This is a genomic window from Rhodococcus sp. 15-649-2-2 (assembly GCF_002258645.1).
Lineage (GTDB): Bacteria > Actinomycetota > Actinomycetes > Mycobacteriales > Mycobacteriaceae > Rhodococcoides.
Window position 1 is genome coordinate 56666 of the sequence record NZ_NPFM01000034.1, and the last position, 57671, is coordinate 114336.

Consider the following 57671-nt stretch of genomic DNA (forward strand, 5'->3'; position numbering starts at 1 on the left):
AGTAAAGCCGCTCGGACGGCAACTCGTCAAGGTGGTGCCGAAGCCGCTGGTGGGGGCCTCCGTTCTACGGCTGCGGGCACACCCCGCCATCGTCAACTAACCTGTGGGCGTGACCGATCAGCAGCGTGTTCGACGAGGAGTCGGACCCGACTACCTCCTGGCCGGAAGATACCGCCTTGCCGGCAAACTCGGAGGCGGCGGAATGGGCGCAGTATGGCTCGCCACCGACACACTTCTGCACCGCCAGGTGGCCGTCAAACAGGTCACGTCCACCACCACGCTGAGCCCTGAGCAAGCCGTCGAGGTGCGCAATCGGGCCATGCGTGAGGGTCGCATCGCTGCCCGCCTGTCCAGCCCCCACGCCATCGCGATGCACGACGTCGCTCTCGTCGACGGCGAGCCGTGGCTGGTCATGGAATACCTGTCCTCGCGCAGTCTCGCGCAGGCGCTCGGCACCACCGATTCGCTACCGCCGTTCGAGGTTGCTCAGATCGGGGCACAGATCGCCGACGCACTGACCGAGGCGCACGAGGCAGGAATCGTGCACCGCGACATCAAGCCGGGCAACATCTTGATCGCCGATCGCGGCAAGGATCTGGGCATCGTCAAGATCAGCGATTTCGGCATCTCCCGCGCGAAAGGGGACGTCGAGGAATCCGACGACAGCGTGATCACCGGCACCCCCGCGTATTTCGCCCCGGAGGTTGCCCGCGGACAGGATCCCACCGCAGCCAGCGACGTGTTCTCCCTCGGCGCAACGCTGTACACCGCTATCGAAGGCAAACCGCCGTTCGACATCGATCACGATTCGATCGCACTGTTGCACCGAGTTGCCAAGGGACAGATCATTTCTCCCACCCGCAGCGGAGATCTCACCGGTCCGCTGCTGCACATGCTCGAGCCCGATCCTGCTCGGCGTCCCACCATGGCGCAGGCCCGCGACGAGATCATCCTCGCTGCGATCAGCAAGCGCGGCACCATAGCTCAGCTACGCGGTGTACCCCTGACCTCTGCGGACGGCGTAGTTCCGGCATGGGCAAGGCGCTCGACACCGGTGTCCGAATCTCGCCGTCCGTCCCGAGAGTTCGGCAGCACCGTCGCAGGCCTACCCGCCGTGCAACCCGGTGAAAGCCCAGCGAATCCGGTTCCCTCCACCTACTCTCCCCCACCGTTCGACCTACCCCGCAAGAAGAAGAATCCCATCGAGAACGTGCTGATGCGGATCGAAGATGCCGTGGGCGATCGGACGACGATTCCGTCGCCGGTCATCCTCGCTGCACTGATCCTCGCCGTCGTGATCGTTCTGATTCTGCTGATCGGCCTTGCGCTGTAGTCGAGCCCTCAACGCGACTCGTGCACGATGATCGCAATCTGAACCCTGTTGCTGCACTCCAGCTTCGTCAGGATCCGTGACACGTAGGTCTTCACCGTTGCCACACTCATGTACAACTCCGCGCTGATCTCCGCGTTGGACTTTCCCGATCCGACGGCAACTGCCACCTCACGTTCCCGATCGGTGAGAGAATCGAGTACCGCTCGCGCTCGCGCCGTGGCGGAGTCGTGTGATCGAGCGTCCTGCTCGCGCCAGTGGGCAACCAAGCGTCCGACGGCCGTCGGCGACAACATCGACTCCCCGGTTCCGACGCGATGCACCGCGTCGATGATGTCGCGCGGTGGCGTGTCCTTGAGCAAGAACCCGTTGGCCCCCGCCCGCAGAGCACGCAGCAGATATTCGTCGGTGTCGAACGTGGTCAACACCACGATTGCCGCTGAAAAGCCCTCTGCTCGAAGCATTTCGGTGGCAGCCAGACCGTCCAGGACGGGCATCCGAACATCCATCAGAACCACGTCGGGAGACAACGCGTGCACTGCCTCGATACCGCCGCGACCGTCGGACGCCTCACCGACCACTGCGATACCCGGATCCGAACTCAGAATGAGCGACAAACCGGCCCGGACCAACGCGTCGTCGTCGACCAGCAACACCTCGAGTGTCTTGCCCGCTTCGGGACCATCGGTCAGTTCGGACACGGTAGCCATGCTTCCAGACGGTAGACCACTCCGACGCTGCTTCGGGCGATACCGTACTCGATTCGCCCTCCCGCCAACTCGACTCGCTCGGTGAGGCCGATCATTCCCGATCGAGAACCCGGTACTGTCGCGAATCCCCCTGTGCCGATGCTGTTTTCCAGCCACACTCGAATCTCGTTGTCGACCTGGGTAATTCCACATCGCACCGGCAACCCCGGCGCATGCTTTCTGGCATTGGTCAGGCCCTCCTGAATCACACGGTGAACGGTGCGAGAGGCAGAGGCAGGCAGCGAGAGGTTCACAGGCATCTCGTCGACGAACGTCACCTGTGTACCGGCTTTCTCCGAATCCTCGATCAGCACAGCAATATCGTTTACACCCGGTTGTGGACGCGGCACGTTCACGTCGCCCGATCGAAGTACTCCCAGTATCTCCCGCAAATCCTCCAGGGCCCCGTGCGCATTGGATCTGATGGTCGACGCGAGCGCCTCGACCTCCCGCGCACCGACATCCGGCCGGACCTCGAGCGCACCCGCATGGAGACTGACCAACGAGATCCGATGCGCAAGAGCGTCGTGCATCTCCCGGGCGATCCGCTCACGTTCGAGCCCGCGAACGGTCTCGGCCCGCAGGTTCGACTCCGACTCGGCCCGCTCGGCCCGCTCGCGCAACGAGTCGATCACCTCGCGGCGAGACTTGACGACGATGCCCCATGCCGCCGGAATGCTCAGAAAGGCAAGACTGGTCATCGCGATGTACAGAATCGACTGTTCGACCCATACGGTCGTCCAGATCACCGATGCCAGCAGGTGCAGAACCACCACCGCAGTGGTGACTCGCCACGACTTTCGGGACGCCACGGTGAAGACGGCCACCAGTTCGGCACCGCCCACTGCATCGGTGAGAACAGCGCACACGGCCAGCGCTACCGCGATCTCGATCGGCCACCGGCGACGCCACCACAGCAACACGGCACCGAGCACCCCCACGACGATCGATACGACCGTTCGGGTGGTGGTCATCCCCTCGGTTCCGGCGGCTACCGATAACACCAACAACAGGGCGAACACGATGGCGGCGACGTCCCATGCGCGGTCTCGATGTTTTCGCAACAGGGTCATGATCCGACCGTCATGATCGAACCAGGGGACGCCAGTATTGACTGGTCTTCTTGTCGCGCACTACTACACCGAGTCTGTCGAGCTCCGAACGCAATTCGCGCGCATCGGAACCCGCCTTCTTCTTCAGCGCCATGTCCCGAGCTTTGAGCACCGCATTCACCTCCGGTGCCAGGCCTGGCGTCTCGGGCACCCACAGGTGATAGAGATCCTCGTAGGGATCACCGGGCGCAACCGAGTAACCCCGCTGCTCGAATGCCGCCTCGATCGCCTCACGCTTCTCCTCGCTCGGTACTCGCACCAACTGACGCGAGGCTGCGTCGAGCAACACCAGGTCCTTACCGTCGACGAACACGGTACCCACCTGCGATCTGGACACCGTGGCGGTCTCGCCCTTCTCGGTGATGCGTACGTGCACCTCCGATACCGCCACCCGCGCAGTGTCGTAGAACGCGGCAGCCACCAGCGCCAACCCGAGCAGAACCCCCACCGCGATACAGACGTACCGCACCCACCACTGTGACCACGACGCGATCAACTCCAACGGACCCTGGAACGGTATCCAGGTGAGCGACGCTCCCCACTCCGCCACGTACGGCACCGCGAATCCCAGCAGTCCGCCCATCAGCATTGCCCCGGCGATCAGCAGAATTCGATCACCACGAGAGAACCACAGCACCGCCGGTGGCGTCTCCCCGAGCATCTTGTCGTCCATACCGTCGACGGTATCGAGTGTGGGAGCTCGTACCCAGTCATCGAAAGTCGACACTTCGCCGACTTTCGACGACAGGAAGCACTCGATCAGCCACGAACCGGCATCACCAGCGTCGTCAGAGCGCCGTCGAGCGCGGAGCGCACCAGCATCGGGTGATCCGGTGCAGCGATGTCGAGCATCAGGTCGGGTCCGACAGCCGAGGCGACGGCCGCCTGCAGGACGGCCGCGTCGAAGAACACCACGCTTTCCGATCCGGTCACCTGCGCGGGAACCGGAACGCCATCGACCGAGACGCCGTCCGGCCCGGCGGTCATGCGAATGGTGCCGCCGTCGAGCGGAACGAAATCGCGTCGAAGTACAACCCTCGTCACGGTCGGAGCCAAACCGTCCATGATCGCCCGCCAGTCGGGGAACTCGCCGTCGACCGGATCCACCTCGGCCCGAGCACCGTTGGAGTCGATCACCATCGCGTCGTCGGTTGCCGTCAGCACGAGGGTGCCGGTTGCGGTCACCGTCCCGAGTGAGCCGACCGCTGCGATTCGAGACCACGGGGTGCCTGCCGAACACTGCGCCACGAGACTGCGGGTGGAGAGTCGATACCGATCCGTCGCAGTGAGAGTGACGGTGCCGCCGTCCACCTCGATCAGGACGCCTCGCAACACAGGGAAATCGTCACTCGTCCCGGCTGCCGACGAGACCTGCTCCACTGCGGAGGCAAATTCTGCGGCAGATACCGTTGCCGTGCAGTACTTTTCGTCGAACAGCCGGCGGATCGACACCGCAGCCTCGGCTGCCGCGCGCGCATTCGCGGCAAGCTCCTCGACGTGTCGATCCACGATCTCGACCGCCGCGGCTCCGTCGCCGTCGAGGGCGGCGGTCACCTTGTCGAGTGGCATCCCGATCTCGCGCAGTTGTCGAATGATGTTGGCCCGCTTCGACTGTGCACGAGTGTAGTAGCGATAGCCGGACTTCGAGTCGATGGACGCCGGGACGAGCAATCCACAGTCGTCGTAGAAGCGCAGGGCACTCGGGGTCAGCCCGCTCGAGCGAGCGAACACACCGATGGTCAGGAATTCTTCGTCCGAATCAGTCATGGTGAAATCCTGAGGCTTCGGGTTGGTCGAAGGTCAAGCGTGACGCCGACGGTTAGTCGATTCGACGCTTGTGCGCCCATCGCGTGAGTGCGTTCCTGTTGGACTGCTGGGTCTTTCGGAGAACATTCGATGCATGAGTCTCGACGGTCTTGACGGAGATGAACAGATCCTCGGCGATCTCGCGATAGGTGTATCCGCGCGCCAGCAACCGCAGCACCTCCAGTTCACGGGGCGTCAGCGAATCCAGTTCCGGATCCAGCGGGGGCTCCGGGGCAGCACTACGACCGGTGAACGAATCGAGGACGAACCCTGCCAGACGCGGGCTGAAAACCGCGTCTCCCCCGGCGACGCGTCGAACACCGTCGGCGAGCTCCGCACCGGAGATGGTCTTGGTCACGTACCCCCTCGCCCCGGCGCGGATGACGGCAATGACGTCCTCGGCCGCGTCGGACACACTCAGCGCTAGGCACACCGGCCCCTCGGCGATGCGATTCAGCACGGCCACGCCACCGCCGTCGGGCATGTGCACGTCGAGCAACACCACATCGGGTTTCGTCGAGTCGATACCCGATACCGCCTCGGCGACGCCTCCCGCTTCACCGACCACCTCGATGTCCGCCTCCCGGCCGAGTTCGGCTCGCACGCCCGAGCGGAAGACCGCGTGATCGTCGACCAGGAAAACTCGGAACGGGTCGGTCACGTCGGCTGCTCCTGCTGGTTGGATTCGGGCGATTCAGTGGTCACAGTACTGCCGTTGCGGGGCATGAAGATGCGTACTTCGGTGCCCTTGCCGACGGTCGACCGTACCTGCACGGTGCCGCCGCGGCGCTCGACACGACCCCTGATGGACTTCGCCAGGCCCTGCCGGTCCTCGGGTACCTCGGTTTCGTCGAACCCGGTTCCGCGGTCGCGGACGAAGATACTGACCTGCTCCGCTTCGGTTTCGGCGAACAGGTCGATGTTGGTCTCACCGGAATGCTTGGCCGCGTTGACCAGTGCCTCGCGTGTGGCACCGAGCAGCGCGGTGAAACTTTCCCTGGACAGGCCGGATTCGACGTCGTCGGGCAGAAGATGTACGTCTCCGACGGTGATGGGTCTGACGGTCACACCGTGCTGATCCTCGACCTCACCGGAGATTGTCTTCAGGGCGTCGGCCAAGCTGGAGTTGTCGGTGTCGCCGCCGTCGAACAGCCATCTGCGAAGCTCCCGCTCCTGCCCGCGCGCCAACCGCATCACCTCCTGCGGCCGATCGGACTGCTTCTGGATCAAGGCGAGTGTCTGCAGCACCGAGTCGTGCAAGTGCGAGGCAATCTCCTCACGTTCGTCGTTACGTATACGCGCAGACCGCTCGGCACCGAGCGCACGCCACGTACGCAGCCAGATGGGAACCGTCAACAGGCCGACGCCGACGAGGGTGACCACCACCGCCAGCAGCGACGAACGCAGTGCGGCCAAATCGACGCGGGCAAGGACCACCACCCCCAGCCCGAGGACGATCAATGTCGCTCCGCCGACGACCCGCGCCCAGCTCAGCACGGTCGGATGCTTGGGCAGTCCCAAAGCCGTGCGCGGACCCTCGACGTCGAACTCGCGCCACACCAGCGCTGCACCGACCACCACGACGATGATCGGCACGATGACCGATGCGGCAGTACCACTGAGGAGCCAGGCGAGCCCCACCGCGAGGCCGAGACCGATGGCAGCCAACCCCAGCGCACGCTGACGTTCGGCGGCACTCGGGTGTGCCGTGTCGTCGCCGGCGGGCGTGAACATCCAGATCAGGCCGTAGGCGGCGATTCCGGCACCGGCCGAGGCCGCGAGCAGCGCGAACGCCACCCGAATCTTGAAGACGTCGACGCCGAGATGGTCGGCCAGACCCCCGGCGACGCCGCCGACGATGCGTCCGCCGCCGCGTCGTCGATAAGGGTCAGGAGCAGAGCGTGCAGGAGCGACAGGAAAAGCAGGAGCTGGGGGAATCGAGGTGACAGGAGCGACCGGCGCGTCGCCGGCTACGGATGGTGCGTTGCGGGCGGCGTCAACGGGTGGATTGTCGACAGGGTGCACGCATCGATCCTGACACGGACGAGGCGAGTGTCGCATCAGGGTTCGCCCTGATGTTTCGCGCCTTCGCCGACGTCCGATCACGCTCGGGGTCGATATCAGGGGTATCCCTGATGTGTTTCTCGATCGGGGACGCCACGATGGTTGTCATGAGCAACGTGACCGTCTCGGATCAAATTCAGCAGATGTGGCGAACCCGTCCGCACCGATTGCCGCAACGCGGACATGTGGCGGGTGTCGCGGCCGGTATCGGCTATCGCTACGACGTGGATCCTGTTCTGATTCGGGTCGCGTTCGTCGTGTCCACCCTGTTCGGCGGCACCGGCATCGTGCTGTATCTGGCGGCGTGGTTGGTACTCAGCCGAGCCGGTGACACTGCGTCGGGCGCAGAGTCACTCGTCGGCCGCGGCACCAGTTCCGACTCGACGACCAAGATGGTCGTCGTCGCGGTGGCGTTGGTGATCGCGGTGTCGACGATAGGCCCGGTAGGTGTCGGACTCGGAGGTTCGGGGCTCATCTCGCTGTTGGCCATGCTCGGTGGCCTGTGGTTGCTGCATCAGCGTTGCCCCGAGCCGCCGCCGTATATGCGGACGGAAGAGTTCTCCCGAAACTACTACGCCCCCAAGCCTTTCGGCTCGTACAGTACGTCAGCGGAGCAGTGGACGGCTGCGCAGTATCGGCCGCCGCAGTTTCAGCAGGAGCACTACAGCCCGTACACGACATTGCCGACCAGTTACGTTCCGACGCCGAAAGCAGCCGATAGCTCCGATGCTGCAGACTCCGGTGCAGACCACACCGTGAATCTGAACAAGCAGAGGCCGGCCGAAACGCCGACGGTGACTCCCCCGTCGTGGGATCCGCTCGGGGTGGCTCCGTTCGCCTGGGATCTCCCCGAACCGGCACCGGCATTCCCACCGGCGGCGATCGAGCGTAAGCACCGATCACGTTGGACAGCAAGCTTTCTCGGCCTTGCACTGCTCGGAGCTGCCGTCACCGCCGCGGTCGGAGCCGCGTCCGGCGGGGACTGGGCCACAGCGGGACGCGTCGGAGCCGTCGCGTTGGCGATCATCTCGGCCGGGCTGATCCTCGGAGCCTTCCTCCGCAAGGGCTACGGGCTGTTGGTGGTCGCGGCACCCCTGGCCGGATTCGTCGTCCTGGCATCGGCGGTCGGGCCGGTGGACCTGGGCAACGGTGCGTCGGGAACCCAACGGGTCGTTCCGTCGACCATTGCCGACCTCGCTCCGACGTACGACGTCGGTCTCGGTGAGCTAGATCTCGATCTCACCGGCCTCGACCTGACCGAGAACGACAGGGTGAAGATCGATGTGGCGTTGGGCAATGCGACGGTCACCGTGCCCGATTCGATGAACGTCACCGTGGAGTGCGAGGCGGCGCTGGGTTCGTGCCCCACCGAAACACGGTTCGGCCCGGCAACGAGCCCCGATGACCCAGTCTTGACGATTGTGGGAGATGTGGCATTCGGCGAATTGAAGGTGCAGAAGTGAAGAAGAACAACGCCGACAGCATCGGCCACGACTACGGCGACAGCGATTCCGACACCGAGGCGCAGAACTCGAACCGCCGCGGACCGTCGGCGCTGCTGTTGCTTGCCGGACTGGCCGCCATGGTCGTCTCGGTCGCAGCAATCATCGGACAGGATGCGATCGTCGCTCTGGGCGACGTGCAATTTCGCTGGGTCTTCGTGATCGCTGCGGTCGCCGTCGGAGTCGCTCTTCTATTGGGCCCCAGCAGAAGAAGCTGACGCGCTCACTCCCACTCGATGGTGCCCGGCGGCTTGCTCGTCACGTCGAGAACGACTCGGTTGACCTCCGGAACCTCGTTGGTCACCCGAGTCGAAATCGTTTCCAGCACGTCGTACGGCAGTCGGGTCCAGTCCGCAGTCATAGCGTCCTCGCTCGACACCGGACGCAGCACGATCGGATGACCGTAGGTGCGACCGTCGCCCTGCACTCCGACACTGCGGACGTCCGCCAGCAGCACCACCGGGCACTGCCAGATCTGCTGATCCAAGCCGGCAACCGTAAGTTCTTCTCGGACAATGGAATCCGCATGACGCAATGTGGCCAGCCGATCCGCAGTGATCTCTCCGACGATACGAATGGCCAGTCCGGGTCCGGGGAAAGGTTGTCTTCCGACGATGTCCTCGGGCAGTCCCAGTTCACGCCCTACGGCACGAACCTCGTCCTTGAACAACGCTCGCAACGGCTCGACCAGGGCGAACTGCAGATCGTCCGGCAAACCGCCCACATTGTGATGGCTCTTGATGTTGGCGGTTCCCGAACCACCACCGGACTCCACGACATCCGGGTAGAGCGTGCCCTGCACCAGGAACTCGACGGAGTCACCGTGCTCGGCGTTCTCACCCAGCACCTCGGTGACGGCGCCCTCGAAACTACGGATGAACTCGCGGCCGATGATCTTGCGCTTCTCCTCCGGATCGGAGACGCCCTCGAGCGCACCGAGGAAGGTGTCGACCGCATCGACGGTGACGAGCTTGGCACCGGTGGCAGCCACGAAATCCTGCTGAACCTGCTCGCGCTCGCCGGCGCGCAGCAATCCATGGTCGACGAAGACACAGGTCAACCGGTCGCCGATTGCGCGCTGCACGAGAGCTGCCGCCACCGCGGAGTCGACTCCTCCGGACAGACCACAGATGGCCTTACCCGTAGGACCGACCTGCTCCTGAACTGCCTCGATCAGAGCGTCGGCGATATTGGCCGCTGTCCAGTCCGGAGCGATGCCTGCCGTCTCGTGCAGGAACCGACTCAGTACCTGCTGCCCGTGCGGGGAGTGCAGAACCTCGGGGTGATACTGCACTCCGGCCATCCGCTTGGCCTCGTTCTCGAAGGCCGCAACCGGTGCCCCGGCGCTGGTGGCAGTGACGGTGAAGCCCTCCGGGGCCGCGGTGACCGCGTCGCCGTGGCTCATCCACACCGGCTGGGTCGCAGGCAAACCGTCGTGCAGACGACCGCCGTCCACGCTGAGCTGGGTGCGACCGTACTCCCGCGTTCCGGTGTGCTCGACGGTTCCGCCGAGGGCCTGAGCCATGGCCTGGAATCCGTAGCAGATTCCGAACACGGGGATGCCGAGGTCGAGGAGCGTCGAGTCCAGTTCGGGTGCCCCGTCGGCGTAGACGCTCGACGGTCCACCGGAGAGCACCAGCGCGACCGGATCCTTTGCCGCAATCTCCTCGGCGGTGGCGGTATGCGAGATCACCTCGGAGTACACGTTGGCCTCACGCACACGGCGGGCGATCAACTGCGCGTACTGGGCACCGAAGTCGACGACGAGAACCGGGCGTGCGTGTGCGGGATCGTGTGCAGTGGAGTCGGTCACCGGGTCAGTCTAGTGGGACCGCTGTAGTGCTTACGCAACACCCGAATGCTCGACGTGCAGCGCCGCGGAGCCTGACCTGATCTCGACGATAGGCAATCTCAGTCCACCCGGAGCGTCCACCGGAACGACCGGCGAATTGGGGGCGATGGGATCGAGCCGCTGATACGGAAGCCCCTGTGCCGGACGAAGATCCAGCTCGCCCTTGTTCGGCCACAGTGCGGCGGACCGCTCGGCCTGCGCGCTGATGGTCAGCGACGGGTTCACCCCGAGGTTTGCCGACACGGCCGCCCCGTCCACCACGCTCAGCGTCGGGTATCCGTGGACGCGGTGGTACGGATCGATGACGCCGTGCGCCGAATCCGACGCGATGGCGCAGCCGCCGAGGAAGTGTGCGGTGAGCGGGATGTTGAACAGCTCGCCCCAGGTGCCGCCTGCGACGCCGCCGATCTTCTTGGCGATGCGCCGGGTGGCGTCGTTGCCCTCGGGGATCCACGTCGGATTCGGCTCCCCGTGGCCCTGCCTGCTGGAGATCTTGCGGCCGAACGGCCCACGCTTGGTGAACGTGGTGATCGAGTTGTCCAGGTTCTGCATCACCAGCGCGATGATGGTGCGCTCGCTCCAGTGCCGGACGTTGACCACACGGACGAACTGAATCGGATGCGCGATCATCGCGAACACGAACTTGAGCCACCGCGGAATCTTGCCTCCGCCGTCGGTCATCAGGGTCTGCAGCATGCCCATCGCGTTCGAGCCCTTGCCGTAGCGGCACGGCTCGATGTGCGTGTTGGGGCTGGGGTGGAACGAGGACGTGATGGCGACTCCGCGCGTCAGGTCCATGTTCGGATCGACCGCCAGCTTGGCCGCTCCGACGATCGACTCGGAGTTGGTGCGAGTCAGTTCGCCGAGCGTGTCCGACAGTTTGGGCAGCGCGCCCGTGTCTTTCATCTTGTGCAGCAGATTCTGGGTGCCCCAGGTGCCCGCGGCCAACACGACATTGGCGGCGCTGTAGGTCTTCTTGCCCTTGCGGAGCCGAGCACCGGTGCGCTCGGTGTCGACGTCCCAGGTGCCGTCGGATCGGGGGCGAAGGCCGGACACCGTCGTCATCGGCACGATCTCGGCTCCCGCGCGCTCGGCCAAGCCGAGGTAGTTCTTCAACAGGGTGTTCTTGGCACCGTGGCGACACCCCGTCATGCACTCACCGCATTCGATGCATCCGGTGCGCTCGGGGCCGGCACCACCGAAGTACGGGTCCGGAACGGTCTTGCCGGGTTCGTCACCGAAGAACACGCCCACCGGTGTCTGGATGAAAGTGTCGGCGACACCCATGTCCTCGGCGACCGACTTCATCACCTCGTCAGCAGGGGTCATGTGTGGATTGCGCACCACGCCGAGCATGCGGGTGGCCTGGTCGTAGAACGGAGAGAGCTCACTGCTCCAGTCGGTGATGTGCGCCCACTGCTTGTCCTCGAAGAACGGCGCCTGAGGCTTGTAGAGGGTGTTCGCGTAGTTCAGTGATCCACCGCCCACTCCGGCACCGGCGAGGATGAGGCAATCGCGCAACAGGTGCACGCGCTGGATTCCGTACAGGCCCAGCTTCGGTGCCCACAGGAAGCGCTTGAGATCCCAACTGTTCTTCGCGAAGTCCTTGTCCTCGAAGCGTTGCCCGGCTTCCAGGATTCCGACGCGGTATCCCTTCTCCACCAGCCTCAGCGCAGTGACACTTCCGCCGAAGCCCGAACCGACGATCAGAACGTCGTAATCCGTGGCGCGAACAGCTGAACCCATGGTGACCTCCGCTACATCCGTTGCTGTCGAACAGTATGCACACCCCCATGTGACTACCGCCACAAACAATTCTAGCTGTTACGAGAGGTATCACCAACTCAGGGTCGGCTCAGGTGGACGACATGCAACAGAAAGGGCGCGCACCCCGATGGAAAGGAGTGCGCGCCCTGCTGGAAAAGACTTGATCAGGCCCTGACGTTCAGGCCCACCTTCTGGAATTCCTTGAGATCGGAGTATCCCGACTTCGCCATCGACCGACGCAGTCCGCCGACCAGGTTGATCGAGCCGTACGACTCGCGCGACGGCCCGTGCAGCACCTGATCGAGGCTCGGACGCTCCCCCGCCGACATCGGCAGCAACGCACCACGCGGCATCGACGGATGCGCCGCCGCCGACGGCCAGTACCAGCCGCCACCGGGAGCCTCCGCGGCGACGGCCAACGGGGCTCCCAGAACCGCAGCGTCGGCTCCGCAGGCGATGGCCTTGGCCAACGCACCGGAGGTGGTGATGTCGCCGTCGGCGATGACGTGCACGTACCGCCCGCCGGTCTCGTCCAGGTAGTCCCGACGCGCGGCTGCCGCGTCGGCGATCGCGGTGGCCATCGGAACACCGATGCCGAGCACCTCACCGGTGGTCGTGCCGCCTTCGACGGAGCCGTAGCCGACGATGACACCCGCCGCACCCGTGCGCATCAGGTGCAGCGCAGTGCGGTGATCGCTGACGCCACCGGCGATGACGGGGACGTCCAGTTCGGCGATGAACGTCTTGAGGTTGAGCGGCTCCTCGTCGCCGTGCGCCACGTGCTCGGCGGAGATGATGGTGCCCTGGATGACCAACAGATCCAGGCCGGCGGCGACCAGAGCGGGTGTCAACGCACGTGCGTTCTGCGGACTCACCCGCACCGCCACGGTGACCCCGGAATCGCGGACCTGGCCGACTGCGGCCGACAGCAGATCGGGCTGCAGCGGCGCGGCATGCAACTCCTGCAGAAATGCGATGGGCGCATCGGGATCGAGATCGGTCTCGGCGATATGGATCAGCTGATCCAACTTGGCCTGTACGTCCGCATGGCGGGCCCAGAGGCCCTCACCGTTGACGACTCCGAGTCCACCCTGGCGACCCAGCTCGATCGCGAACGCGGGCGAGACCAGGGCATCGGTCGGATGGGCGAGCACCGGGATGTCGAAGCGGTACGCGTCGAGTTGCCACGCCGTAGACACCTCCTTCGACGACCGAGTACGACGGGACGGCACGATGTCCACGTCGTCCAGCTGGTAGGTGCGGCGGGCTTCTCTGCCCATGCCGATTTCAACGAGGTCGCGCACGCGCGCACCTTTCTACTTCGAGAGCGAATCGAGTCGGCCGAGTGAGGCCGAATCGACTATCGGGTGGTGTAGTTCGGGGCCTCTGCGGTCATCGTGATGTCGTGCGGATGGCTCTCCTTGAGCCCGGCCGCGGTGATCTGCACGAACTGAGCCTTCTGCAGGTCTTCGATCGAGTTGGACCCGGTGTAGCCCATCGCAGCTCGCAGACCACCGGTGAGCTGGTGAATGACCTGATTCAACGGTCCGCGATACGGGACACGGCCTTCGATGCCCTCGGGCACCAACTTGTCCTCGGCCAGCACGTCGTCCTGGAAGTAACGGTCCTTGGAGAACGACTTCGCTCCCCCACGCCCCTGCATGGCACCGAGTGAACCCATGCCGCGGTAGCTCTTGAACTGCTTGCCGCCCACCAGAATCAGCTCTCCGGGGGACTCGGCCGTTCCGGCCAGCAGCGATCCGAGCATGGCGGTCGATGCACCTGCAGCGAGTGCCTTCGCAATATCACCGGAGAACTGCATACCGCCGTCGGCGATGACCGGCACACCGTGCGGCTTGCACGCGGCGACGGCTTCGAGGATGGCGGTGATCTGCGGAGCGCCGACACCTGCGACCACTCGGGTGGTGCAGATGGATCCCGGCCCGACGCCGACCTTGACCGCATCCGCGCCGGCCTCGACGAGAGCGAGTGCACCTGCACGGGTGGCGACGTTTCCGCCGACGACCTGAACCCGATCGCCCACCTCGGCCTTGAGCTTGCTGACCATCTCCAGCACCTGCGAATTGTGGCCGTGCGCGGTGTCGACGATGACGACGTCGACACCGGCATCGGTCAGGGCCATCGAACGAGCCCACGCGTCCTGTCCGACGCCCACCGCGGCACCGACGAGCAATCGGCCGTCACGGTCCTTGGTGGCGTTGGGATGCTGCTCGGTCTTGACGAAGTCCTTGACCGTGATGAGGCCGGTCAGTGCGCCTTTGCCGTCCACGATCGGAAGCTTCTCGATCTTGTGGCGGCGCAGCAGGCCGAGGGCGGCCTCAGCGGTGACGCCCTCCTGCGCGGTGATGAGCGGAGCCTTGGTCATCACATCGGCGACGCGGCGGTTCTGGTCCACCTCGAAGCGCATGTCGCGGTTGGTGATGATGCCGACGAGCGCGCCGGTCTCGTCGGTGACGGGCAATCCCGAGATGCGGAAGCGCGCGCACATGGCGTCGACCTCGGCCAACGAATCGGTGGGCTTGCACGTGACCGGATCGGTGACCATGCCCGCTTCGGAGCGCTTGACGGTTTCCACCTGAGACGCCTGATCCTGCAGCGACAGGTTGCGGTGCAGCACGCCCATGCCGCCGGCGCGGGCCATGGCGATCGCCATCCGCGCTTCGGTAACGGTGTCCATGGCGGAGCTGACCAACGGCACCCGCAACCGGATCTCGCGGGTGATCTGACTGGAGGTGTCGACCGAGCTGGGAATCAGATCCGAAGCGGCCGGCAGCAGCAGGACGTCGTCGAACGTGAGGCCGAGCATCGCGACCTTGGTGGGATCGTCGCCGCCTGTGCGGACGTGGGCTCCGGGACTACTCATGCGAATCTGGCCCTCCCTAGAGCCTGGTTGCACTTCGGCGCGGCGTGCGGCCGGTGAGAGCTCGCAGGCGCACCGCAATGCGGGATTGGAGAACGGATGGAGTTTCGGCACTTGCACTCATCTGTTCAGCGCCGTGAACCATGGTATCGGCTAGGGCACAACCAGTGCGAATGCCTCCCACTACGGCCTGCCCGAGGCCCGGAAATCTCGGCCCTCGGCACCAGTGCGCGGCATTCACGTCCGGCATGTCGCTTTCGAACGGCTGGCGCAGACCCACCAGTCCTGCGTACCGTGGAGGCGTGCGCGATCAACTGCCTCCCGGTTTACCCCCGGACCCCTTCGCCGGAGACCCAGCCGACCCGTCGGCCGCCCTCGACGCCATCGAGCCTGGCCAGCCCCTGGACCCTCAGGAGCGACTCGCCGTCGAGGAAGACCTGGCGGACCTTGCTGTGTACGAAGCACTGCTCGGCCATCGCGGCATCCGCGGTCTGGTCGTGTGCTGCGAGGACTGCCAGCAGGACCACTACCACGACTGGGACATGCTCCGCGCGAACCTGTTGCAGCTCTTGGTCGACGGCACCGTACGACCGCACGAGCCGGCCTACGACCCTGTTCCCGACGCGTACGTCACCTGGGACTACTGCCGCGGTTTCGCGGATGCATCGATGAACGACGCCCTTCACGGCGACGGTTTCGACAGCTGAGTTACGGCCCGACCTCCGCAAGACGAAGAAGCCCGACACGATGATCGTGTCGGGCTTCTTCGTCGGCCGGACGGATGGTGCCGTCCGGTTTCTCGCTCAGCTTCCGCCGGACGGTACCGACATTCGATCGCGGTTCTCGGACGAACTGCCGCCGGCGGTAGCCGTCGGTTGGTTCGGGTCGAGAAGGACCGTCGGTGTGACGTCGGTCGTCGTCGGACTCGGACTCGTCGTGGCAGGCGGCACCGCGGGCGTCGATGTTGCCGGGCTGGGCGTGATCGGTACCGCGCTCGTGTCTGGAGTGACCGGATCCACCGGAGCCTGCGGGGCGACCAGGTCGGGGCTGGGTACAGGAGCAGGCACGGTCGGCACGGGTGCCGGTGGTACCGGCGCAGGCAGGGTCAATGCCTGCAATTCCTGCAGCAGACGCGCCAGCCACTGGTCCAGCTCGGCGCGCTGGGAATCGTCGAGCACAGCAGAGGTGCGGTTCGATGCACCGTCGAGCAGAGCCCGAGCGGCATCGGCATCACCCGACGACAGGAGGGTTTCGGCCTCCTGCAGCTTGGACGTGGTATCGATCTGCGCCACAGTCGAATCGGCTTGCTCGGAGAACACGACGGACTTGACGCTCCACAGCGGATCGTCCGGCGTCGAGTTGTAGGAGATGACCACGAGGCCACCCATCACCACGGCGATCGCTGCGGCGGCACCGGCGATGGGACGCAGCAAACGCATCCGTCCACCACGATTCGCCGAGCTCCTCCGCGCCATGTCGGCGGCGAGCTTCTCGCGTTCCACCGAGGCCACGACCACGTCGAGGGAGGGGCCGGCGGGCATCGCCGGCGACACCACGTCTGCTCGCCAGTTGGCGAGTAGAAGGGCGAGTTGATACTCGTCTGCGTCATCGGTAGCAATCGGTCCGTCACCACTGATCGCGTCGATGAACGCATCGTCACGACGTACGGCGACGAGGTCCACGGGACCACCGTCTGCACCGATGTCGGCATAGGGATCGTTCTGCTTCGGTCCAGTGGGGTTCACGTGCTCACCGATTCGCGAGATTCCGCGACGCGGGGTCTCACCGGAGCCACCGTGACCAATGTCCCTAGCCATACATTTCACCTGCTCTCACAACTTCGTTCTTCAGTTTTGCGATAGCTCGGTGCTGAGCCACGCGGATAGCGCCTGCAGTGCTGCCGACTGCCGCAGCTGTTTCCTCGGCCGACAATCCGACGATGAGTCGGAGCACCAGAATTTCTCGGTGCTTGGCGGGCAAGGTGTCCAGCAGTGCAGTCATCTGACGACTCGACTCGGATTCGAGAGCACGTTGCTCCGGTCCGTGTTCCATCGACACGACATCTGGTACTTCGGCGGCCGGGTCCGATTTGTTACGCGAGGCGCTGCGATGGGCATCGGCGACCTTGTGAGCCGCGATGCCGTACACGAATGCCATGAACGGACGACCTTGGTCCTGGTAACGCGGCAAGGCGGTCATGACTGCCAAACAGACCTCCTGCGCCACATCGTCGGCCGATAGCTGACCGCGCTCAGCCGATCCGACTCGTGCCCGGCAATACCGGACGACAAGTGGTCGGATGAACTCCAAGACCCGGGACAGAGCCAGTCGATCGCCTTGCGCTGCGGCAACGACGAAAGAGTCCAACTCCTCACCCGCTGTGTTCATCGTCGACAATTTTCCCCGCGTTACAGGTACGCACCCGCCTGGGAGCGCTTCCACGTAGTGGTGGAACGTGACCAAGGATAGCGACACCACCCCGAACCAACCGAACCACTCGGTCCGTCTTCGACCGCGGTCCTGGTCAGTCGATCGACGAACCACCCCGACGATCGATCGCCGAAGCGAGATCGGCAGAGGTCATCATCTCCGCGTCGGCGATTCCGGTTCCTTCGCAGAGCATCGTCGCGGCCCAGCACAGGGGCAGCAGGCCGTGTATCGCCGCAGCGCTGGCCACCTGGACCGCCGAATCGTGTGCGCGGGTGGTCTGCCCTGCGCAACTCAGTGCGGCCGCCAAGACCAGGTCCGTCTTGATGCTGTGGCGTAACGAATCGGCATCGTTGGCGAGAGCTCGCGCGGATTCGGCGTGTCGGACGGCCGTCGGACCATCGCCTCGCACCATCGCCAGTTCGGCAGACACCCACGCAGCTCGCAGAGCCGGACGCCACAGCCGATCGCCGTTCGGCCCCTGCCGATGCCCCTCGCTGCGCGCGAGAAGGGTTTGCGCCAACCCGAACCGCCCCGTGCCGAGCGCATCGGCGGCGAGGCCGATCAACGCATCGCTGCGGGCTTCGACCGTGTCCCTCGATCGCGAAGGTCCCACGAGACCGACGAGAAACACCGCTCTGCCGTCGAAGCGACGAGCCCGATCGTGCCTACCCAGTTGACGCAGCCATGACGCTCTGGTCGACGCGTGCAGCGACTCGAGTTCCAGGCTGTCCGGTCTGTACCGCCGCAGCTCGACGTCCGCCGCGCCGTATCGACCTTGCCCGGCCAACGCCACACTGCGGTACCAGCTCTCGCGGGGACCGGTCGCCGCAGGGAGCGGAAAACGGCCGGGGTCCGGACCGAAAGCGACGTCGAGGAGGTCGGAGGGCGTCACGGCTGACCGCGCGATCTGCTCTGGTGGCACGACGCAAGGGTATGGCCTTTGTGCTGCGCAGAGAACCACCCGGTGTGGCGAGAATTCGTACTCGATCTCAGCACCGGATGCGGGCTCTCCATTCAGTGCACGAATTGCAGTTTTCAAGGAATTAACAATGTAAATAAGACCGTTCAGGAAACGGCAATCTGAACGCTGTGTAGCGAATAGGTTAAGCGCTGGACCGAAACGGTGAACCGTGCCGGGAAACCTCGGCGGTCGTTGTCGGACGGGTCGGCCCTGAACACGAAGTTCCAGAGGCCGACACCGCACGCCGCGGGCAGTGCCGTTCCCACCGAGCCGACCAGCCGGCACCGAACGAACCCCTGGAGGCTTCACAGGGCCCTGAACAGCGAGAACATGGACGAACGCCAGGAGAATCGACCGCACGAAGCCGCACTTTCGGCCATTGATTCCCAGCGTCGACGGGACCGATGCCGAGCCGTGCTCTCCCTATCGTCTCCCGTGTTCGCGGATTCTTCAACAGGAGCGGCACGCACGCGGTGAGGTCCAAGTAAATATCGCCCGTGTTAATTCTTGGCACCATAACTATGCATTTGCCCACGACGAAGAACTATTGACTGGATTTCGTCGACCCACATAACGTTGTCGGCATTCGGATCACGAATCCGAGAAGCCACACCACCCTAGGAGTTTTCATGCCGCAGCCGAATCACCTCCCTGGGCCGAACGCCGACATTTGGGATTGGCAGATGCACGGCTTGTGCCGTGGGGTCGACTCGTCCATGTTCTTCCACCCGGACGGCGAGCGAGGCCGCGCACGAGCACAGCGCGAGATGCGCGCCAAGGAAATGTGCCGCAGCTGCCCCGTCCTCGCGCAGTGCCGCACGCACGCTCTCAACGTCAGTGAGCCGTACGGCATCTGGGGCGGAATGTCCGAAACGGAGCGAGAACTGCACGCCCGGCACAACCGTCGCCGTATCGCGGTCTAGCCGACGCGACATTCACGAACGCACACACGACGAAGCCCCCAACCCGATACAGGTTGGGGGCTTCGTCGTAGTTCTACCGAACGTCAGTGAGCGTGACCGTGCCCGGCAGCAGGCTCGGAGGCCTCCTCCGGCTTCTCCACGATCGAGCTCTCGGTCGTCAGGATCATCCGAGCAACCGATGCAGCATTGACCACAGCGGAACGAGTCACCTTCACCGGATCGACGACGCCGTCTGCCAGCAGGTCACCGTACGTCAGGGTCGCGGCATTGAATCCGTGTCCCTTCGGCAGCTCGGCAACCTTGCTGACCACGACGGAACCGTCGATGCCGGCGTTGGTGGCGATCCAGAACAGCGGCGCGTTGAGCGCAGTACGCACCACGGCGACTCCGGTCGCTTCGTCGCCGGTCAGGCCCAGATCATCGGCCAGCGACAACGCTGCCTGCGTCAGAGCGGAGCCACCGCCGGGAACGATGCCCTCTTCGACGGCCGCCTTGGCTGCTGCCACTGCGTCGTCGACGCGGAACTTGCGTTCCTTGAGCTCGGTCTCGGTGGCTGCGCCGACCTTGATGACGGCGATGCCGCCCGAGAGCTTCGCCAGACGCTCTTCGAGCTTCTCGCGATCCCACTCGGACTCGGTGTTCTCGATTTCACGACGCAACTGGCCGACGCGAGCATCGATGTCTTCCTGGGAACCCGCACCGTCGACGATGGTCGTGTCGTCCTTGGTGACCACGACACGACGAGCGCGCCCGAGGAGCTCGAGGCCGGCCTCCTTCAGGCTCAGACCGACATCGGCAGTGATGACCTGTCCCGCAGTGACGACGGCGAGGTCGTCCAGGAATGCCTTGCGACGATCACCGAAGAACGGTGCCTTCACGGCAACGGCCTTGATGGTCTTGCGGATCGAGTTCACGACGAGCGTCGAGAGAACTTCGCCCTCGGTGTCCTCGGCGAGGATGAGCAACGGCTTGCCGCTCTCGGCCACCTTCTCCAGCAGGGGAAGGAAGTCCGGAAGCGAGGTGATCTTCTCGCGGTAGAGCAAGACGTACGCGTCTTCGAGTACGGCTTCCTGCGTGTCGACGTCGGTGACGAAGTACGGCGAGAGGTAGCCCTTGTCGAACTGAACGCCCTCGGTGACCGAGAGTTCCGTGAGCAGAGTCGAAGACTCTTCGACGGTGACCACGCCGTCGGCACCGACGCGGGTGAGCGCCTCGCCGACGAGCTCGCCGATCTCGGGGTCACGCGAGGACACGGTGGCAACCTGAGCGATGGCCTGCTTGCCCTCGACCGGAGTAGCGGCGGCGAGCAGCGCCTCGGCAACCTTGTCGGCAGCCTTGGAGATCCCGACGCCGAGTGCGATCGGGTTCGCACCGGCGGCGATGTTCTTCAGTCCGCCGCGCACGAGAGCCTGCGCGAGAACCGTCGCAGTGGTGGTTCCGTCGCCTGCGACGTCGTTGGTCTTGGTGGCGACACTCTTGACCAGCTGAGCGCCCAAGTTCTCGAACGGATCTTCCAGATCGATCTCACGAGCGATCGACACACCGTCGTTGGTGACGGTCGGTCCGCCGAATGCCTTGGACAGCACGACGTGGCGTCCTCGGGGTCCGAGAGTGACCTTGACTGCGTCGGCAAGCTTGTCGACGCCGCGCTCGAGTGACCGGCGCGCTTCCTCGTTGAATTGGATTTGCTTTGCCATGTTTCGGTGTTACTCCTTCGAGTAAAGAAACTCGATCGAACGCACACCGCCCCGGCACCGACACGAGATCGGCTTCCGGGGCGGGATGCGTTGTGGCCTACTTGGCGATGACTGCCAGCACGTCGCGTGCCGACAGAATCAGGTACTCCTCGCCGGCGTACTTGATCTCGGTGCCGCCGTACTTGCTGTAGATGACGGTGTCACCTTCTTTGACGTCGACCGGGATGCGGTTGCCCTTTTCGGTGACACGGCCTTCGCCAACGGCGACGACGGTGCCTTCCTGAGGCTTCTCCTTGGCTGTGTCGGGGATGACCAGACCGGAGGCGGTCGTCGTCTCGGCCTCGTTGGCCTGGACGAGGATCTTGTCCTCGAGCGGCTTGATTTTCACGCTCGCCACGTTGAGCCCTCCAAAGTTATGGGGTACGCGTCCGGGGTCGGATCCCCGGACAGCTGTGTGTAAGTACTTCTCGTGCGGTCCTGACAAACGGCTCGAACTCGTTCCCGTCGTCGCGGGTGCCGGGACTTCGCTCGATGCCAACTAGCACTCTATACACGAGAGTGCCAGCACTCAAGGGCTGGGTTCGCCAGATTCGAGTCGGCCCGGGCCCGGACGGTCGTCCGCTACGGACGACGCACAGTTTCACGGACCCCATCAGTCGCAAATCGCAGCAAATCAGGCCCCGAAACGCCGATGCCGCTACCGATTTCCGTGTTTTTCCGGCTGCGCCCTCGTCCATTGAAAAGCCTGGTGAACCACCCCGAAAAGCGTCCCGATAACCGACCGCACGGAATATAACGCTCGCATAAACACCGGAAGTAACGTTACGATAACGGGGCTGTCCGAACGATAACGATCGACAGCTGTGTCACGACATGAGGCACAAGGCAGTCGAAGCGGACAGGCAAACAGGGGCGGGAGGTGCACCATGCGGGTAGGAGTGGGAGTGTCCACCGGATCCGAGGTCGTGTGCGCAGCCCTCGTCACTGTCGACTTCGACGGCAGTCGCACGGTCGAGTATCGGACGGTATCGGCCGATCGCCAGGCGAACACCGATATGGGTGAGCTCGTCACCTCTGCGATCGAGCTCATGGCATCGATGGTTCCCGGACATCGATCACCCGACGCCATCGCCGTCACCTACCGCACCGAAGAGCACGCCGCGGCAATTCGCGCAGCGTTGGCGCACACCACCCGCGACGTTCGGCTCGTGCCCGAATCCGCGGCGGCAGTTGCGCACCTGGCGACCACCGGCCTGATCGACGGCTACGACACGATCGCTCTGGTCGATCTCGGCGCGTCGGGCCTGTCGGTCACCGTCACCGACCGAACGGCTGGAACGGTATCGGCGCACGGCCGGTCGGACGTCGTCAGCGGCAACGCACTCGACGCTCTCGTCAAGAATCTCGTCCAGGACATGACCCGTGACAACCTCCGCGACGACATTCGCGACGACCGCGGAATCGGATCGGCACGGTACCGATCGATCAAGGAACAGCTCTCCTGCGAGGACGAAGTACGGATCGAGCGCTACAGCGGGGTACCGCTGACCGTCGGCCGCAGTGAATTCGAGACCGCTGCATCGCCGCTCCTGCGCGAAGCAGCCCTGTTCGTCCGCAGAGTGTTCGACGAGAGCACCCACGAACCCGAGGCCATCGTGCTCATCGGCGGCGGTGCCCACATCCCGCTGCTGGCCTCGTCCATCACCGACATGTTCCATGCCCGCGTCATTCGCCTCCCCGAGCCCGACGCCGTGCTCGCCGTGGGCGCGGCCGCGGTCGCCGCATCGGTGACCGACACCGACTACCCACTGGTCTCGGCTGCACGCCGAACCGCAGGCCGGATGAGTCGCTACTCGGGAGCGATAGCTGCCGCCGTCGTCGCGGGCGGATTGGTGCTCGCCTACGGCCTACAGACGATGACCCCGGCAGACGACCCGAGTGTGTCCCCTGCCGGCAGCGCGACGAACCCCGTGGCCGGCTCCGGCGACTCGGGACGACCCGTGGCCGAGGGTTACTCGCCCGGTGATACGTCGACCTCCGCCCGCAGCTCGGGAGATCCCGTCGGACCCGCAGCGACCACGGTGGAGTCGACGGATTCGTCGTCCGGACTCACCACGTCCACGGCACCGACCACCACGCCGACGCTGCGACCTGCTCCCGACCTCCCGCGCATCGAATGGCCGGTCGGTCCGCCGCCGGAGTCGTCGTCACCCGGAGCAGGCACCGGTGTCACCGTCGTGCCGCCGACACCGGTCACCCCCGAGCCCACGACGCCCGCACCGACCACCACTGCACCTGTCGAGCCCACCGACCCCGATGCGGGCGAGACCCCCGGTACGACAACGCCGTCCGGCCCCACCGAGCTCAGCCCCGGACCGACACCGCAACCCTCCGCCGAGGCGGTGCCACAGAGCAGTGTGGAACCCAGCCGTGTGGAATCCAGTGGTGTGGAACCGACCGAATCGATCGCGGTTCCGACGACGGTCGTCCGCGGCTCCGATCCCACTCCCGAACTGACGCCTCCGCCAACCGTCTGGTCGCCACCGCCTGCGGTGTCCGGCCTGAGCGTCGAACCCCGCACATCACAGGACACGGCTGCGCCGCGAACCTCCGAGCCTGTTCCGGACGTTCAGCCGGGAACCTGACTGGTCGCAACCGACAGACCGGGATCGGTCACTGCGGTGAGCGCAGACGGCGCAGCGCCGCCGGCGACGAGATGTGCACCCAGGGCTGCAATCATGACACCGTTGTCCGTGCACAGCCGCGGCTTCGGTATTCGCAGCGTCAAACCCTGCTCGGCACAACGACTTTCGATCAACGACCGAATACGCGAATTGGCCGTGGCACCCCCGCCGAGAACGATCGTGTCGACGTCGACGTCGGTTGCCGCACGAACCGCCTTCATGGTCAACACGTCGGCGACGGACTCCTGAAACGATGCGGCGATGTCGGCCACCGGAACAAGATCGCCGGCGCGTTGCCTGGCCTCGACGAATCGAGCGACCGCAGTCTTGACGCCGGAGAACGAGAAGTCGTACCGGGCATCACGGGGGCCGGTCATTCCCCGGGGAAACGCGATCGCGGACGGATCACCTTCGCGCGCAGCAGCATCGAGAGCAGGCCCGCCCGGGTAGCCCAATCCGAGTAGTCGCGCGACCTTGTCGAAGGCCTCTCCAGCGGCGTCGTCGACCGTCGTTCCGAGCTCGGCGATCGGCCGAGACAGATCGTCGACGTGCAGCAGATGAGTGTGCCCACCGGAGACCAACAGCGCAACACACGATGGCATCGGACCGTGTTCGAGCGTGTCGACCGCGACGTGTCCACCGAGATGGTTCACCGCATAGAAGGGCACGCCCCACGCTGCGGCGTATGCCTTGGCAGCAGCGACCCCGACCAGCAGCGCCCCGGCCAATCCCGGCCCGATCGTCACCGCGACGGCGTCGGGACGATCGATGTCAGCCGCTGCCAGAGCTCGTCGCATGGTCGGCACGATGGCTTCGAGGTGTGCCCGAGACGCCACCTCGGGCACCACTCCGCCATAACGGGCGTGCTCGTCCACGCTCGATGCAACCTCGTCCGCCAGCAGCTCGCACTGCCCGGCGTTCCACCGGACGACCCCGACTCCCGTTTCGTCGCAAGAACTTTCGATACCCATGACGATCATCGGGCTGATCCTTCGGTTCGTTCCGGCCGACGCATGGTGAAGGCGTCGGCTCCGCTCGGCTGGTAGTACCTGGCCCTGGTACCCACGATCTCGAACCCCTCGCGTCGGTACAACTCGATAGCAGGCTCGTTGTCGGTGCGGACCTCGAGAAAGACCGGTCCACCGTGCTCGTCGGCCGCTCGAAGCAACTCGCCGAGCAGTCGTCCGCCGATCCCTCTGCGATGATGGGCAGGATCGACGCCGATGGTGTGCACCTCGGACTCGCCGACCACGAACGCACCGCGGCTCGGTTGCCCCAGAAGGGCGATGCCTGCATAGCCGACCACCTCGCGGCCTTCGCGCGCCGTGACGTAATGATTGTGCGGCGCTGCAAGTTCCGCGACGAATGCATCCTCGGACCACGGGTCGTCGCCCTCGAAGAGGACGGTCTCGAGGTATGCGCACCGAGGAGCGTCCTGCACCGTCATGGGCTCGATCGTTACCGTCATTGCCGGGCCTTCGCCGCGGCGCGCTCGTCGAGCGTCTTGGCATCGGGCCGGCGCAGATACAGCGGAACGAGCGGACCCGGGACGACGCCACTCGCAATATCGACCGCCGCGACCTGAATCAGACCGGCCGGTGACGGTGCCTGCACGTCGCGAATCGGAAGGTCGAACAGCGCGGCATGCGGAGCGGAGCCCGCGACCGCATCCACTCCGAGACGGTCGAGTTCAGCGGGTGAAAGAACGTCGGGTCCCGCTGTGCGTACCCCCGCTTCGTACCGGGCCCAATAGATTTCGCGACGCCGCGCATCGGTCACCACCAGCAGGGACCCTGGTTCGGCAACCTCGGCCGCAATGGCGTCGAGGCTGCAGACGCCGTACACCGGCAGCCCGAGCGCGTCACCGAACGCCGCTGCTGTTGCCATTCCCACCCGCAACCCGGTGTAGGGGCCGGGCCCGACGCCGACGACGACGGCATCGAGATCGGCCGCGGTGATATGGGCCTCCGTGAGGCACTCGAGAATGTTGGGCGTCAGGACCTCCGCGTGCGACCGCGCGTCCACCCGAACCCGTGTGGCGAGGGTTTCGACCGGAGCACCGGCGGCCTCCGTCAGGCGCACCACACCTGCGGTGACGGCGGGGGTCGAGGTGTCGACGGCAAGTACAAGCACGAGGGTTCAGGTTACGCGTCTACGGAGATTCGGCCGCGCGCCCGGTCCCGATCAGCGCACGTCACCCGGAGCCGATGTGGTCACGCGCCTCACCGTCACGCGTCGAACATCCGACTCCGGATCGCGCGTCAACCGAACCGAGATGTGTCCGTCCGTCAGTTTTTCGACCAAACCCTCGCCCCATTCGACCACGACCACCGCATCGGTGAGGTCGGTGTCCAGGTCCAGAGCATCGAGTTCGTCGAGTGCCGATTGTCCGGTCATCCCGAGCCGGTAGGCATCGACGTGCACGAGCGCAATCGGCGGTAAACCATGCGGCCGCGGCCCGGGCCGATGCTCACGGGCAATGACGAAGGTCGGTGACGTCACCCGCCCCTGCACGCCGAGACCGGCGGCAATACCTTTGGTCATCGCGGTCTTCCCTGCACCCAACGGACCGTCGAGAATCACCAGATCACCCGCAACCAGAACGTTCGCCAACCGTGCGCCGAACTCGGCAGTGTCTGCAGCAGTGGCCAACTCGGCATCCACCGGCAGTGTCAACAGCACATCAGACAACGCCCCACCGCCGCTTCTTGCCTGCGGCTTCCGACGCTCGCGCCACGAGGCGCAGAATCGCGCCGTTGACCTGTTCGGGAAATTCGAGCTGAACCAGATGGCCGCCCTGTCGGACGCGCACCGTCTCCGAACGTGGCAGGGCCTGCGCCAGCGCCTCGGAACTGGCGAACGGGATGATCCAATCCTCGTCGCCACACACCACCGATACCGGAATGTTCTCGAATTCCACGAGAGCCTCGGACTCGTCGTGCAACTCGAGTGTTTCGAGGAAATTGACGATCGTGACAACCGAGGTGTCGTCGATCATCGATTGAGAGAATGCCACCAAACGCGGGGAAACCCTGGTTCCGTAGGACGCCGCACGCAATATCGGTGAGATGAGTGCGCGCACGGCACCACGGCCGAACTGCACGAAGCCGGGCGAGGTGCGGACCGCGAGGCGAAACGCGTCGACCGCGGGGTTCTGCAGACTACGACCGACCCCGGATTGCGCGAGACCGGCAGCGGTCGTCGAGATCAGCACCGCGCCTATGACTCGCTGGCGCAGCACATCCGACCGTTGCCGTGCCATGGACAGAATCGACATACCGCCCATCGAGTGACCGACCAGGACGATGCGTCCTTTGGGCACGACCGAGCGAATCACCGCGTCCAGATCGAGGCCCAGCTGGCCGATCGTGCAGCTCTCCGGGCTCGGCACGCCCGAGCGACCGTGGCCGCGCTGGTCGTAGAAGACCATGCGGACCGTCGAACCCCATTGCTGTTCGAGTGCACGACGTTGGAAATGCCAGGACGACGTGCGCAGACAGTAGCCGTGCACGAAGATCACGGTCAGCTCGGCATCGGTCGGGCCGACTTCGCGCACCGCCAGTGGCACACCGTCGTCCGCGGTGACGATACTGCCGCGGTCCGCGTCCATGAGATCGAGATTTTCGGTGGCCAGCGGGTCCTTGTTCGATCGGAACGCCGTCTCGCGCACCACAATTGCAATACTCTCCAGCAATCCGAGCATGATCTATTCCGTCGCCTCCCCTGAGCGCGCGCCGACGAACTGTCGTCGAACACGTCCACGAATGCCGGTGACGACCTCGTAGCTGATTGTGTCGAGCGCATCTGCCCAATCCTGGGCGTGCGACTCTCCCCTGTCCCCTGGCCCGAAGAGTAACGCCTCGTCGCCTACCGCGACACCCGAGCCTTCGCCGCCGAGGTCGACGACGAATTGGTCCATGCACACTCGTCCCACCGAAGGGAAACGCCGACCTGCGATCGTCACGTCGAACCGCCCACTGAGACTGCGGACGACGCCGTCGGCATATCCGAGAGCGATGAGCGCGACCACGGTGTCGGTCTGAGCGGTCCAGGTGTATCCGTACGACACCGATTCACCTTTGCTCACCTTCTTGATGCTCGCCACCTGCGCCGACAGGGTCATCACCGGCCGCAAACCGAACTTTCCCAACTGCGGCACGGGCGACAAACCGTAGAGAGCAATACCCGGACGGACCATGTCGAAACAGAGATCGGGCCTGGTCAACGTGGCCGCCGAGTTGGACAGATGTACGACGGCAGGAGGCGTTCCGCGCCGGGTGGCGCGACTCACTGCGTCGCGAAGCCGCTGAGCTTGGGCGTCGTTGGCCGGGTGCTCCGGTTCGTCGGAGCACGCCAGGTGCGAGAACATGCCGACCAAGTGCACGGCCCCCTCCGCGACGGCAGCCGCCGTCGCGTCGAGGACGACATCGAGATCTGCTTCCGCGACCCCGTTGCGATTGAGCCCGGTATCGATCTTGAGCGAGAGGTCTGCGGCGCGACCGACTCTGCGCGCTGCTGCCACCACGGCGTCGAGCTGGGCTGCCGTGGACACCCCGATCCCCACCTGTGCGGTGATCGCGGCATCGTAATCGGAATCCGTTCGATGCAGCCATGCCAGCACAGGTACGCGGATTCCCGCTGCGCGGAGTTCGAGAGCCTCGCCGATCGTGGTGACGCCGATCTCCTGCACACCTGCTGCCACCGCGGCGTGTGCGACCTCGATGGCACCGTGGTTGTACCCGTCGGCCTTGAGCACCGCCATCACGGCAGCGTCGCCGGCGAACTGTTGCAAGACGCGCACGTTGTGGGCCACTGCGTCGAGGTCGACGGACGCCACCGCGCCCGAACCTGTCCTCTCGTCACCGCAGCCGATACTCACAACATTCGATAGTGCCATCCGAGCCGGTAATACGACGGATCAGGGTGGCACAACTCGTGACACACCCGGTGCCCCGAGTGGGACCTGGAACTATCTCGATCCGTCTGTGAGCGAGCGCACGGTGCGGATGGCGTCCGAGATGGATGCGCACAGCGGGCTCGCCGACACCGGTGCCGCGAACTCCCCGCCTGATCCATGTGCCGCGCGGGCTGCGGCGAGCGCGTGAACCTTTGCCCCGCAGGCGGCCGCGGTGGAGGGCGACATTCCCGACGCGAGCAAGGCCCCGAGGATGCCGGAGAGAACGTCGCCGGATCCGGCGGTCGATGCGGCCGATCCCCCGGCGTCGCTGACGAAGGTAGTGCCGTCGGCATCGGCGATGATCGTTGCGCGTCCCTTGAGCAGCACGGTCACACCCCAACGTGCGGCAAGATCGCGCACCGCTCCCACGCGGTCGGGGCCCGGGTCCGACCCCGTCAGGCGTGCGAATTCTCCGGCGTGCGGGGTCAGCAGGGTCGGTGCGGTGCGCCCGGTCACCCACTGTGCGTTGCCTGCGAGGATCGTCAGCGCATCCGCATCGACGACGACCGGCAGATCCGATTCCAGCACCCGGCGCACTGTCTCCGCCGAGGGCTCGTCGGTGCCGAAGCCTGGACCGACCACCCACGCCTGAACTCTGCCGGCCGCGTCGAGATCCGGGGCGGCGACCACCTCCGGATGATGCGAAACGACCTCTGCACCCGCGCTTCCCACGTAGCGGACCATTCCGGAGGTGGCCGCGACGGCCGCACCGACACAAAGCAGGGCGGCACCCGGGAATGTCGCGCTGCCGGCCAGGATTCCCACCACGCCCTGCGAATATTTGTCGTCCGAGGCGGTAGGGATCGGCCAGACATTCCCGACGTCGGCCGGCTCGAACGACGCCATCACCGGAGCCGGAAGCGTCAGCCCGATATCGACCAGTTCGACTCGGCCACAACGAGGTACGGCGAGAACATGGACGGGCTTGCGCGCGCCGAAAGCCACCGTCACATCGGCCGTCACCGCCGGACCCGGCGCAGCACCGGTCTCGGCGTCCACACCACTGGGTACGTCCACCGACACGATCGGTGCGGTGATCTGCGCAACGACCGCAGCCGCGTCGGGCCGCAAAGGACCTCTACCGGAAATCCCCACGATGGCGTCGATCACGACGTCGGCCGGTCCGCACTGCGTCACCACCCGTCCGCCCGACGAGCGCAGGGCCTCCAGCCCTTCGGCATGCGCACGTGCCGGATCGAGAAGCAGCGCGGACACCGAGACGCCCCGTCGACGCAGATAGGCCCCGGCCCACAGACCGTCGCCACCGTTGTCACCCGTGCCCACCAGAATCGTCACGCGCCGACCCGTGACGCCGCCCGTGCGCGCCGCGAGCTCGGCTGCCACCACAGTGGCCAAGCCATAGGCGGCACGACGCATGAGAACGCCGTTCGGCAAGGAATTCAGCAGCGGCGCTTCCGCATTCCGTATCTGCTCGGGTGTGTAGTAGGCGCGCATGCCGAGGTCCTCTCGTTACCCGCTGGCGTGAACCTCGAGCCTACGTGCGCCCGATCAGGCACCGTGACGTAGGCGGTTAGCCTCGAAAGATGACATCTCGCGGCGGTGGAACGGCAGCGTTCACGCTCACGGTTCTGCTCCCGATCGTTGTCGGGGCGACCGGCTGCACCGAAGACCCGTCGACGCTGACGGTGGACGAATCGATCGCCGACGTCACCGTGCAGGTGGCCGGAATGGCCTACTCTCCTACGTCTGTCACGATCGACGTCGGCCAGAGTGTGGCGTGGCATTTCGCCGATCGCGGCGTCGGACACAACGTGGTCGGTCTCGGAACGGCCTCGACCCTCCTGCACAGCCCCATGCTCGGATACGGCGACTACGTGCAGACTTTCGACGAGCCCGGCACCTACCGCTACTACTGCACCCTCCATCCGCAGATGAAGGGTGCAGTGGTCGTCAGATGATCGGGCTCTACTCGACGGTGACGGACTTGGCCAGATTGCGCGGCTTGTCCACGTCGTAGCCCCGCGCCTGGGCGACCTCGGCAGCGAACACCTGCAGTGGGATGGTCGACAGCAACGGCTGCAACAGCGTAGAAGCGGCCGGTATCTCGATCAAGTTGTCGGCGAACGGCCGCACTGCCTCGTCGCCTTCCTCGGCGATGACGACGGTCCGCGCACCACGCGCCTGGATCTCCCGAATGTTGCTCAACATCTTCGAGTGCAGCACCGCGCGGCCCTTGGGCGAGGGCATCACGATGATCACCGGGACACCGTCCTCGATCAGAGCGATCGGTCCGTGCTTGAGCTCGCCCGCCGCAAAGCCTTCCGCGTGCATGTACGCGAGCTCCTTGAGCTTGAGCGCGCCTTCGAGCGCAACCGGGTACCCGACGTGTCGACCGAGGAAGAGAATGGTCGTCGCGGTCGACAGCTCTCGGGCGAGCGCCCGGACCGGCTCGACCGTCTCGAGAACTCGCTGCACCAACTCGGGCATGGCTTCGAGTTCGGCGAATTCGCGGGCGACCTCGTCGGGGTACTTGGTGCCGCGCGCCTGTGCCAGAGCGAGGCCGACCAGGTAGTTCGCGGTCACCTGAGCGAGGAATGCCTTGGTCGACGCGACGCCGATCTCCGGGCCTGCCCGGGTGTAGAGGACGGCGTCGGCCTCACGAGGAATCTGTGACCCATTGGTGTTGCAGACGGCGAGGACACGCGCCTTCTGATCCTTGGCGTGCCGCACAGCTTCGAGGGTGTCTGCGGTCTCGCCCGACTGCGAGATGGCCACGACCAGGGTCGATCGGTCCAGGACCGGGTCGCGGTAGCGGAATTCGCTGGCCAGTTCCACCTCGACCGGCAGCCTGGTCCAGTGCTCGATCGCGTACTTGGCGAGCAGACCCGAGTGGTATGCGCTGCCGCAGGCCACGACGAACACCTTGTCGACGTCGCGCAGCTCCTGATCGGACAACCGCTGTTCGTCGAGCACGATCCGACCGTTGTCGAAGTGGCCGAGCAATGTATCCGCCACGGCGGCAGGCTGCTCCTGGATCTCCTTGAGCATGAAGTAGTCGTGACCGCCCTTTTCGGCGGCCGCCAGATCCCAGTCGATTCGGAACGGGCGCCCCTGCGCCTCGTTGCCCTCGAAATCACTGATGTCGTATCCGTCTGCAGTGATGACGACAACCTGATCCTGGCCGAGCTCGACGGCGTCGCGCGTGTGCTCGATGAACGCCGCGACATCGGACCCGAGGAACATCTCGCCGTCGCCCACGCCCAACACCAGCGGCGTGGACCGGCGTGCCGCAACGATCGTGTCGGCGTGATCGGAATGAGTGAACACCAGGGTGAACGCACCCTCGAGTCGACGCAGGACAGCTTTCGCGCTGGCCACGAAGTTGCCCGCGGTCGGACCGTCTGCGTAGGCCCGCGAAACGAGGTGCACTGCGACCTCGGTGTCGGTATCGGACAAGAACTCGACCCCGGCAGCCTCCAACTCGGCCCGAAGCGGACCGAAGTTCTCGATGATGCCGTTGTGCACCACCGCGACGGTGCCAGACGCATCCCGGTGGGGGTGGGCGTTGCGGTCGGTGGGACGGCCGTGCGTCGCCCACCGGGTGTGTCCCATCCCAGTGGTACCGACGAACGTATCGGTACCGATGTCGTCCAATTCGGCTTCGAGATTCGCCAGCCGACCCGCTTTGCGTTCGACTGCCGTCGCTCCCGCTCCGTCGAGAATTGCGATACCCGCAGAGTCGTAGCCCCGATATTCCATACGCCGAAGCGCTTCGACCACCACACCCAGAGCTGGGCGGTGGCCGACATAACCCACGATTCCGCACATGGTGGTTCAGGGTACTCGGCACGGCGCGCACGACCCATTCGCTCGGGTCGACGTGTCCCCGTCCCCCTCACCGGCCCGCGTTCGGTAGCGTCATCTCTCGTGGCGAAACCGAAGAAGCTGGCATCTGCTCTCTCCAAGCGTGGCCCGCACAAGGTGCTGCGAGGCAACCTTGCCCTCGCCGGACAACCCGGCGTCGTCTACACCCCGGCCGAGGGCTTCGGCCTGCCCGGCGTGGCCTTCGCACACGGCTGGATGCTCCGACCCAGCCACTACACCGACACACTGAAGCACTTGGCGTCCTGGGGCATCGTCGTGGCGGCACCCGACACCGAGCGTGGCCTCGTGCCCTCGCACCGCGGACTCGCCGCCGACCTGGGCACTGTGCTCGACATCATGACCGGTGTGCGACTGGGTCCAGGCAACATCAGCGTGCATCCGGAGAAACTCGCCACAGCCGGCCACGCGATGGGCGCCGGGACCGCTGTTCTCGCAGCCTCCCGGCGATCGGACATCAAGGCAGTCGCTGCACTCTTCCCGGCACCGACGGCACCGTCGTCCGAGGACGCCGCCGCAGGCCTCGAAGTGCCCGGACTGGTCGTCGGCGACAGCTCGAACGCCGATTCGCTCAACGACAATTCATTGGCTCTCGCCCAGGCCTGGTACGGACCATCCGTCCTCCGCCGAATCGACGGCTCGACGGCAGACGGATTCGTCGAAGGCCGGCGAATGCTCAGATCACTGGGAATCAACAGCTCCGACCGCAAGACCCAGCAGCGCACCCGGGCCGTGCTGACCGCATTTCTGCTGTTCCACCTCACGGGCGACTCCGACTACGAGGAGCTGGCCGGATCGGCAGGTGAGATCGACGGAACCAGAGCGGTCGATCCGCACGCGCCACTCGACGCACAGCCCAAGCCGAAGGCGTCCGCGTCGATCAAGGCTCTGCTCGGCCGAGGTTGATTCTGCTCGACGTCGCCCGATGTCAGACCAGCCAGGATCGCGGCCGGTCTTCGGGTTCGGTCTCGACATGGGGTACGGACTTTCGCCGGTCCAGGTGAGCCGGCTGCAGCACCGAGCCACGAGTCGGCTCCGTTTCCGGATCCACGGGGGAACCGGTGTGCGAGTCGTGTCGGCCTGACACTGCTGTGGGGGTCTGAGCCCGCCTGAGCGCCTCGGCCGCGCGCGCCATCGCGTCACGGTGCTCGTCGCGTATTCGATGCAGCTCACGCCGCCACCCGCCGGCGGCGCTCACAGTGTTCCCGCTTCACTCAGGCCGGCACCGGTGCTCGACTCGTGTGATTCGGCCGGAGGACGCGGGAGATCTGCCGACACCGGATGCTGCGCGGCCGACGGATCATTCCCGGCCTCGTCTGCATCCTGCTGGACGGTCTCGTCCGTGGGCGATTCCGGCAGGCACTGCGCCTGCGCATCCGTCGACATGGGATCGGACCCCTGGCTCGGCACCGAATCGGCGGGTGCCGGCTCGACAGGACCGGACTCGGTCGGTGTCGTGTCGGCAGGACCGGACTCGGTCGGTGTCGTGTCGGCAAGACCGGAGTCGGTCGTCGGCACAGGTTCGGAGGTCGGCACAGGTTCCGACGGCGGCGTGGCTGCCGGTATCGATGGCTGGTTCGCATCCACGTTGTCCGCAGCACCGGGTATCTCGACGATCTCGGGCAGGCCGAACGGGCCGATTCTCAACTCGAACGAGCGAACCCCCAGTCCCGGGGTTTCGAGTCGGAGCGTCACAGCACCGTCCTCTGAGAGTGCGATGCGAGCGCGATGCCCATCGAGCTCGGCCTCGAGATGGCCGCGCTCGTCGGTGGACGCGGGCGAGCGCGAGTCGATCGGCAACGACTGCTCCGGCAGAGACGATGGCACCGACTCCGTTCGCGGGCCGGCAGGATCGTCCTGCACCGCTGATCCGCCGTCCGGTTCTGCAGTGGACGGAGCCGTGACGTCGCTGGATCTGCGGTCATCGGAATTGCGGTCATCGGAACTGCGGTCATCAGCACTGCCGTCATCTGCGCTGCGGTCATCTGGGATCGCAGTGCTCAACGCTTCGTCGACGCGATCCACGATCTCGGCGACCACCCGATCCACGAGTCCGTCCAAGGATTCGCCGGCTCGAGAAGCGGACCCATCTTCGGATGTTCGTGGACCGGACGAGTCGGTACCTCCCGCGACCACGGATGGACCGGTGTTCGGAGCCGCGACTGCCGGTGCTGCGACTGCCGGACCCGCGATCGACTGTGCCGCACTGGCTGCCGGTGTCGTAGGAGCAGATGCAGTCGCCGGGGGCGTTGCCGACGAGTCGTCGGCTGCCTGCCACGGTTCGGCAGACGTTGCGCCGGGTGCAATTGCCCAACTCCGCTCGTCGAGATCGCCGAACGGCGGGTCGTGCACGTCGCCCAGAACATCGACCAGCAACGCCAGACTGTCTCGAACGGCGGTGTCCGTCGATGTGCATGCGTCGAGCACAGCATCACAGGTGGTCTTCATCCTCGGGACGAACTCCTCGTGGATCCACTCCCTACTGCGTTCACCCACCTCGGCTGCGAACTCGTCCGATACGTCCGCACTTCGAGCTCGCTCGGCCAGTTCCTCGAATGCCGCCGCCAACCGAGGAAACACCGACTCTCGATCGAACGGAACGCATTCGATTCCCGAAGCAAGCAGGATCGCGTCGATCTCGTCGACAGTTCGACCGTCCACCGCATCGATGTCGAGTCCTCCGAACAGTTCTGCCTTGTCGGTGACTGCGTCGCGAAGAACTTCGACGACGGCGGACATCGTCTGGTGTGAGTCCTCGATCGATTTCAGGAACTCGGTCGCTGTCTGCTGTTCGGCCGAGAGATGGATCTGCACGGCGTCGCCTGCCTCGCCGTGCCATCGCATCTGGAGAACCCGGCGCAATCGAACGTGTTCCTCGAGCTGATCGCCGAGTGCCGCAGACATAGCTTCGACCGCGTCGGCATCGTTGCCGAGCGCGCCGAGATTCAGGCCACGCTGTTCGTCGTACCGCGCACATATTTGCTCGTACTTCGGAAACTCTTCGCTGCTCGATACCCGGGCGACGAGTGGCAGGAAGCGCTCGAAGTGCAGCAGCCCTACGGCATTCGCATCGAGAATCTCGTCTATCGACGAGTGCTGCTCCGGAGAGACGGGAGGTGGCGTCATCGAGGCGACTCGATCGCGTCTGCCGTCGTCTCGTCCTGGCCTTCGTAGTCGTTCATGGCAGTGACGATGGCGTTGGCGACGTCCTCGACCGAGGATCTCCACGAGTCGACGGCCCGGCCGAGGCCGTGGTGAGCTTGGGTGTACGCAGCGCCGAGGTCGCCGTAGTTCTGTCCGGCACCGGCCGCCCCGAAGCCCGCGTCGGCCACCGAATCCGCCGCACTGCCGAGTGCGTCTGCCGATACCGCCAAGGCTTCTGCAACTCCGCGAACGCGGACCGCGTCCACCGAGAATCCCTCACTCATACGTCCCCGTCTCGCCCTCGATGTGCCCCTTTCTCACTATGACGTGCGCCGACGCACATCGGTTCCCCAGCGAGCGGTAACGTCCCGATGTGAAATGTCAGTAACAGGTACCTGAAGTAGCTGCCCGAGCTGCTCACCGAACGAGGAGTCCCATGCACATCGGAACGATGCTGAACTACAGCGGTGGTTTCAACGAGACGGTTGCCGAGGTAGCCGAGCTCGAGAAGGCAGGTCTCGACATCATCTTCGTGCCCGAGGCCTACTCGTTCGACGCCGTCAGTCAACTCGGATTCCTCGCCGCCAAGACGAGCACGATCAAGATCGCGTCCGGCATCTTCCAGATCTACACCAGGACACCGTCCCTGACCGCCATGACCGCCGCCGGTCTCGACTACGTATCGGAGGGCCGCTTCGTACTCGGACTCGGCGCATCCGGGCCGCAGGTCGTCGAAGGCTTCCACGGCGTCAAGTACGACGCACCGATCGCACGAACCCGCGAGGTCATCGAGATCTGCCGCCAGGTCTGGCGTCGCGAGAAGGTGCAGTATCAGGGCAAGCACTACCAGATTCCACTGCCTGCCGACCAGGGCACCGGCCTGGGCAAACCCCTCAAGCTCATCAATCACCCTGTGCGCGATCGCATTCCAGTCGTCATTGCCGCTCTCGGACCCAAGAACGTCGAGCTCACCGCCGAGATCGCCGAGGGTTGGCAACCCATCTTCTACTTCCCCGAGAAGGCAGCCGACGTCTGGGGAGATTCGCTCGCTGCGGGCAAGGCCAAGCGTGACCCGTCGCTCGGCGAACTCCAGGTGTTCGCAAGTCCCACCCTGGCCATCGGCGAGGACGCAGAAAAGTACCTGCCCTGGGTCAAGCCACATCTCGCGCTCTACATCGGCGGCATGGGTGCCAAGGGCAAGAACTTCTACAACTCCCTGGCACAGCGCTACGGATACGAGGCCGAGGCCGAGAAGATCCAGGATCTGTATCTCGCCGGCAAGAAGGAAGAAGCGGCCGCTGCGGTCCCCGACGAGCTTGCTCGCGCAGTGAACCTCATCGGACCGGAAAGCTACGTCAAGGAGCGGGTCGCTGCCTTCGCCGAAGCAGGTGTCACCACTCTCAACGTCGCGCCGCTGGCCGAGAACACCGCCGGACGCGTCGCGCAGTTGACAGCGCTGCGCGAACTCACCGCCTGAGACGTCAGACCGACGCGACCCGGCCCGCCAGCTCTTCGGCGAGCCGGGTCGCGACGTCGAGCTCGGATGCCTCGACCATCACTCGCACCAGCTGCTCGGTACCGCTGGGGCGCAACAGAACTCGGCCCGATTCGCCGAGTTCGCGCTCGGCTACGGCCACCGCGTCCGATACCGACGGTGCCGACGCCACGGCCGCTTTGTCCGTCACTCGCACGTTGATGAGCACCTGCGGCAGGGTACGCATCACCGACGCCAGGTCTGCGAGACTGCTGCCGGTCTGCGCCATCCGTTCCATCAGTCGCAGCGCAGTCGCGATGCCGTCGCCCGTCGTGCCGACGGCGGGAAGCACCACGTGACCGCTCTGCTCGCCGCCCAGCGCGAATCCGCCACGGCGCAGTTCCTCGAGCACGTAGCGATCTCCGACTGCCGTGGTGCGCAACGTGATTCCGGCTTCACGCATCGCAATGTGCAGACCGAGATTACTCATGACCGTGGCAACCAACGTGTTGTCGGTCAACTGATTCGCGTCACGCATGGCAATGGCCAGAACGGCCATGATCGCGTCACCGTCCACCACGGAGCCCGATGCGTCCACGGCCAGGCAGCGGTCGGCATCTCCGTCGTGGGCGATACCGAGGTCGGCACCGTGCTCCACGACGGCCTTCTGCAACCCCTCGAGGTGCGTCGATCCGCACCCGTCGTTGATGTTGATACCGTCGGGTTCCGCGTTGATCGCCACCACCGTTGCGCCGGCCCGTCGGTAGATCTCGGGCCCGACGACCGAGGCGGCACCGTGCGAGCAGTCGACAACGACACGGACACCGTCGAGTCGATGCGAGACCGACGCAGCGAGGTGCTCGATGTACCGGGTGGCCGCGTCCTGGGCGACATCGATTCGACCGATCGCAGCACCGGTCGCGTCGAACAAAGGTCCGTCGTTCTCGGAGCGCGCGTCGGGATCGAGGGCGGCTTCGATGCGGTCTTCCACGTCGTCGTCGAGCTTGTGTCCGCCCGCAGCAAAGATCTTGATTCCGTTGTCGGGCATCGCATTGTGGGATGCCGAGATCATCACACCGAGCGCCGCGCCGTATTCTGCGGTCAGGTAGGCAAGCGCCGGTGTGGGAAGCACTCCGACGTCGATCACGTCGACACCCGAGGCGGTCAGTCCGGCCGACACGGCGGCACCCAGCATCGCTCCACTGACGCGCGGGTCACGACCCACGAGTGCCACGCGTCTGCCGCCGTCGACGTTCGGTGCCAATACGGAGGCCGCTGCTCTCGCGATCTGCAACGCCAGCTCTGCGGTCAGAAGCCCGCCTGCCAGTCCGCGAACCCCGTCGGTACCGAACAATCGCGCCATGAACCAAGAACTCCTTCGAGCGGAGAGTGTGTCGTGAGAAATGCCTCGAGGGCAGGCATCCGATACTGATGGAGCCTGCCCTCGAGGATGGAACGGGTAAGACGCGTCAGCGCTTGGAGTACTGCGACGCCTTACGGGCCTTCTTCAGGCCGTACTTCTTGCGCTCCACTGCACGGGCGTCACGGGTGAGGAAGCCGGCTGCCTTGAGCGGCGGGCGATCATCGGGGGTGAGCTCGATCAGCGCACGCGAGATGGCCAGACGCAGTGCGCCTGCCTGTCCCGACGGGCCGCCGCCGTGCAGCAGGGCAACGATGTCGAAGGACTCCGCGCGATCGACGAGCACGAGAGGAGCCTTGATCAGCTGCTGGTGCACCTTGTTGGGGAAGTAATCCTCCAGGGTGCGGCCGTTGAGTTTGAATCCACCGGTGCCGGACGACATCCGCACACGAGCGACGGCTTCCTTACGGCGACCGACGGTCTGGATCGGACGATCGAACACGATCGGGGCCGGAGCGGCAGCAGCGGCCTCGATGTCCGCGGTCACCTCCGGCTCTTCGACGGCCACGAACTCGTCGGCGGCGATCTCTTCGATGTTCTCCTGCGACGTCACGTCATTTCCCTCCGGCGCCGTCACTGGGACACCTGCTTGATCTCGAACGGAACGGGCTGCTGGGCGGCATGCGGGTGGTTGGGGCCCGCGTAGACCTTCAGCTTGCTCGCGATGGCATTACCGAGCTTGTTCTTGGGGATCATGCCGACAACGGCCTTCTCCACGAGACGATCGGGGTTGTTCTCGAGCACCTGGCGGGTGGAGCGCGACTTCAGACCGCCCGGGTGGCCGGAGTGGTGGTGGTGGAACTTGCCGTCGAGCTTGTTGCCGCTGATGGCAACCTTCTCGGCGTTGATGATGACGACGAAGTCGCCACCGTCGACGTTGGGTGCGTAGGTGGGCTTGTGCTTACCGCGGAGCAGAGTCGCGGCCTGAACGGCGAGGCGTCCGAGCACGACGTCCGTGGCGTCGATCACATGCCACGTCCGGGTGGTGTCCCCGGCCTTCGGGGCGTAAGTAGACACAGAAAATTCCTGTCTTCATGATGTCGCTGCTGGCCAAGACGAGTGGATGCCCTCGGCGGCCAGTTGAGACCCGAGGACAAGAGCTCGATGCGCACAAGAACACGCGGCGAGCCCATACACGCCAACGGGAGACGATACCGGCAGTGGTCCCCCAGGTCAAAAACGTCTCAGCGCAGGCGCACGCACTGCACGCACCGGCGGGCGGCCGGAAGCGCCTCGAGCCTGATCGCCGGGATCTCGGTCCCACACCTGTCGCAGATACCGTACGTCCCGGCGGCGAGCCGCGAATCCGCCGCGTCGATCTCTCGCATCTCAGCCTCGGTGTCGTTTATCAGTGCCGCGATCTTCGCTCGCTCGAACGCGATCGTCGACCCTTCCGGATCGTGTTCGTCATCGTCGGTGGTCCACCTCGATCCTTCGATCACCGACGCCAGTTCGTCCCGCAGGGACTCGAGTCGATGCTCCGAACGAGACCGCTCGGCCCCGAGTGCTGCTCCGAAATCCGTCACCACACCAGTAGACCCCCGAGGTGGGCTCGGATGCCGAGAAACGGCATCTGCCCCGACCGAATTTTCTCGGTCGGGGCAGATTTTGCCGTACGTCTCGCCCGCAAGTCGAGAAAATCAGCGAGCCATTCGCGCCTTGTTGGCCATCTCGACGCCGTGCATGGTCTCGCCACCGGTGCGGGCAGCCGCGACGAGACTCGACAGAATGAGATTGAGCTCGTCGGATGCGGAATTCCACTGGCGCTGAAGCTCGTAGTAGGACGTCATCGCGTCGCCCTCCCACGATTCGTAGAGCCGCTTCGCAGTACTGTCCACGTCCCCGAGGAGGTCCTTGGTCACGTTCGCCTGCTTGTTCATCGCCTCGGTCAACGCCGCGATCTGCGCGAAGTCGTATTTCATGTCGAATCAGTCTCCTTGGTCGAGCTCGGTCGTGTGGTTTGTCTCGTGGTCACCGGATACGAGGGGTTACTTGAAGGAGGACAGGCCCGAGTTCAGGGACCCGGCCACCTGGTTGACGGCCGACACGTTGTCGTCGTCGGCATCGGAGTAGCCGTGGCCGTTGGTCTTGATGTCCGCGGAGATCTGTTCCAGCGCGCTGCGCATCTTCTGTGCGCTGGTGTCCCACTGCGCCATGACGTCCTGAAAAGACTTGCCTGCCTTGCCGACCCAAGCCTCGGCGGTCTGTTCGACGATGGAGCGGACTGCTGAATTGGAAGCGTTGATCGAGACGCTCAGCCCCTCGATCGTGGCTCCGGCAGCGACGAGCTCCTGCGGTGTGACTGTGACGCCGTTCGACGAACCCGTAGATTCCGGTCCCCCTGGATATCCCACTTCGACTCCTAGTACTCGTTACTCGAATCACGTGCACCCGCGGCACACGTGCTGTTCGACCGAGAGGCCTTGTCCGGCCTGCTCACTCCCCTACATCTCCTTGGACGCAGCAACCCCTCGATTCGGTTCCGGCTGCACTCGAAAAACTGTGGTCGGCTCTCACGACGCCGGGACGATCTCCAGGCTCTGGGTGGCCAGGTCGCATTCGGCGTCGATCACGGCCGAGTCGTCGCCCTCGAACTGGCAACCGATACTGACCTGCAGATCGGCCTCGACGAACACCCGCCAGAGCACCGTCGAATCGTCGATGGGCGTCTCCGTGTAGGCGATCCCGACCCGACTACCGAAATCACGGACAGGTTCGAGCGACCCGATTGTGGAGTCCGGGCCACGGGCATCGACGGCCGACCGGAGCTCGGCCGCCACCTGTTCCTGCGTCGAACCCGGCGTCAGGTCGGCCACCGTGACGACGATGCGTCGGTCCGGAGGTACCGGCGGAATCAACACCATGCGGTCCGGGTCGTCCAGCCTGGTCCAGGTGGCCGGCAGACGCATCGAGGCCCGTCCCGATACGAACGTCACCGTTCGAACCGGCAGAGGTACATCGGTCGACGTGGTCGCCGGTGCCGTATCGACGGCAGACGCCGACGTACTGCTGCTCGGTGCCACGATCGGCGAAAATGGCTGTGCTGCTGAGGTTTCGACCCTCCCGGGCGAACTGGAGACGAAATACACCGCAGCACATGTCGATACGACGGCAACCGCGACTCCGACCGCGACTGCGATTCGAGAGGACACCGGATTTCGTCGAGGGGACGGCACGATGACGTCGTCGAGCCACGCTGCCGACCGAGTCGTCGCGGCACGGACGGACGGTGCCGGTTCGAGATCCGCGCCGGCCCGTCGATACAGCGACCTGGCGATATCGAGTCCGGTCAGCCACCTGTTGCTGCGATCGACGACGAGGTCGGCTCCAGCGTTCGCCGATGCCACCACGAATACCTCGTCCGGGCAGTGCGAGACCGACGAACGAACGTAGTCACCGACCGCTTGCCGCCAGGCATCGTCGTCGCCTGCACCGAAGGGGACGACGGCACCGGTGTCACCGCCGTGCGCCCCCGACGGGTCGATGACGAGCACGGTCGTATCGAGAGCACCCACTTCGACGACGACCGCGGCGGACGGCGCACGTTCACCCGAAGACTCGATCGCGGCCGCGGCCGTCTCCACGAGCACCACCTCGTTCGCCGACGCCGCGAACGTGGCGCGAAGGAAACCCGTGCGCTCGTCGCCCCAGATCGACGGATACGCGATCTCGAGTACATCGAGTCGGTCGTGCACCCCGGCGTTCTGCAGTGCCGACCATACGATCCCGTGCAGGACTTCGCCCCGGTTCCACACCGAGGTTCCCACCGCGATGTACGGGTCGTCGATACACAGCAGGGGCGGTATCTCCCCTGCTGTGTCGGCACGACCGAACACGAGCCGGCCACCTTCGACCGTGGCGAATGCCGAGCCGACGCACTCTCGCGGTCCCTCGAGCGGGCCGCTCGTGGCGACGACCGAGACCTCGGCATACCCCAGATGCACTGCCGCATAGCACCACCAGTCGGTCAACTGGAATGCCCGAGCTGGACGAGAGCCTGACCGGAGCGATCGACGAAGACGCCGCGTCCGGGCGGCATGGCACTGGGCCGTACTGTCCCGAGCAGGTTCCCCTCGTCGCGGCTTCCGCTCATCACCAGACCCGGTGTCACCAGATCGCGTAGCCGCCCGATGACCGGGTCGAACAGTGCCCGGCCTGCGCCGCCCGAGCGGCGCGCCACGATGACGTGAAGCCCGATGTCTCGTGCGTGCGGAAGATGTTCCACCAACGGAGCCAGAGGGTTTCCCGACGACGTGGCCACCAGGTCGTAGTCGTCGACGAGGACGAACACCTCGGGACCATCCCACCAGGACCGGTCGCGAAGCTGTTGTTGGGTCACATCGGAACCCGGCATGCGGTCGCTCATGCGACCGGCGAGGTCGACGATCATGCTCGTCAGAGTCGCCTGCGAGGCGGCGTAGCCCGCCAGATGGTCGGAATCGACTGTGCCGAGCAGAGTTCGGCGGTAGTCCGCGACGATGATCTTGACCCGATCGGATGAATTGGCCAGGGTGAGCGATCGACAGATCCCGCGCAGCAGAGACGTCTTGCCGCACTCGCTGTCGCCGAACACCAGGAAGTGCGGATTCTCCGCGAAATCGAGTACCACCGGCGCCAACTCGGCCTCGTCGATCCCGATGGGAACTCCGAGTTCGGGAGTGCCGCCGCGTGTTCGAGGCCACGCATCGCCTAGTTGAGCGAGGATTGCGGACCGTTCGAGCAACTCCGGAAGCATCCGAACCGGCGGCGCAGGGGTTCCCGTGGACGCCGCGGAGATCGCCGCGACCGATTCACCGACAGCGCGGAACAGATCGTCGACGGAACTCCGCTGGTCCACTCGAGGAAGCGCAATCGACATGTGCAGTCCTTCCCTGGTCATACCCCGGCCGGGCCGACCTTCCGGAACACTCGCCGCCTTCGCACGGCCCATGTCCGAATCCGACGGATCGCCGAGGCGCAATTCCAATCGGGTACCGATCAGATCTTTTGTCGCAGGCCGAACTTCGGCCCATCGCGACGCCGTGAGGATCAGATGCAGACCGAATGCAAGGCCCTGGGTGGCCAAGGTAGCGATCGACTGTTCGAGGCTCTCGAAGTCGGATCTGATGGACGGCCACCCGTCGATGACGAGAAAGACGTCCCCGAACCGATCATCGGGATCGACGGGCTGCGTCGCACGTCGACGCCGGAACTCTGCCATCGAGTCGATTCCGCGATCACGGAAGGTCTTTTCCCGCTGCCGCACTACACCCGCAACCTCGGCCACGGTCCGCCGAACCCGATCGACGTCGAGCCTGTTGGCAACCGATCCCACGTGCGGAAGATCGGCCAGACCGGCCAACGTTCCGCCGCCGAAATCCAAGCAGTAGAACTGGATCTGCGCGGGTGAATGCGTCATGGCCAGCGCCAGAATCAGCGACCGAAGAGCCGTCGACTTCCCCGATTGCGGAGCTCCGACGATAGCGACGTGACCTGCTGCACCGGAGAGATCGACGGTCAGCAGATCGCGGCGCTGATCGAACGGTCGATCGATGATCCCGATCGGAGCACGTAGACCCGAACGTGGATCGATGCGCTCGGTCAGGACCGACTCGGGCAGCAGCTGTATCAACGTGGGGGCAGCATCCAGCGGTGGCAACCACACTTCGTGAGCCGGCACCCCACGCCCGCGTATTCGTCCGACGACCACATCGAGCACCGTTGCACCGGTGTTCTCGGACTCGGCCGGCTCCGGTTCGTCCACGGGAGCCTGCGCGGCCTCGATACGGCCGACATCGATGGAATCGAGTGGTACCGCGTAGGCAGTGAAGGGCCTCGGCCTGACGTCGGCTCCCAGCACAGCTCGCGCACCGATACTCGACCGTGGCGGCTCGTAGGGGCCGGAGACGTACGCTGCAGCGAACCTGACGATTTCGGCAGAATCGCACTTGAGGTAGCCCGCACCGGGTTGCGCGGGAAGGTGGTAAGCGTCGGGAACGCCGAGCACCGAGCGAGACTCGTTCGCGGAGAACGTCTTCAATCCGATTCGGTACGACAGGTGACTGTCCAGCCCGCGCAGTTTTCCCTCTTCGAGGCGCTGACTGGCCAGGAGCAAATGCATATGCAGTGAACGTCCGAGCCTACCGATCGCCACGAACAACTCGGCGAATTCCGGCTGCTGACTGAGCAGCTCCGAGAATTCGTCGACCACCACGAACAGAGCGGGCATCGGTGCCAGGTTCGCCCCCGCGGCGCGCGCCTTCTCGTAGTCCGAGACGTTCGCGAAGTTTCCGGCCGAGCGCAACAACTCTTGGCGACGATTCATCTCGCCGGCCAACGCGTCGCGCATTCGATCCACCAACGCCAGATCCTCCGAGAGGTTGGTGATCACCGCGGCGACATGCGGTGCGGACTCGAGGCCTGCGAACGTCGCGCCGCCCTTGAAGTCGACGAGCACCAAGTTCAGTTGTTCGGGCGAGTGCGTTGCCACCAATCCGAGCACCAGCGTGCGGAGGAACTCCGATTTTCCGGAACCCGTTGCACCGATGCACAATCCGTGCGGTCCCATCCCGTTCTCGGCCGACTCCTTCAGATCGATCTCCACCGGACTCCCGTCGGGTGCCACACCTATCGGCACCCGCAGTCTGTCGCGGCCGCGACGCATCGTCCAGGCCCTGTCGGTATCGAGGGCACCGACATCGGCGATCCCGACCAGACTGTTCCATCCCGAGACTCGCACCCCGTCGTCGCCGGTGGCATCGCCCACCGACGACGCGGACGAAGCGCGAAACGGCGACAGGCGTCGGGCAACGGCGTGCGCCTGGGTGGTACTCATCGAATCCGCGACGGCGAAAACCTCGACCGCTGTCCCGCTCACGGCACCGATCGATCCGTTCTCGGCGAACAACTGGAGACCGCGCGATGCAGCGAGTCTGGGACAGAGACCGGACAAGTCGATGATCGTGACGGAATCGAGGCCCGTGTCGGTGAGGTCGGTCGACCTGTTGTCGAGAAGTCCGCCGTCCACCACGATCACCAGCTGAACTACGCCGGCGACCGGAACTGCCCCGCGTGCGAACCGATTTCGTGAGGCGAGCACATCGCCCAGTGCACTTTCGAGTTCGAGAAAGCTCCCGAAGATCATCCGAGCCGACCCTGCGACGTCACGCACAGCGTCGTGCTGCGTGTGTGGAAGCCACTTGGTCCACTCCCATTGCTCCACGGTGTCCGGACCGCAGACGATCGCGACCGCAACATGATCGGGGCCGTGAAAGCTGCACAGGGAGGCCAACATCGAGCGCACCATCGCTCGCGCACAGTCGCGATCGCCTGCTATCGACAGCGCAGCGAACCCCCTCAGCGACACCGCCGTCGGCAGCGCGGACACCACCGAATGCGCCCGCACGAAACGGCGCAGCGACACCGCAGACACTGGCTCGAGCTCCTCCACCGGTCCTGTCTCCGGCGGTACCAGACGGGTGGCCAATCTTTGATCACCGCGGCCGACCCGCACATGAGCGAAATCGGGGTCCGACTGTCGTCGCTCCCACATTCGTTCCGTTCCGGCGACCGACCACAGGGTCTCGGGTGACGGGTGGCTCCATTCGAGGGCCCTGCGCTGCGCACGCTCCGTCTCGGCGACGTCGCGGCGCAGCTGATCGAGGTAGCGCAGGTAGTCCTTGCGGTCCTCGTTCGCCTCGGCCGTACGTGCTCCCCCGGACTTGCCGCCGCCAGCAAGCATTCCCACCATGGACATCAACATCATGGCCGGGAACATCAACATCATCGGGTTGGCCGCCGCACCGGAGGTGAACATCAGCGCGACCATCCCGACCATGGCCGCGACCATCACCAACGGCATCAATTTCATCAGCAGATTGCCGGGAACTGCGCGCGGAATCTCGGGTGGTGGCTGCAGATCGACCTCACCGCCCGGCGACCGGGGCACTGCCCTGCGCGCGCCGCGAACGAAGCGCACGGTACTCATCGGTCCGCCCCCACGGCTGCGCCCCCACAACTGCCTCGCTGCGACCTCCCCCCGAGGCCACGTGGACGACAGGCTAACGCATCGCAGACCGGGCGGTCCACGCACACTTCGAGTGCCTGCCCTACTCGCCGCCGCCGCCGGGGTCGTACCGCGCGGGGCTGCGAGAAATAGAACGCCGCCCGACGCAGTTACACATGAATGCGGCTCCCTTGCCGTGCGCTCGACGAACGAAAGGCTGGCTCCCACCGTGTCCGTACCCCTGTCAATCCTCGATCTCGCACATGTGGGCGAGGGCGAATCAGTCCGCGACAGCTTCGACGCCAGCGTCACGCTCGCTCAGCACGCCGAGAACTGGGGATATCGACGCATCTGGTACGCCGAGCACCACAACATGAAGTCGATCGCGTCGTCCGCTACGTCGGTGCTCATCGGCCACGTCGCTGCCCATACCGAGCGGATCCGGCTCGGGTCCGGCGGAATCATGCTCCCGAATCACGCGCCGCTGACCATCGCCGAGCAGTTCGGCACGTTGGCGACCCTGCATCCGGGCCGGATCGACCTCGGCCTGGGTCGCGCCCCTGGGAGTGACCAGGTGACGATGCGCGCAATGCGCCGCGATCCCGAGTCCGCAGATCGATTTCCCCAGGACGTCCAGGAATTGCAGGGGTACCTGTCGACGGAGTCGTTGATCCCCGGGGTGAACGCAACGCCGGGTGCCGGTACCGAAGTGCCGCTCTACATCCTGGGCTCGTCGCTCTTCGGTGCTCAACTCGCCGCAGCACTCGGACTGCCCTACGCCTTCGCCTCGCACTTCGCACCCGATGCGCTCGAACAGGCCGTCGCGATCTATCGCCGTGACTTCCGGCCGTCGGCACAGCTGGCCGAGCCGCACCTGATCGTGGGTGTCAACGTGATCGCGGCGGACTCACTCGCCGACGCGCAGGCTCAATTCCTCCGCACCAAGCGCAGCCGCGTCAGCCTGCTGCTCGGCCGAGGCCGGACCTTCACCGACGAAGAAGCCGACATGGTTCTCGAAGCGCCGGCAGGACAACAGATCGCGAAGATGACCAAGTATTCGGCCGTCGGTACCCCGGACATGGTCAAGGACTACCTCGATCGATTCGCCGAGCGCACGGGTGCCGACGAGCTGATCGTCGCCTCCGGCGTGTCAGATCGAGCATCGTGGCTTCGCTCCTTCGAGTTGCTTGCACAGGTGAGCGACCTCGTCGCAGCCTGAGCGCGAGTGTCCGCGAGCGGTGTGAAGGACGATTGCGAGTCGTCGTGATGTCGTAAGGTGTGCACGCAGATGCCCAGTGGGGCGGGCATCTGCACGCGAACAGTACGCATCCGGGGGGATCTTCATGACACGCGCCGACAGCCGTCCATCGGTCGGCCCAGGGCCGTCGACCACCGCACCAGAAGCACACCGTCGGCCATCGGGAACGCATTCCGTGTTCGCGCAGGACGTCTGCCGGGTGACGGTGTTGGCCAGGTCCACCCAGGTGGATATGGCGCTGCCTGTGGACGTTCCGGTCTCGCTTCTCGTTCCGGGGATCATCGACATGATCGCTGGAGTGCAGCCTGCGGAACGACCCGGGGTGGCTGGAGTGCAGCCTGCGGAACGACCCGGGGTGGCGGGAGTGCAGCCTGCGGAACGACCCGGGGTGGCGGGAGTGCAGCCTGCGGAACGACCCGGGGTGGCGGGGTACGACGTCGATCCTGAGTCCGAGGGCGTGCCCGTGGCGTGGACGCTTGCTCGAATCGGGTTGCCTCCGCTGTCGCCGACGGCGACCTTCGCCGAACTGTCGGTTCGCGACGGCGAGTTGCTCGTCTTGGGCGTCGCCGAGCGGCCTGCACCGGTTCCACTCTTCGACGACCTCATGTATTCCGTTGCGAGAGCAGGCAGTGACGACGTCCCACACTGGACTGCACGCACTGCGCGAACCGTGGGCTCGGTCGTCACCGCATCGTTGGTGTTGTTGGCGTGCGCGACGGTGTTGCGTGGGCCGATTCGCGACGGAGCCGAGAATGTGGGCGATATCGTGGGGGGAGTCGCTGCGGTGACTGCCTCGATCCTCTTCGCGATCGCGGGGGTGATTCTGGGGCGGCTGTATCGGCAGGACGCGGTCGCGGTGCTGTTCGGCGGGTGTGCCGTCACGCTGATGTTCACCGGCGGAACTCTGCTGGTGCCAGGACAATTCGGTGCGGCGCAGCTGATGTTGGGCTCGGCCATGGCCGGCGCGACGGCCCTGTTGTCCCTGCGGATCGGTGGAACCGGCTTCGCGTTGTTCACCGCCGCGATCGTGCTGGCGTTGCTCACGTTCCTCGCGGCTGTGTGCACGCTGTTCACCACGATGTCGCAACCGGCGATCGGAACTGCTGCGGCTCTGGCGGGTCTCACGGGAATTGCTCTCTCCGCGCGCGTGTCGATGATGCAGGCCAAGTTGCCGCTTCCGCCGGTTCCCACGGCAGGCGCACCGCTGGATACGGTCGAGGAAGCCGAACTGGACGCGATGTCGTTCGAGGATCTGCAGGGAGCCGCAGCACGAGCGCGGAGTTACCTGACCGGTCTGCTGCTGGCGTTCACGGTCGCCGTGGTGGCAGGAGTTCTCGCTGCGGCGGCCGACGGTACAGGGGGCGGCGGCGAGTGGCCTGCGGTAGCGCTCGCGGCGCTGTTCGCTCTCGTTCTCCTACTGCGAGGTCGCACCTATGCCGTTGTGGTACATGCTGTTCCGCTTGTCGCAGGCGGGACGACGATTTTGTTATCGCTCCTCGTCGGTGCCGTGATCGCGTTGCCCGAATACTCCCTCGCTTTGTTCGGCGTGGCAGTGGCCGGAGCCGTGACGGCATCGATCTTCGGCGCATTCGTGCCGACACGCACGTACTCGCCGGTGATGCGACGATCGGCCGAGCTCCTCGAGTATGCCGTCATTGCCCTGGTCATCCCGGTCGCCGTGTGGGTGTGCGGGTTGTACAGCGTCGTCCGCGGGCTGTGATGCCGCGCAGGCGGCACACAATCGTCGTTGCGGTGCTCACTGCTCTCGCCGTGTTGTCGAATGCCGTTCTCGGGGTCTCTCCCGCTCGTGCCGAACGTCCCCTGATCGATCCCGCCCAGTTGCCTGCACCGAGTCCCCCGGCTCCTCTCGAGCCCACGGAACAGAAGAATGCGTGCGCTCTTCCGTCCGAGACACCCGACCCGCAGGAGGCTCCGACCGCGCAGAAAGCGCTGGACTTCGCGTCGGTCTGGCCCATCACTCGCGGAGCCGGTCAGGTGGTCGCTGTCATCGATACCGGTGTCACCGCTCATCCGCGTTTATCGGGTCTGGGCCCGGGCGGCGATTACGTCAGTGCAGGTGACGGATTGTTCGATTGCGATGCGCACGGCACCATGGTCGCCGGTTTGATCGCCGCGAACACCGCGCCGGGCAGTGGATTCGCCGGCGGCGCCCCGGATGCACGCATACTCTCGATCCGCCAGTCCAGCAATGTTTTTCAGATTCTCGACAACCGACCCGAGGAGGACAGAGCCGCCGAGCCGGAGAACGCCGCGGGGTACGGAAACGTGCGCACGATGGCCATGGCCATCAGGACCGCGGTCGACTCCGGGGCGTCGGTCATCAATATCTCGGAAGTGGCCTGCGTACCCGCGGGAGGCGGTGTGCCGGACGGTCCCCTCGGTGCCGCGGTGCACTACGCCGTCCGTGAGAGAAATGTCGTCGTCGTTGCCGCAGCGGGAAATCTGGGCAGCACGTCCTGCCAGGCGCAGAATCCTCACGCGGATCCGCTTCGGCCCGATGCAGATCCGTGGGACGGCTTCGCGACCATTGCAACCCCGGCCTGGTTCGACGACGTGTTGACCGTCGGTTCGGTCGAGTCGGATGGCACGCCGTCCTCGTTCAGTCTTGCGGGTCCGTGGGTCGACGTCGCCGCGCCGGGCTCGAACATGACCTCACTGTCGCCTTCGGGCAGCGGACTGGCGAACGGCACTCGGGGCAACGACGGTGTGAATCCCATGACGGGAACAAGTTTCGCGGCACCGCTGGTGGCTGCTGTCGCGGCGCTGGTGCGCGCCCACCGGCCCGAGCTGACTGCGCTGGAAGTGGTGGACCGAATCGAGAGAACGGCGCACGCACCGGCCGAGGGGTGGAATCCGTTCGTCGGTCACGGCGTCGTCGATCCACTCGCCGCTGTCACCGACCTCGTGGTGCCTGCACCTCGTGCCGCGCTTGCGAACAGCGTCGCGATGCGCGCTCCGCTTCCACAGCCTGCACCGGATCATCGTCCGCAAAATGCAGCGGTGACAGGTTCGGTACTGGTCGCGGTGATTCTGGCGCTCGGTCTCGCGCTGTCGATACCTTTGCGTCGGCGGGGCCGGCCGTAACGAGTTGCGCTACTTCGTCGGTAGCGCGGCGGCCTGTGGGTCGGGAGCAACCCCGTCGTGCATCGTCAGAGCCTGACCGCGCCCGAGAGTGGGACCGCTGCCGAGCAAGTGCAGGATCGCCCACGGCGCCGGTGCGGGTGGCCCGAACCCCAGCGCCGACGCGGCTTCACTGCCCTCGACGCCGTAGCGAACCCCGGTGTCTGCCACGAAGAAGACGCTGTCCTGACGGGTACTCGACGTCGAGATTCCCGTGCCGCGGACGAACCCGCCACTGCCGGGTGCCAGATAGACCTGATCCACGGCGTCACCTCCACCATCGGCCTGAGCCAGCGTGACCGGTTGTGCGCCGGACTCGAGCGGTAACCCGCGACCGGCGGACTCCACGAGCCGAGCCGTCGGCCCGCCGTCGGCCACCTCGAGCGGTTCCCAGGTGAGACAGTTGACAGGTCGCTCACCGGCGTCGACGATCACGGGGGTCGTCGCCGGAAACGTCGAGACCGAAAGCCCCACCGAGGTTTTCGGCGCATCTCGGAGAACGTCGGGGTTGACCGCTGCGATGTCGGGACTGCCTTGCGAGTCGGTGAACTTGATGAGCAGTGCAGCCGTTTCGCTGATCGCTTGAATACCGTCCTCGAGTACGACGTAGTACTGGACGTCGCGACCGGCCACCTTGACGACCGAACCGATTGGTCGACCGTCGAACGGAAACTGCGGAGCCTCTCCCGCGCGGGGAATGAACGGTGCCGCGACAGCGGGCGACTGCGGCACCGAATTGAGTAGACCGGCACTCACCGGTGACGGTGTGGCATCCTCGAGCCCGAGTGCACGGATCACTGCCCGGTCGGCCAGATCGACCGGCGACTTCGTTCCGTCGTGCACGAGGTACGCCGTTCCGTTCGAAGTCCACAGGAATGCCTCGGTATCGGCAAGTGGCGCTGCGCTGTCGTCGTACCGGAGATCACCCGCGACGACCGTGGTCGAGGTGACCCCTGCGATCGGATCGAGTGTGTCGCACACAGTCCATGCTTCGGCGCGACCATCGGGGTCGTGCGGCAGTGCCGAGGGAGCGCCAGGAATCCCCACCAGCGCTCCGCGAGGCCTCGAGGCGAGTTCGGATTCCTTGACCGTCAACGGGTCGTCGGGCTTGCCGACCACCAGTCTGGCCGACGCGAGATTGAGCACCGGGTGGAACACGTCGTCCACTTTCACGAACATGGCGGCCGAATCCTTACCGACCACGATCGACGCATCGCCGATCTTGTCCTGCGGCCGAAACAGTGCAAGCGCAGCGCATCCCGCCAAACCGATACACGCGATCACGACGCCCACCAGCAGTGCACGGGACTGCGACTTCATCGGATCGTGCAACATTCGGGCATCACGCCTGATCAGCGCGTGTTCCATTCGGCGAACGAGAAAGCGGTAGCCGCCAACCTGCCACTTCGTTGTGGGCGTCGACGCCACAGTTCCTCCCCAGGATTCGATCGGACCCGATCCCCATTCGAGTCACGCGACACAGTACAGTTCGTCCGCACACCTCGGCGACCGCTTCGGCGGCGATCGATGGGTACGGCAACCTTCGGGGGGAGGGTTCGGATGGCACGTACGGGTTCGATCGGGCTCGGGCGAACCGCGATGCCTTTCGCCGCGCTTACGCTCCGACGCGTGATCACGGCCGAGATCGCTGCAGTGGCAACAAGTCTTGCGTTGCTCGCAGGGCAGGTGCGGCCATTGTGGGCACTGGTCGCCGCTGCGGCGGTGGCACTCGTTCCGTTCGTGACCATTCGCCGCAGACCGATCGTCGACTGGTTCCGGGTCCTCTGGCGGTTCCTCGCGAACCGTTTTCCCGAGGTGGGTGTGACCACCGACCATCACGACACGACGGGCCAGGCTGTCGGTGTCCACTGGCAGCGCAACACGGTCAGCTGCATCATCGAGATTCTCCCGCCCGCGCACACGACGACGGTTCTCGGCAGGGCGAGCGCGGACACGCGGTACACCCTCCCCATCGAGACGCTGGCGTCGTGTCTTCGGCAACACGACATCGCCGTCTCGTCGATCGACATCGCTGCACTCGGATTTCGCAGCTCACCCGGTTCTGCTTCCACCGAGGTGTACGAGGGACTCATCGGTCCGCTACCCGCTGTGGCGATGCGGACGGTATGGGTAGCAGTCACTCTCGACGTGCGGTCCAATGCTCGGGCTATCGAGGTCAGAGGCGGAAGCCGGGCCGGGGCAGCGCGCACCGCCGTCGTGGCGACCACGCGCGTCCTGCGTGCTCTTCAGGCCGATGGCCTGTCCTCGCGCCTGCTCACAAGCGCAGAACTTCGATCGGCTGTGTTGCACCTCTGTAGGGGAGTGAGTACCGACGATCTGACACAGACGTGGTCGACGGCACCCTTGCCGGGTGTGTCCAGCGTCGGCTTCGGAATGGACTGCAGCGCAATCACTGCCGAAGACATTGCCACTCTGTGGTCGACGCCGTCCCTGGGGACGACGATGACCTTCCACCTGCAGCCGACCCGCGACATCGGAAAGCTTCGCATCCGTGGATCGTGCAGATTCGCCGCCCGTGCCCGAGTCGCGAAACGTTCGGTCCGCGGATTGACCTCGATGAGCGGAAGTCAACGAGACGGTATCTTCGCACAGCTACCGCTGGCAGTACCCGGGCTGAAGTCCTTGTCCCCCAATAGAACTCTCGAGGTGTCGAGCCTGGACGACCTGGCCCTTCCGGTGAGCGGTTGCGGCCAGCTCCTGGGTTCCGACACCGCCGGACACGGTGTCGCGGTGCGATTGTTCGGGCCGGGCCTGGCCCGAGTGCGGATCGCCGGGGAACTCTACCTTGCTCAGCAACTGCTGTTCCGCGCCATCGCTACGGGAGCCAGAGTTCTCGTTCGGAGCGACCGCCCACACGCATGGCGATCGCTCCTCGACGCGATAGGCGCCCCCGACCGCCTGTCTGTCGACGGCCACACTATCCGATCTCGGACGTCGTACGACGTGATCCTGAACGACTTCGCGGACGGATCAGAACCGACCGACCAGCAACGACTTTCGGGTGTGACCGTGATGTCGTTGACCGAGCATGTACCGCGCAACGACGGCACCGAACATGTGCGCGGACTGCCACGGCCGGAGTGGGACGTGTCGATAGTTCAACCGCACGCCTCGGGCGACCAGATCAGGGTGCTCTCGGGACCGCTAGACGTCGAACTGACACTGGTGACGATCCCTCAGGAGACGGCGTTCATCGGTCGGCCACGAAGTCTGCGCTCAGCCGTGCGTGCTTGACCAATTCTCAGCCGGGATAGTCGATTCGCCCCCGTCCGCCGGCCACCGCACCGGCCCACCATTCGACTTGATCGAGCAGTCGACCCAGGGCATCGACGGCAGCGGCATCGTCGATACCACCCTCGTCGTCGAACCGCTTGCGTACACGGTGCACCGATACGGCGTCTCGAACGGACACCATGTGCAGTTCCGCAGTGATCTGTCGTAGTTGTTCGGTAGCTCTGATTCCGCCGCCGAGGCCTCCGTAGGACACGAATCCGACCGGCTTGGCGCGCCACTCGTACTTCACGGTGTCGAGCGCCGTCTTCAACGATCCGGGAACGCCGTGGTTGTACTCGGGCGTGACGAACACAAACGCATCGCATGCCCCGATCGTTGCGGTGAAACGCTCGGTGTCGTCGTTCGGGACCAAGTTGCCGGGCAGTTCGAAGTCGGCCAGGTCCACGTCGACCACCTCGATGCTCGCGCGCTCGGCGGCAACGCTGCGGACCCAGGCCGCGACCGTGGGTCCGATGCGCCCGGCGCGGACACTACCGACGACGATGGCTAGTTGTATCGGCTGCATCGTTCCGACAGTAGCCCGGGCTGCGGTTCGTCAGCCCTCTCCCCCGCAGCATCCGTCGGCCGAGAGCGCAGTTCGCACCTCTCGGGTGGCCGCGTTTCGTGCAGCGAGCATGTCGGACGGCGGATAGTCGACGCGGACCAACGAGAGTCCATGTGCCGGAGCCACTGTGACCTCACTGGACCGTTCGCGCCGCGTCAACAGCGACCGCGCCCAATCCGGAGTGCGACGTCCTTCCCCCACAGCCTGCATTGCACCGACGAGGCTACGCACCATCGACCAGCAGAACGCGTCGGCGCTGACGTACGCGGTGAGCCGATCACCGTTGCGTTCCCAGTCGAAGCGCTGCAGTTCTCGCACCGTGGTGGCACCGTCTCGCCTCTTGCAGAACGCTGCGAAATCGTGCAGCCCGATCAATGCCCGCGACGCCTCGCGTACTGCGTCCAGATCGATGGGCCGTGGCCAGGACACGACGCCGGCGACGTCGAGCGGGTCGACTCCATAGAGCGCGGTGCTGAATCGGTACTCGTAATGTCGGCGATAGGCCGAGAATCGGGCGTCGAAATCGCGGGAGACGGTGCTGATTGCCCGTACCCGAACGTCGGTGGGCAGAAACCGGGCCATACGTCGGATCAGTCGGTCGTGATCATCCGGAACGTCGACGGCATCGAAGTGTGCCACCTGACCGGTTGCGTGTACTCCAGCGTCGGTTCGGCCGGCGACGGTCAGCTCGATCGGTTGCCGGAGCACGGTGGAGAAGGCTTGTTCGAGCACGCCGCAGACGGTGCGGATACCCGGTTGACGCGCCCATCCGGAAAAGTTCGTGCCGTCGTAGGAGATGTCGAGCCGAATTCTGGTGGGTACCGACAAAGCGGGCCCGCCTTCCCCTGGGGGAATGGCGGGCCCGCTTCGATCGTGCGCGGAGCTCAAAAGGACTAGTCCTTCTTTGCTTCCTCGGCCTCGGGGGCGTCCGACGCGTGAGCGTCGTTATCCTCGATGCCTTCGATGACGGCGTCGGCGTTCGCTACCTCGGAGTCCGTTGCGTCGGCTTCGACAGCCTCGACGACGTTCTCTTCGGTCGCTTCCTCGGCCGGAGCCTCGGTTGCGGCGGGAGCAGCCTTCGATGCCTTCACGCGGCGCGCGCGGTCGGCTTCGTTGGACACCGTCTGCTCGTTGACGAGCTCGATGATGGCCATCGGCGAGTTGTCACCCTTGCGGGGGACGGTCTTGATGATGCGCGTGTAGCCACCGTCGCGATCGGCGAAGAAAGGCCCGATCTCGGCGAAGAGCTTGTGCACGACATCTTTGTTGTTGATCGTCTTGAGAACCTCACGACGATGGGCCAGATCACCCTTTTTGGCATGGGTGACGAGCTTCTCGGCGTGGGGACGAAGGCGCTTGGCCTTCGACTCGGTGGTGGTGATGCGGCCGTGCTCGAAGAGTGACGTCGCCAGGTTGGCCAGGATGGCCTTCTGGTGCGACGCCGACCCGCCGAGACGGCGGCCCTTGGTGGGCTTGGGCATGATGAATCTCCTAGTAAGAGCTCCAGCGAGCTGATTACAGCTGTTCTGTCTCGGCGTAGTCCTGCTCGGCACCTTCGGTGTCGCTGAAGGAGCCGGCGTCGGTGTCACTCCACGTACCCGTGGTGGCGTCGTAGCCAGGCACGGTGGTCGGATCGAACGACGCGGGGCTGTCCTTGAGGGAGAGGCCGAGCGAATGCAGCTTGACCTTCACCTCGTCGATGGACTTCTGCCCGAAGTTACGGATGTCGAGCAGATCGGACTCGGTACGACCAACCAGCTCACCGACGGTGTGAACACCTTCGCGCTTGAGGCAGTTGTAGGAACGGACGGTGAGGTCCAGATCCTCGATGGGGAGTCCGAAGGAAGCGATGTGATCGGCCTCGGCGGGCGAGGGTCCGATCTCGATGCCTTCTGCTTCGACGTTCAGCTCACGGGCGAGGCCGAAGAGCTCAACCAGGGTCTTGCCCGCCGAAGCGAGCGCGTCCCGCGCGGTGATGGAATTCTTGGTTTCCACGTCGAGAACGAGCCGATCGAAGTCGGTGCGCTGTTCGACGCGGGTGGCCTCCACCTTGTAGGTGACCTTGAGCACGGGCGAGTAGATCGAGTCGACCGGAATACGGCCGATCTCGGCACCCGATGCCTTGTTCTGAACGGCGGGGACGTAGCCGCGACCGCGCTCGACGACGAGCTCGATCTCCAACTTGCCCTTGTCGTTCAGGGTCGCAATGTGCAGATCAGGGTTGTTCACCGTCACGCCGGCCGGGGGAACGATGTCGCCTGCGGTGACAGCGCCGGGGCCCTGCTTGCGGACGTACATGGTGACCGGTTCGTCTTCTTCGGAGCTCACGACGAGACCCTTGAGGTTCAGGATGATGTCGGTGACATCTTCCTTCACACCGGGGACCGTGGTGAATTCGTGGAGAACACCGTCGATACGGATGCTGGTGACAGCAGCGCCGGGGATCGACGAGAGCAGGGTGCGGCGGAGCGAGTTGCCGAGTGTGTAACCGAAGCCGGGCTCGAGCGGCTCGATGACGAATTTCGAGCGGTTGTCGGCGATGACCTCTTCGGTCAGCGTCGGGCGCTGTGAAATGAGCATTGTGTGTTCCTCCTGTACGGACGTCCGCTATTTGACGCCCACGTGTGGAGGCGAAGACGCATGTGAGCCTCGCGAGGAGACTCACATGCGTGCTGCGCCTTACTTCGAGTAGTACTCGACGATGAGCTGCTCCTGGAGCGGCACGTCGATCTGTGCGCGCTCCGGCACCCGGTGAACCAGGATGCGAAGACGGTTGGGAACGACCTGCAGCCACGGTGCGACCGGACGATCGCCGTAGCTCTCGCGGGCGATC

General features: G+C 65.3%; 52 protein-coding genes (1 of these 52 cut by a window edge). 13 read left to right on the top strand and 39 right to left on the bottom strand.

The features are described 5' to 3' along the window. The first annotated feature begins 103 nt into the window (after positions 1 to 103). A complete protein-coding gene (locus CH305_RS25895) occupies positions 104 to 1333 on the top strand; it encodes a serine/threonine-protein kinase (RefSeq protein WP_094705446.1) in 1230 nt (409 codons plus the stop codon). Between the two features lie 8 nt (positions 1334 to 1341). Here the strand turns inward: CH305_RS25895 and CH305_RS25900 are convergent, their stop codons facing one another. The 6 genes from CH305_RS25900 to CH305_RS25925 are packed head-to-tail and all read right to left on the bottom strand — an operon-like array spanning position 1342 to position 7022. Beyond that, positions 1342 to 2040, bottom strand: a complete 699-nt coding sequence (locus CH305_RS25900; RefSeq protein WP_094705448.1) for a response regulator transcription factor — start codon at positions 2038 to 2040, stop codon at positions 1342 to 1344. After that, complete coding sequence (locus CH305_RS25905) at positions 2019 to 3152, bottom strand: sensor histidine kinase (RefSeq protein WP_094608053.1); 1134 nt, start codon at positions 3150 to 3152, stop codon at positions 2019 to 2021. Before CH305_RS25905 ends, CH305_RS25900 begins: the two co-directional genes overlap by 22 nt. A gap of 10 nt (positions 3153 to 3162) precedes the next feature. Beyond that, positions 3163 to 3918, bottom strand: a complete 756-nt coding sequence (locus CH305_RS25910; RefSeq protein WP_094608054.1) for a hypothetical protein — start codon at positions 3916 to 3918, stop codon at positions 3163 to 3165. 32 nt (positions 3919 to 3950) lie between these two features. After that, positions 3951 to 4958, bottom strand: coding sequence for a MerR family transcriptional regulator (locus CH305_RS25915; protein ID WP_094705450.1), 1008 nt, complete (start codon positions 4956 to 4958; stop codon positions 3951 to 3953). 52 nt (positions 4959 to 5010) lie between these two features. Further along, a complete protein-coding gene (locus tag CH305_RS25920; protein ID WP_032404695.1) occupies positions 5011 to 5658 on the bottom strand; it encodes a response regulator transcription factor in 648 nt (215 codons plus the stop codon). Continuing rightward, positions 5655 to 7022: a sensor histidine kinase gene (locus CH305_RS25925; protein WP_373454592.1), complete on the bottom strand. Its 1368-nt coding sequence runs from the start codon at positions 7020 to 7022 to the stop codon at positions 5655 to 5657. Before CH305_RS25925 ends, CH305_RS25920 begins: the two co-directional genes overlap by 4 nt. A gap of 146 nt (positions 7023 to 7168) precedes the next feature. On the opposite strand from CH305_RS25925, the gene CH305_RS25930 reads away from it, so the two are divergent. Together CH305_RS25930 and CH305_RS25935 are read left to right on the top strand one after the other, a co-directional pair. Next, the gene (locus CH305_RS25930; protein WP_032405032.1) at positions 7169 to 8524 is read left to right on the top strand and encodes a PspC domain-containing protein; all 1356 of its coding nucleotides are present in this window, start codon (positions 7169 to 7171) and stop codon (positions 8522 to 8524) included. Beyond that, positions 8521 to 8781 carry a hypothetical protein gene (locus tag CH305_RS25935; protein WP_230592599.1) on the top strand — a complete coding sequence of 87 codons (261 nt, stop codon included), beginning with the start codon at positions 8521 to 8523 and terminating at the stop codon, positions 8779 to 8781. The genes CH305_RS25930 and CH305_RS25935 overlap by 4 nt, the downstream gene beginning before the upstream one ends. Before the next feature lie 5 nt (positions 8782 to 8786). On the opposite strand, the gene guaA is transcribed toward CH305_RS25935, so the two are convergent. The 4 genes from guaA to guaB all read right to left on the bottom strand — a co-directional run bounded on the left by guaA (position 8787) and on the right by guaB (position 15066). Continuing rightward, positions 8787 to 10376 carry a glutamine-hydrolyzing GMP synthase gene (gene guaA, locus CH305_RS25940; protein WP_032376744.1) on the bottom strand — a complete coding sequence of 530 codons (1590 nt, stop codon included), beginning with the start codon at positions 10374 to 10376 and terminating at the stop codon, positions 8787 to 8789. Positions 10377 to 10406: 30 nt separating this feature from the next. Then, complete coding sequence (locus CH305_RS25945) at positions 10407 to 12161, bottom strand: FAD-dependent oxidoreductase (RefSeq protein ID WP_032376743.1); 1755 nt, start codon at positions 12159 to 12161, stop codon at positions 10407 to 10409. Positions 12162 to 12346: 185 nt separating this feature from the next. After that, positions 12347 to 13486, bottom strand: coding sequence for a GuaB3 family IMP dehydrogenase-related protein (locus tag CH305_RS25950; protein WP_032376742.1), 1140 nt, complete (start codon positions 13484 to 13486; stop codon positions 12347 to 12349). A 56-nt stretch (positions 13487 to 13542) separates the two neighbouring features. Then, on the bottom strand, positions 13543 to 15066 hold the full coding sequence (guaB, locus tag CH305_RS25955; RefSeq protein WP_032376741.1) for an IMP dehydrogenase: 1524 nt from the start codon (positions 15064 to 15066) through the stop codon (positions 13543 to 13545). 299 nt (positions 15067 to 15365) lie between these two features. Between guaB and CH305_RS25960 the strand changes: the two genes are divergently transcribed. Next, positions 15366 to 15770 carry a DUF5319 domain-containing protein gene (locus CH305_RS25960; protein WP_032378069.1) on the top strand — a complete coding sequence of 135 codons (405 nt, stop codon included), beginning with the start codon at positions 15366 to 15368 and terminating at the stop codon, positions 15768 to 15770. Between the two features lie 96 nt (positions 15771 to 15866). Here the strand turns inward: CH305_RS25960 and CH305_RS25965 are convergent, their stop codons facing one another. From CH305_RS25965 to CH305_RS25975, 3 genes are all read right to left on the bottom strand, one after another. Further along, positions 15867 to 16880 (bottom strand): anti-sigma-D factor RsdA, encoded by a 1014-nt coding sequence (locus CH305_RS25965; protein WP_052077837.1) that lies wholly within the window; start codon positions 16878 to 16880, stop codon positions 15867 to 15869. Next, on the bottom strand, positions 16873 to 17451 hold the full coding sequence (locus CH305_RS25970) for a sigma-70 family RNA polymerase sigma factor (protein ID WP_032376740.1): 579 nt from the start codon (positions 17449 to 17451) through the stop codon (positions 16873 to 16875). Before CH305_RS25970 ends, CH305_RS25965 begins: the two co-directional genes overlap by 8 nt. A gap of 136 nt (positions 17452 to 17587) precedes the next feature. Further along, the gene (locus tag CH305_RS25975) at positions 17588 to 18415 is read right to left on the bottom strand and encodes a hypothetical protein (protein WP_256983992.1); all 828 of its coding nucleotides are present in this window, start codon (positions 18413 to 18415) and stop codon (positions 17588 to 17590) included. Positions 18416 to 19083: 668 nt separating this feature from the next. On the opposite strand from CH305_RS25975, the gene CH305_RS25980 reads away from it, so the two are divergent. Next, positions 19084 to 19377 carry a WhiB family transcriptional regulator gene (locus tag CH305_RS25980; protein ID WP_027496361.1) on the top strand — a complete coding sequence of 98 codons (294 nt, stop codon included), beginning with the start codon at positions 19084 to 19086 and terminating at the stop codon, positions 19375 to 19377. A gap of 83 nt (positions 19378 to 19460) precedes the next feature. On the opposite strand, the gene groL is transcribed toward CH305_RS25980, so the two are convergent. Both groL and groES read right to left on the bottom strand, forming a co-directional pair. Continuing rightward, positions 19461 to 21074: a chaperonin GroEL gene (gene groL, locus CH305_RS25985; protein WP_032404691.1), complete on the bottom strand. Its 1614-nt coding sequence runs from the start codon at positions 21072 to 21074 to the stop codon at positions 19461 to 19463. A gap of 97 nt (positions 21075 to 21171) precedes the next feature. Beyond that, entirely contained in the window at positions 21172 to 21471 is a 300-nt protein-coding gene (gene groES / locus CH305_RS25990; protein WP_008718149.1) for a co-chaperone GroES, read from the bottom strand. A gap of 529 nt (positions 21472 to 22000) precedes the next feature. On the opposite strand from groES, the gene CH305_RS25995 reads away from it, so the two are divergent. Next, entirely contained in the window at positions 22001 to 23719 is a 1719-nt protein-coding gene (locus tag CH305_RS25995) for an Hsp70 family protein (RefSeq protein WP_052077836.1), read from the top strand. On the opposite strand, the gene tsaD is transcribed toward CH305_RS25995, so the two are convergent. The 7 genes from tsaD to CH305_RS26030 all read right to left on the bottom strand — a co-directional run bounded on the left by tsaD (position 23704) and on the right by CH305_RS26030 (position 30170). Continuing rightward, positions 23704 to 24738, bottom strand: coding sequence for a tRNA (adenosine(37)-N6)-threonylcarbamoyltransferase complex transferase subunit TsaD (gene tsaD, locus CH305_RS26000; RefSeq protein ID WP_094608061.1), 1035 nt, complete (start codon positions 24736 to 24738; stop codon positions 23704 to 23706). The genes CH305_RS25995 and tsaD overlap by 16 nt on opposite strands. After that, positions 24735 to 25226 (bottom strand): ribosomal protein S18-alanine N-acetyltransferase, encoded by a 492-nt coding sequence (gene rimI, locus CH305_RS26005; RefSeq protein ID WP_032404689.1) that lies wholly within the window; start codon positions 25224 to 25226, stop codon positions 24735 to 24737. Before rimI ends, tsaD begins: the two co-directional genes overlap by 4 nt. Beyond that, the gene (gene tsaB, locus CH305_RS26010) at positions 25223 to 25891 is read right to left on the bottom strand and encodes a tRNA (adenosine(37)-N6)-threonylcarbamoyltransferase complex dimerization subunit type 1 TsaB (protein WP_094705456.1); all 669 of its coding nucleotides are present in this window, start codon (positions 25889 to 25891) and stop codon (positions 25223 to 25225) included. The genes rimI and tsaB overlap by 4 nt, the downstream gene beginning before the upstream one ends. Positions 25892 to 25942: 51 nt before the next feature. Beyond that, positions 25943 to 26449 carry a tRNA (adenosine(37)-N6)-threonylcarbamoyltransferase complex ATPase subunit type 1 TsaE gene (gene tsaE / locus CH305_RS26015; RefSeq protein WP_094705458.1) on the bottom strand — a complete coding sequence of 169 codons (507 nt, stop codon included), beginning with the start codon at positions 26447 to 26449 and terminating at the stop codon, positions 25943 to 25945. Beyond that, complete coding sequence (locus tag CH305_RS26020; protein ID WP_032404686.1) at positions 26442 to 27461, bottom strand: alpha/beta fold hydrolase; 1020 nt, start codon at positions 27459 to 27461, stop codon at positions 26442 to 26444. Before CH305_RS26020 ends, tsaE begins: the two co-directional genes overlap by 8 nt. 3 nt (positions 27462 to 27464) lie before the next feature. Then, positions 27465 to 28655 (bottom strand): alanine racemase, encoded by a 1191-nt coding sequence (gene alr / locus CH305_RS26025; protein WP_094705460.1) that lies wholly within the window; start codon positions 28653 to 28655, stop codon positions 27465 to 27467. A 72-nt stretch (positions 28656 to 28727) separates the two neighbouring features. Beyond that, on the bottom strand, positions 28728 to 30170 hold the full coding sequence (locus CH305_RS26030; RefSeq protein WP_094705462.1) for an NAD(P)H-hydrate dehydratase: 1443 nt from the start codon (positions 30168 to 30170) through the stop codon (positions 28728 to 28730). Positions 30171 to 30259: 89 nt separating this feature from the next. Here CH305_RS26030 and CH305_RS26035 point away from each other — a divergent pair, with 89 nt between their 5' ends. After that, positions 30260 to 30634: a plastocyanin/azurin family copper-binding protein gene (locus tag CH305_RS26035; RefSeq protein ID WP_052057961.1), complete on the top strand. Its 375-nt coding sequence runs from the start codon at positions 30260 to 30262 to the stop codon at positions 30632 to 30634. Positions 30635 to 30641: 7 nt separating this feature from the next. On the opposite strand, the gene glmS is transcribed toward CH305_RS26035, so the two are convergent. Further along, on the bottom strand, positions 30642 to 32504 hold the full coding sequence (gene glmS, locus CH305_RS26040) for a glutamine--fructose-6-phosphate transaminase (isomerizing) (protein WP_032404684.1): 1863 nt from the start codon (positions 32502 to 32504) through the stop codon (positions 30642 to 30644). A gap of 99 nt (positions 32505 to 32603) precedes the next feature. On the opposite strand from glmS, the gene CH305_RS26045 reads away from it, so the two are divergent. After that, positions 32604 to 33464 carry a dienelactone hydrolase family protein gene (locus CH305_RS26045; protein ID WP_032404683.1) on the top strand — a complete coding sequence of 287 codons (861 nt, stop codon included), beginning with the start codon at positions 32604 to 32606 and terminating at the stop codon, positions 33462 to 33464. Between the two features lie 288 nt (positions 33465 to 33752). Here CH305_RS26045 and CH305_RS26055 read toward each other — a convergent pair whose 3' ends face one another. After that, positions 33753 to 35684, bottom strand: coding sequence for a hypothetical protein (locus CH305_RS26055; RefSeq protein ID WP_094705464.1), 1932 nt, complete (start codon positions 35682 to 35684; stop codon positions 33753 to 33755). Then, positions 35681 to 35986 (bottom strand): type VII secretion target, encoded by a 306-nt coding sequence (locus CH305_RS26060; protein ID WP_032404680.1) that lies wholly within the window; start codon positions 35984 to 35986, stop codon positions 35681 to 35683. Before CH305_RS26060 ends, CH305_RS26055 begins: the two co-directional genes overlap by 4 nt. Positions 35987 to 36138: 152 nt before the next feature. On the opposite strand from CH305_RS26060, the gene CH305_RS26065 reads away from it, so the two are divergent. Beyond that, complete coding sequence (locus tag CH305_RS26065) at positions 36139 to 37179, top strand: LLM class F420-dependent oxidoreductase (RefSeq protein WP_032404679.1); 1041 nt, start codon at positions 36139 to 36141, stop codon at positions 37177 to 37179. A gap of 4 nt (positions 37180 to 37183) precedes the next feature. Here CH305_RS26065 and glmM read toward each other — a convergent pair whose 3' ends face one another. From glmM to eccCa, 8 genes are all read right to left on the bottom strand, one after another. After that, positions 37184 to 38539: a phosphoglucosamine mutase gene (gene glmM / locus CH305_RS26070; RefSeq protein ID WP_094705466.1), complete on the bottom strand. Its 1356-nt coding sequence runs from the start codon at positions 38537 to 38539 to the stop codon at positions 37184 to 37186. 106 nt (positions 38540 to 38645) lie between these two features. Next, positions 38646 to 39173 carry a 30S ribosomal protein S9 gene (rpsI, locus tag CH305_RS26075; protein WP_032376665.1) on the bottom strand — a complete coding sequence of 176 codons (528 nt, stop codon included), beginning with the start codon at positions 39171 to 39173 and terminating at the stop codon, positions 38646 to 38648. After that, entirely contained in the window at positions 39170 to 39613 is a 444-nt protein-coding gene (gene rplM / locus CH305_RS26080) for a 50S ribosomal protein L13 (RefSeq protein ID WP_027496344.1), read from the bottom strand. Before rplM ends, rpsI begins: the two co-directional genes overlap by 4 nt. A 167-nt stretch (positions 39614 to 39780) precedes the next feature. Next, positions 39781 to 40122: a TraR/DksA C4-type zinc finger protein gene (locus CH305_RS26085; RefSeq protein WP_094705566.1), complete on the bottom strand. Its 342-nt coding sequence runs from the start codon at positions 40120 to 40122 to the stop codon at positions 39781 to 39783. 114 nt (positions 40123 to 40236) lie between these two features. Further along, on the bottom strand, positions 40237 to 40518 hold the full coding sequence (locus CH305_RS26090) for a WXG100 family type VII secretion target (RefSeq protein ID WP_032376663.1): 282 nt from the start codon (positions 40516 to 40518) through the stop codon (positions 40237 to 40239). A 66-nt stretch (positions 40519 to 40584) separates the two neighbouring features. Further along, entirely contained in the window at positions 40585 to 40950 is a 366-nt protein-coding gene (locus tag CH305_RS26095; protein WP_032376662.1) for a WXG100 family type VII secretion target, read from the bottom strand. Positions 40951 to 41109: 159 nt separating this feature from the next. Continuing rightward, positions 41110 to 42567: a type VII secretion-associated protein gene (locus CH305_RS26100; protein WP_094705468.1), complete on the bottom strand. Its 1458-nt coding sequence runs from the start codon at positions 42565 to 42567 to the stop codon at positions 41110 to 41112. After that, complete coding sequence (eccCa, locus tag CH305_RS26105) at positions 42564 to 46562, bottom strand: type VII secretion protein EccCa (protein ID WP_094705470.1); 3999 nt, start codon at positions 46560 to 46562, stop codon at positions 42564 to 42566. The genes CH305_RS26100 and eccCa overlap by 4 nt, the downstream gene beginning before the upstream one ends. 247 nt (positions 46563 to 46809) lie before the next feature. Here eccCa and CH305_RS26110 point away from each other — a divergent pair, with 247 nt between their 5' ends. The 3 genes from CH305_RS26110 to mycP all read left to right on the top strand — a co-directional run bounded on the left by CH305_RS26110 (position 46810) and on the right by mycP (position 50943). Next, complete coding sequence (locus CH305_RS26110) at positions 46810 to 47799, top strand: LLM class flavin-dependent oxidoreductase (RefSeq protein ID WP_037147832.1); 990 nt, start codon at positions 46810 to 46812, stop codon at positions 47797 to 47799. Between the two features lie 124 nt (positions 47800 to 47923). Beyond that, positions 47924 to 49558, top strand: a complete 1635-nt coding sequence (gene eccD / locus CH305_RS26115) for a type VII secretion integral membrane protein EccD (RefSeq protein ID WP_143545333.1) — start codon at positions 47924 to 47926, stop codon at positions 49556 to 49558. Then, positions 49558 to 50943, top strand: a complete 1386-nt coding sequence (gene mycP, locus CH305_RS26120; RefSeq protein ID WP_094705474.1) for a type VII secretion-associated serine protease mycosin — start codon at positions 49558 to 49560, stop codon at positions 50941 to 50943. The genes eccD and mycP overlap by 1 nt, the downstream gene beginning before the upstream one ends. Positions 50944 to 50952: 9 nt before the next feature. On the opposite strand, the gene eccB is transcribed toward mycP, so the two are convergent. Next, entirely contained in the window at positions 50953 to 52407 is a 1455-nt protein-coding gene (gene eccB, locus CH305_RS26125; protein ID WP_094705476.1) for a type VII secretion protein EccB, read from the bottom strand. Between the two features lie 132 nt (positions 52408 to 52539). On the opposite strand from eccB, the gene eccE reads away from it, so the two are divergent. Next, entirely contained in the window at positions 52540 to 54234 is a 1695-nt protein-coding gene (eccE, locus tag CH305_RS26130; protein ID WP_179278410.1) for a type VII secretion protein EccE, read from the top strand. A 7-nt stretch (positions 54235 to 54241) separates the two neighbouring features. Here the strand turns inward: eccE and CH305_RS26135 are convergent, their stop codons facing one another. The 5 genes from CH305_RS26135 to rpsD all read right to left on the bottom strand — a co-directional run. Next, the gene (locus CH305_RS26135) at positions 54242 to 54799 is read right to left on the bottom strand and encodes an NADPH-dependent FMN reductase (protein ID WP_094705480.1); all 558 of its coding nucleotides are present in this window, start codon (positions 54797 to 54799) and stop codon (positions 54242 to 54244) included. Positions 54800 to 54829: 30 nt separating this feature from the next. Next, a complete protein-coding gene (truA, locus tag CH305_RS26140) occupies positions 54830 to 55726 on the bottom strand; it encodes a tRNA pseudouridine(38-40) synthase TruA (RefSeq protein ID WP_094705482.1) in 897 nt (298 codons plus the stop codon). Positions 55727 to 55731: 5 nt separating this feature from the next. Next, complete coding sequence (gene rplQ / locus CH305_RS26145; protein ID WP_037147824.1) at positions 55732 to 56319, bottom strand: 50S ribosomal protein L17; 588 nt, start codon at positions 56317 to 56319, stop codon at positions 55732 to 55734. A gap of 34 nt (positions 56320 to 56353) precedes the next feature. Further along, positions 56354 to 57418: a DNA-directed RNA polymerase subunit alpha gene (locus tag CH305_RS26150; protein WP_032376654.1), complete on the bottom strand. Its 1065-nt coding sequence runs from the start codon at positions 57416 to 57418 to the stop codon at positions 56354 to 56356. A gap of 99 nt (positions 57419 to 57517) precedes the next feature. Continuing rightward, positions 57518 to 57671 carry the 3' end of a 30S ribosomal protein S4 gene (rpsD, locus tag CH305_RS26155; protein WP_008718223.1) on the bottom strand. 452 nt of this gene lie beyond the right edge of the window, so 154 of the gene's 606 nt are visible here — the last part of the coding sequence; its start codon lies beyond the right edge, outside the window; its stop codon occupies positions 57518 to 57520.

Coding starts and splice junctions, on each gene's coding strand:
- CH305_RS26150 (WP_032376654.1), bottom strand. CDS start 57,418: ATGCTCATTTCACAGCGCCCGACGCTGACCGAAGAGGTCATCGCCGAC.
- glmS (WP_032404684.1), bottom strand. CDS start 32,504: ATGTGCGGAATCGTGGGTTATGTCGGCCACCGCCCAGCTCTGGGTGTG.
- CH305_RS25970 (WP_032376740.1), bottom strand. CDS start 17,451: ATGAACACAGCGGGTGAGGAGTTGGACTCTTTCGTCGTTGCCGCAGCG.
- CH305_RS25915 (WP_094705450.1), bottom strand. CDS start 4,958: ATGACTGATTCGGACGAAGAATTCCTGACCATCGGTGTGTTCGCTCGC.
- CH305_RS25995 (WP_052077836.1), top strand. CDS start 22,001: ATGCGGGTAGGAGTGGGAGTGTCCACCGGATCCGAGGTCGTGTGCGCA.
- tsaD (WP_094608061.1), bottom strand. CDS start 24,738: ATGATCGTCATGGGTATCGAAAGTTCTTGCGACGAAACGGGAGTCGGG.
- eccE (WP_179278410.1), top strand. CDS start 52,540: ATGGCACGTACGGGTTCGATCGGGCTCGGGCGAACCGCGATGCCTTTC.
- CH305_RS26090 (WP_032376663.1), bottom strand. CDS start 40,518: ATGAAATACGACTTCGCGCAGATCGCGGCGTTGACCGAGGCGATGAAC.
- eccCa (WP_094705470.1), bottom strand. CDS start 46,562: ATGAGTACCGTGCGCTTCGTTCGCGGCGCGCGCAGGGCAGTGCCCCGG.
- guaB (WP_032376741.1), bottom strand. CDS start 15,066: ATGAGTAGTCCCGGAGCCCACGTCCGCACAGGCGGCGACGATCCCACC.
- rimI (WP_032404689.1), bottom strand. CDS start 25,226: ATGACGGTAACGATCGAGCCCATGACGGTGCAGGACGCTCCTCGGTGC.
- mycP (WP_094705474.1), top strand. CDS start 49,558: ATGCCGCGCAGGCGGCACACAATCGTCGTTGCGGTGCTCACTGCTCTC.
- eccD (WP_143545333.1), top strand. CDS start 47,924: ATGACACGCGCCGACAGCCGTCCATCGGTCGGCCCAGGGCCGTCGACC.
- alr (WP_094705460.1), bottom strand. CDS start 28,655: ATGGCACTATCGAATGTTGTGAGTATCGGCTGCGGTGACGAGAGGACA.
- CH305_RS26030 (WP_094705462.1), bottom strand. CDS start 30,170: ATGCGCGCCTACTACACACCCGAGCAGATACGGAATGCGGAAGCGCCG.
- CH305_RS25905 (WP_094608053.1), bottom strand. CDS start 3,152: ATGACCCTGTTGCGAAAACATCGAGACCGCGCATGGGACGTCGCCGCC.
- rplQ (WP_037147824.1), bottom strand. CDS start 56,319: ATGCCCAAGCCCACCAAGGGCCGCCGTCTCGGCGGGTCGGCGTCGCAC.
- CH305_RS25900 (WP_094705448.1), bottom strand. CDS start 2,040: ATGGCTACCGTGTCCGAACTGACCGATGGTCCCGAAGCGGGCAAGACA.
- CH305_RS26020 (WP_032404686.1), bottom strand. CDS start 27,461: ATGCTCGGATTGCTGGAGAGTATTGCAATTGTGGTGCGCGAGACGGCG.
- groL (WP_032404691.1), bottom strand. CDS start 21,074: ATGGCAAAGCAAATCCAATTCAACGAGGAAGCGCGCCGGTCACTCGAG.
- CH305_RS26065 (WP_032404679.1), top strand. CDS start 36,139: ATGCACATCGGAACGATGCTGAACTACAGCGGTGGTTTCAACGAGACG.
- CH305_RS26055 (WP_094705464.1), bottom strand. CDS start 35,684: ATGACGCCACCTCCCGTCTCTCCGGAGCAGCACTCGTCGATAGACGAG.
- CH305_RS26135 (WP_094705480.1), bottom strand. CDS start 54,799: ATGCAGCCGATACAACTAGCCATCGTCGTCGGTAGTGTCCGCGCCGGG.
- CH305_RS26060 (WP_032404680.1), bottom strand. CDS start 35,986: ATGAGTGAGGGATTCTCGGTGGACGCGGTCCGCGTTCGCGGAGTTGCA.
- glmM (WP_094705466.1), bottom strand. CDS start 38,539: ATGGCGCGATTGTTCGGTACCGACGGGGTTCGCGGACTGGCAGGCGGG.
- CH305_RS25945 (WP_032376743.1), bottom strand. CDS start 12,161: ATGGGTTCAGCTGTTCGCGCCACGGATTACGACGTTCTGATCGTCGGT.
- CH305_RS25980 (WP_027496361.1), top strand. CDS start 19,084: ATGCCGCAGCCGAATCACCTCCCTGGGCCGAACGCCGACATTTGGGAT.
- CH305_RS26035 (WP_052057961.1), top strand. CDS start 30,260: ATGACATCTCGCGGCGGTGGAACGGCAGCGTTCACGCTCACGGTTCTG.
- CH305_RS25930 (WP_032405032.1), top strand. CDS start 7,169: ATGAGCAACGTGACCGTCTCGGATCAAATTCAGCAGATGTGGCGAACC.
- CH305_RS25965 (WP_052077837.1), bottom strand. CDS start 16,880: ATGGCTAGGGACATTGGTCACGGTGGCTCCGGTGAGACCCCGCGTCGC.